We start from the raw sequence: 53,675 nt of genomic DNA, 5'->3' as shown, positions 1-53,675 counted from the left end.
GGCTGGGCACGATGGCGTACCTGGCCCTCGACGACCCCAGCTACATCGACCAGCGATCGATCATCGGCTCAACGGTCGGCTGGGCAGTGGCAACAGCACTGAGCTGGCTGGTCCTGCGCCGCGCAAAAACCCCGAAGCTGTGGGAGATCGCGGTAGTAACAGCACCGGCATCGCTCGTCACGCTGGTCTTCGTCAGCATCGGCGCCGCCTTCGTGGCCCCACCGCCGATCGCCTGACATCGTCAGGCTGAAAAACTGAGCGCATGCATGAGCACCGCCCGATCTGGCACTGCCTGGCGTTCGCGGGCATCTGGTACGCCGCGATCGTCCTGCTCAACCTGGTCACCAACGGCGCCGGCGAGGCACTGCGCACGGCGACACTCGGGGTCGTCCCGTGGCTGGGCGCTTCGGCCGCCCTGATGCGGATCGGGCACGGCGACATGAAGGCCTGGCGCCTGATCCTGCTGGGCCTGCCGATCTTCTACTTCCTGTGGGCGATCACCGTGGTCGTCGCCTATCGGTTCATCGCAGAGCCGGCCACGGGCTGACACGCAAAAGGGACCGGCGACAACGTCACCGGTCCCCTGCAGAAAAAGTCCTCTTACACAGCCATCAGAGCGCTGACCTCGCGGCCCGCGAGCCGGGAACGTCCGCCCAGAGCGGTGATCTCCAGAACCACGGACACGCCGGTCACGATGCCGCCGGCCCGCTCGACCAACGCACACGCGGCCTCAGCGGTCCCACCGGTGGCCAGAACGTCGTCCACCACCACAACACGCTGCCCAGGCAGGATCGCGTCCGCAGGCAGCTCCAGAGACGCCGTGCCGTACTCCAACTCGTACGACTCCGAGTCGGCGACGACCGGGAGCTTGCCCGGCTTGCGCAGCGGCACGACGCCGTAGCGCCAGCCGTAACCCAGAGCAGCACCCAGGAGGAAGCCGCGCGACTCGATGGCGGCGATCACCTGGGTGCTGTCGTCGATCTTGTCCTGGAGGGCGTCGACCACGGCGCGCAGGGCGTCCGGGTCGGTGAGAACCGGCGTGAAGTCCCGGAAGACGACCCCTGGCTTGGGGAAGTCCGGGACTTCACGCATCAGTCCCAGAGCACGATCCAATTTCAACGCTGACGCTTTCCGGTCGGACGGCGGCGGGCGTCGCCTGCCTTGGCGGTGCGGTGAGGCACCGAGGCAGCGGCGGCGTACGCCTCTTCCTTGCGCAGGTCGGCGTTGAGGGCGTCGTCGTCGACCGACTCGATGCCCTCGGCGACCTGCGGGCCCGTGGCCTTGGCGCGGCGGGTGGCCACGCGCTTGGCCTGCGCGATGAACTTCGGGTCGCGCATCTTCAGGTCCACCAGCACCGGGGTGGCGAGGAAGATCGAGGACAGGGCACCGATGAACATGCCGACGAGCTGCACGAGCGCGAGGTCCTGCAGGGTGCCGACGCCCAGGATGCCGACGCCGACGACCAGCAGGCCGATGACCGGGAGCAGCGCGATCAGCGAGGTGTTGATCGAGCGCATCAGGGTCTGGTTCAGCGCCAGGTTCGACGCCTCGGCGTACGTGCGGCGGGTCAGGCCCAGCAGGCCTCGGGTGTTCTCCTTGACCTTGTCGAACACGACGACCGTGTCGTACAGGGAGAAGCCGAGGATGGTGAGCAGACCGATCACCGTCGCCGGCGTCACCTCGAAGCCGATGATCGAGTACACGCCGGCGGTGATGATGACGTCGTGGAACACGGCGACGAGCGCGCCGACGGCCATCTGCCACTCGAAGTAGAACACCAGGAAGACCGTCACGGCGATGAAGAACCAGAACAGGGCCCACAGGGCCTTGCCGCTGATCTCACCGCCCCAGGACGCGGAGACGGCGCTGTCGGAGATCGCCGTCTGGCCGCCCTGCGGGTTGGTGTCCTTCGCGAGAGCCGTCTTGAGGGTCGCGACCTCCGCGATGTTCAGCGCGGGCGACTTGAGCTGGATCGTCGCGCTGGCGCCGGAGCCGACGGCCTGCACGGCGTTCGGCTTCTTGCCGGGCAGGGCCTTCGAGTAGACGTCCTCGACGGTGCCCGTCGTGATGGTCTGGCCGCTGGCCGACACCGACGGCATCGAGATCTTCGTGCCACCCTCGAAGTCGATGCCGAGGTTGAAGCCGTTGAACACCATCGAGCCGATGCAGATCAGCAGGATGATGGCGGAGGTGATGTACCAGCGGACGCGCTTGCCGACGATGTCGAAGGCGCCGTTGCCCACGTAGAGGCGTGAGAACACGCTGCTCATGTCAGGCCTCCTTCACGGCGGTCGTCTTGCCGGTCGAGGTGGCGCGGTGCGAGGCGCCCTCGCGGGCCGCACCTCCCAGGCCCGACAGGCTCGAGTTGGAGAGAAGCTTGGACTTCGACGCGATCGCGACCAGCGGGTGCGTCACGAGGAACACGACCACGAGGTCGAGGACCGTCGACATGCCCAGGGTGAACGCGAAGCCCTTCACCTGGCCGACCGCGATGATGTACAGCACGGCGGCGGCGATGAAGCTGACCGCGTCGGCGGAGAGGATCGTGCGGCGCGAACGGACCCATGCGCGTGGCACGGCCGAACGGAACGTGCGGCCCTCACGCACCTCGTCTTTGAGTCGTTCGAAGAAGACGATGAACGAGTCCGCCGTGATACCGATGGCGACGATGAATCCGGCGATACCGGCCAGGTCGAGCGTGAAGCCGATCAGGCGGCCCAGCAGGACCAGCACCGCGTAGATGACGACCGCGGACAGGACCAGCGACAGGATCGTCAGGATGCCGAGCAGGCGGTAGTAGAACAGGCAGTAGACGAAGACCAGCGCGAGGCCGATGCCGCCGGCGATGAGACCCGCCTTGAGCGACTGCAGGCCGAGCGTCGGGGAGATCGTCTGCGCCTCGGACGAGTCGAAGGACAGCGGCAGCGCGCCGTACTTCAGCGTGTTCGCGAGGTTCTGGGCTTCCTTCAGCGTGAACTTGCCGCTGATCTCGGTCGAGCCGCCCGCGATGGCCGACTGGATGGTCGGCGCGGACATGACCTCGCCGTCGAGCACGACCGCGACGGCCTGCTGGACGTTGGCCGAGGTGAACGCGCCCCACTTGGTGCCGCCCTCGGACTTGAAGTCCAGGTTGACGACGTAGCCGGTGCCGTTCGGGTTGTTGTTCGCCGCGGCGTTGCTGATGTCCTCACCGGTCAGGCGGGAGTAGTTCGTGTAGTCGTCCGCCTTGGTCTCGGTGTCCTCCTTGGGAGGGTTGACCGGGGCCAGCGTGTACTTGAACTCGCCCTTCTCGTCACAGGTGACGAGGGGCTTGTCCAGGTCGTCGTTGCCGCGCAGCGGGTCGGGCTGCGAGCAGTCGAGCATGAGCGCGGCCTGCTGCAGGATCTGCGGGTCGGTCGCCTGGCGGAGGGCCTTCGCGTCCTGGATCTCCTTCGCGACCTTCGGGTCGACGTTGGAGGGAGCGGACGGAGTGCTCGAAGGCGCGCTGCTGGACGGCGCGGTGCTGGACGGCGCGGTGCTGCTCGACGGAGGAGTGCTGGACGGCTGCGCGGCCAGGTTCGGCGCGGGGCGGCCCTGCGGAGCACCGCTCGACGGCGGCGGGCTGCCGGCGCTCTGGCTCGGCGGCGTCGACGGAGGCGTGCTCGCGCTGCCGGACGGCGGCGTGCTCGTCTGGGTCTGCGGCACGGCGCCCGCGGGCACCGGCTGGCCGATGACCTTGCGGAACGCGAGGCGAGCGGTCTGGCCGAGGCCCTTCGCGCCTTCGCTGTCCGCGCCCGGGACCGTGATCACCAGGTTGTTGCCGTCTCGCACGACCTCGGCACCGGAGACGCCGAGACCGTTCACGCGGACCTCGATGAGGTCACGTGCCCGGTTGAGCGCTTCCTCGCTCGGCTGTGCGCCGTCTTCCTGCCGAGCTGTCAGGGTGACGAGGGTGCCGCCCTGGAGGTCGATTCCGAGCTTGGGTTTGGCCGAACCGTTCCCGGTGAGAAACACCAGGGCGTAGAGCGCGACCACGATGAGGACAAAACTCGCCAGATACTTCGCAGGGCGAATTTGCCCGGCCGGAGGTGCCACGATCCGTCCGTCTCCTAGTAGCTATGGTTTCCGAGCGCGCAGCGTAACGCGCGCCGCGTGAGCTGCGCGTCACTACCTGGAGTTGGCGGTGTTCACAGTTGCCAACTCCAGGTGTCACGAGCTTGTTGGTTACTTCTTGGCGCCGTGGTCCAGGGGCTCGGCGACCTGTGCGGTGGTCGCGGGCACCTCTTCCTCGACGTCGTCGGTCTGGTCCTCGGCCACGACCTCGTCGGTCTCGGCGACCTTCTCGCGAATGGCGGCACGCAGCCAGCGCGTGACGACACCCTCGGAGATCTCGATGTCGATGGTGGTGTCGTGGCTCGCGTCGGCAACGGTGCCGTACAGGCCGGACGTCGTCATCACCTTGTCGCCGGGGGCGAGCGAGTCCTGCAGGTTCTTCTGCTCGGCCATCGCCCGCTTCTGCTTGCGCGCGCTGAGGAACAGCGGCACCGCCAGCAGAACCAGAAGCAACGGGAACATCAAAGACGAAAGGTTGCCCATCATTCTCCGATCAGGTGGACATGCCTCGACGCACGTCCGATATGTCCAGGTGCTTTCACCGATTGTGCCAGGTCACCACAGTTGATCACCGGCGGGCGGTTCGAGCCCCAGGTGGTACCACGCGGCGGGCGTCGCCACTCGGCCCCGCGGTGTCCGGGCCAGCATGCCAGCCCGCACCAAATACGGTTCGCACACCTCTTCCACGGTGGTCGGTTCCTCACCGACCGCGACCGCGAGGGTGGCGACGCCGACAGGGCCGCCGTTGAAGCTCTTGACCAGGGCGTTCAGCACCGCGCGGTCGAGCCGGTCGAGGCCCAGTTCGTCGACGTCGTAGACCACCAGGGCCTGCTTGGCGATGTCCTCCGTCACCTTTCCGTCGGCCCTGACCTCCGCGAAGTCGCGCACACGGCGCAGCAGGCGGTTCGCGATGCGGGGGGTGCCGCGGGAGCGACCGGCGATCTCGATGGCGGCGTCCTCGGCGAGGTCGACGCCGAGGATCTTCGCGCTGCGCTTCACGATGAGGTCGAGCTCTTCCGGCGTGTAGAACTCCATGTGCCCGGTGAAGCCGAAGCGGTCGCGCAACGGTCCCGTGAGCGCACCGGACCTGGTGGTGGCTCCCACCAGCGTGAACGGCGCGATGTCGAGCGGGATGCTGGTCGCTCCCGGGCCCTTGCCGACCATCACGTCGACGCGGAAGTCCTCCATCGCGAGGTACAGCATCTCCTCCGCGGGCCTCGCCATGCGGTGGATCTCGTCGATGAAGAGGACGTCGCCCTCGACGAGGTTCGACAGCATCGAGGCCAGGTCGCCGGCGCGTTCCAGGGCGGGGCCGCTGGTGATGCGGATGGCGGCGCCGAGCTCCTTGGCGATGATCATGGCCAGCGAGGTCTTGCCCAGGCCGGGAGGGCCGCTGAGCAGGACGTGGTCCGGGGCCGTGCCCCGTCGCATCGCGCCGTGCAGGACCAGTTCGAGCTGCTCGCGGACGCGCTGCTGGCCGACGAACTCGTGCAGGTCGGCCGGGCGGAGGCTGGTCTCGAGGTCGCGTTCGGCGGGGGCGACGTACGGGCTGAGCTCGTCCTCGGTCACTTGCGCCCCAGGGTCGCGAGCGCACGGCGCAGGACGGCCGACGTGGACTGGTCGGGGTTCGCGGCGAGGACGTTGTCGACCGTGGTTTCGGCCGACTTTGCCGGGAAGCCGAGGCCGAGGAGCGCCTCCACGACGTGGTCGCGCGTCTGGCTGTGCGCGGGCGTCGTGGGTGCGGAGAGCTGGCCGACCTTGTCGCGCAGCTCGATGATGAGGCGTTCCGCGCCCTTCTTGCCGATGCCCGGGACCTGCGTGAGCACGGTGATGTTGCCCTCGGCGAGCGCGTGGCGGAGCTTGTCCGGCTCCAGGACCGCGAGGGTGGCCAGTGCGATCCGCGGGCCGATGCCGCTGACCGTCTGGAGCAGGCTGAACAGCTCGCGGGCCTCGGCGTCGGCGAACCCGAACAGGGTGAGGCTGTCCTCGCGGACGATCAGGGTGGTGGCGAGGCTCGCCTCCTCGCCGCGGCGCAGGGTGGCGAGCGTGGTCGGCGTCATCTGGACGGCGAACCCGACGCCGCCCACCTCGACGACGGCGTGGTCGAGGCCGACGTGCTGCACCTGGCCGCGCAGTGACGAGATCACCTGGTTCCTCCGGACTTCACTTGCTGGACCTTAGTTAGTTCGCTTGGCCGCTTCGGCCAGCTTCGCCCTGTGCACGCGGGCGAGTTCCGCGGCGCGGGCCTGCGCCTCTTCCAGCCTGTTGCGCATCGGCGCGCGCCAGTGGTGGCAGATCGCGAGGGCCAGCGCGTCCGCCGCGTCGGCCGGCTTCGGCGCGACCTTCAGGCCGAGCAGCTTGGTCACCATGGCGGTCACCTGCGCCTTGTCCGCGCGGCCAGAGCCCGTGACGGCGGCCTTCACCTCGGACGGCGTGTGGAACTCGACCGGCAGGTTCCGTTGCGCGGCAGCCAAAGCGACGACGCCCGACGCCTGCGCGACCCCCATCGCGGTGCGGACGTTGTGTTGCGCGAAGACGCGTTCGATGGCGACGACCTGAGGTTCGTAACGGTCCAGCCACACGCAGACGCCGTCGTACAGCTCATGAAGGCGCACGGACAGCGGAGCGTCAACGGGCGTGCGCAGGACATCGACGGCCACGGCGCGCACGACTCGGCCTGGTCCGCCGTCGACGACGCCGAAGCCGCACCTGGTCAGACCGGGGTCGACCCCGAACACCCGCACAACAGCTCCCCGGATCGCTGAACGAACAACAGTTCGAACCATATCCGGTGCACCGATAGGGGACTTGCACCGACACGGGCTGACGCGGTTCGACAAGTCCACACCGCCGTTACTACGGTGGTCGGGTTTCGATCATCGGGAGTCACGGTGAAGAGGTTCTGGATCATCGCGGGGTGCGTCGGCACTTTCATCGCGATCGCCATCCTCACCGCCCTCGCCGCGCCGCGCGATATCGGTATCGCAATCGACAAGCTCGTGCAGCTGGTGTTCGCCATCGCGGCGTTGGTCGTCTACGCGCGAGCACGTGACCGGTGGATGACGGCGGCGATGATCAGCCTCAGCGTCGGGTTGTCCGCGTGGATCTGGGGCCAGCAGATCATGGGCGTGCAGCTGCCGTCGTCGACGATCGCGCCGATCGGGTTCACGATGGTTCCGGTGCTCTGCCTGGCCGCCGTGATCGCGAAGGCGCAGAAACGCCGTTCCGACGACCTGTTGCCGAACTACCGCAGCCGCACGGTCCTGGTGCTCGACGGGCTGATCGTGATCGGGTCGCTGTTCGTGCTGACGTGGGTGTCGGCACTGGAGTCGCTGACCAGGGCGTGGGCGACCGAAGGTCCTGGGTTCGCCACCGTCATCGCGCATCCTGCCGCGTACCTCGTGCTGCTCGTGGCGATCGTGGTGATGTCGTGGACGCATCAGGCCGTGCGTCAGTGGCCGATGCTTTTCGTCGCACTGGCCGGTATCGCGCAGTCGTCGTCGGGCTGGGTGTTCGCTTTCTTCATCGCCAAGGGCAACACGGCGATTCCGGCGGCCGCGGACATCGGTTTCATGCTGTGCCCGGCGTTCTTCCTGCTGAGCGCGCTGGCCCCGGTCCGCAACCTCGACCCCACGCCCGGTCGCATGCGCACGGCCGACCTCCTGCACCTGCTCGTGCCGTACCTGCCGCTCGCGATCACCGGCCTGTTCGTCAGCTGGAACACCGCGACGGGCGGCCGCCTCAACCCGGTCGAGATCTACGTCGGGCTTATGGTCGTGTGTCTCGTGATCGTGCGTCAGCTGCTCACGATGATGGACAACGTACGGCTGATGGACCAGCTCCGCGTCTCTCGCGAGGAGCTACGGCACGAGGCGACGCACGACCCGTTGACCGGCGTCGCGAACCGCTCGCTCTTCCGCGAACGGCTGGAGCGCGCGCTCGCGGTTCGTGACCGCGCGAAGCCGTTGATCCTGCTGTTCATCGACGTGGACGGCTTCAAGGCGGTCAACGACAACAACGGGCACGCCGAGGGCGACATCGTTCTGCGCAATGTCGCCGCACGGCTGGAGAACAACGTCCGGCCCGAGGACACCGTGGCGCGGCTGGGCGGTGACGAGTTCGGCGTGCTGATCGACGGTGGCGACGCGGACGAGATCGGCGCACGGCTGCTGGACGCGCTGGGGCATCCGCACGAGGTGCACGGCCGGGTGCACCGGGTGCACGCCAGCATCGGTGTGGCGCAACGGTTCTCGTACGATCCCAAGATCACCGCCGACGACGTGCTCGGGGCCGCGGACGCCGCGATGTACACGGCGAAGCGGCTCGGCAAGGGCATGGTCGTCGTGCACGGTTCCCCGCTTCCGGAGATGACGTGACCCCAGAGCAGTTGATCGCCTCGCTGGACATGCAGGAACTGCCCGTCGAGGGCGGGTACTTCGCGCAGACGCACCGGTCCGACGAGGTGTCCGCGATCGCGTACCTGTTGCGCAGCCCGGACTTCTCCGGCATGCACGTGCTGAAGCACCTGGAGATCTACCACTTCCACGCCGGGTCGCCGTTGCGGATGCTGCTGCTGCACCCGGACGGCACGGTGACCGAGCCGGTGCTGAGCGCGTCGAACCCGCAGGTCGTGGTGCCCGCGGGCGTGTGGCAGGGCAGCACTCCGGCCGGTGACTGGTCGTTGGTCGGCACGGTCGTGGTGCCGCCGTACACCGATGACATCGTGTCCTTCGGGCACGCGGACGAGCTGTGTGCGCGTTATCCCTCACACGCTGCTGTGATTCGGCCCCTGTGCAGGTTCTAGCTATCTAGGATCTTCGGAATGGCGCTTGTCCCGCTCAACGGCATCGAGCTCAACGTCCAGACCGAGGGTTCCGGTGACCTCGTCGTGCTCGTCATGGGCACCGGCAGTCCCGGCAGGGTCTGGCGCTCCTACCAGGTGCCCGCGCTGGTCAAGGCCGGTTACCGGGTCGCGTACTTCGACAACCGCGGCATCAGGCCGTCGTCGGAGTGCGCCGGGGGTTTCACGCTCGACGACATGGTCGCCGACACCGCCGCGCTGATCGAGCACCTGGGCGGTCCGGCGCACGTGATCGGCACGTCGCTGGGCGGGCGCATCACCCAGGAACTGGCGCTGGCGCATCCGTCACTCGTGCGCAGCGCGGTGATGATGGCGACCGCCGGCCGTCCCGAACCGGTGCAGCAGGCGTGGTCGCAGGCGCTGTGCGACCTGCACGACAAGGGTGTCGAGATCCCGCTGGCGTTCTACTCGGTGGCGTCGGTGGTCCGGAACCTGTCGCAGACGACGCTGGCCGACCCCGTGGTGGCGCGCGACTGGCTGCAGATGTACGAGTTCGCCGGGTCGTCACTCGGTGCGGGCGAACGGATCCAGCTCGGCCTGGCCGAGTACGACACGCGCCTGGAGGCCTACCGCGCGATCGCGGTGCGGTCGCTGGTGATCGGGTTCGCCGACGACGTCGTGCTGCCGCCGCGGCTGTCGCGCGAGGTGGCGGACGCGATTCCCGGCGCCCGGTACGCCGAGGTCGCGGACGCCGGGCACGTCGGGTACCTGGAGCGGCCGGACGAAGTGAACCGGCTGCTGGTCGAGTTCCTCGCCGGCGCGTGACCTCGCCCGAGCCGGCGACGCGGTCGACGTCGTCACCGACATCGACCGCGACGGCGCGTGACCCCGGCTAGCGGTCGAGGCTGAACTCGTCCGTCGTCTCCCCCTTCACGAGCAGGTCGACGCGGCCGCTGAGCACGTAGGTGCCGTGCGGTGTGCGGGCGGCCGTGGTCGGCGCGGTCCTCCAGTCACGCTGGGACTTCACCTGCCACGTGCGGGTGTCGAGGACCGTCACCGCGTTCTTGCCCGGTGCGGCCAGGCTGTTCGTCACGACGACCAGGCCCTGCGGGGTGAGCGTGAGGCCGTCCGCGCCCGGCAGCCTCGGTGCGGGCAGTTCCTCGACGCGGTTCTGCGTGACCTTGAACAACGTGCCGTTCGTGTAGTGGCCGGTGACGAGGAATCCCCTGGGGTCCCAGACGATTCCGTTGTTGCCGAACGACGTACCGCCCAGCCGGGGGTCGCGGGCGAACGGCGTCGCGGTGCCGTCGCGGCCGACCTTCCAGATCGTGTCGCCCATCGTGCCGGTGACGTAGGCGTTGCCGAGTGGGTCGAGCGCGACGTCGTTGGCGCCGCCGGGGACGTCGACGAACTTCAGCGCGCGGCCGGTGCGCAGGTCGAAGATCCCGAGGCCGGACTGGCCCGGCACCGATCGTTCGCCGAGGCCGATGTCGCCGTAGGTGACGAGCAGGCGGCCGCCGTCCACCTGGAGGCCGAACGTGGACACCATGTGGGTTCCGGTGACGAGCGGGCGGACCCGGCCGTTCGTGCCGACGAGCGACACCGTGCCGTGGCGCAGCGAGCTGACGAGGAACTGGCCGCGGCTCGAGTCCCAGGCCACGCCCTCGGGGTGCAGCGACGGTGAGCGGGCCTCGACGTGCCTCGGCGTGGCCTGGGCCGTGCCCGTGAACAGCACCAGCACCGTCAAGACGGTGAGCAGGACGCGCATGACTTCCCTCCAGTACGAGCACTGACGGATATCAGAACTCTGATACCCATCCATACTCTTATCACACTCTTACGATGGAGGGATGCGCAGCGGTGATCGGATCGGCGGAGACATCAAGCGCGCCGAGCAGGACCTGGTGGCCGCGAAGTCGGCGGCGGTGAAGCCCGCGGGGCTGACCGTGCCGCAGTACTCGGCGTTGCTGGCCCTGAGCGAGAACCCCGGCGCGCCCGCGGCGACACTCGCGCGGTTGTGCCTGACGACGCCTCAGACGATGACGACGATCCTGCAGAACCTGGTCGCGCTGGGTCTCGTCGAGCGCACACCGAACCAGTGGCAGAGCAACGTCCTGGAGAACCGGCTGACCGAGACGGGTCAGGCGAGGTTCCGCGAGGCGGACAGGGCCGCGGTGGCGGTGGAGCAGAAGCTGGCGGACGCGTTCAGCACCGAGGAACGCGCGCAGTTGCGCGCGCTCCTGCAGCGATGTTCCGACGTGCTCAGCGGGAGCTGACGAACTCGTAGGTCTCGTCGACCATCCGCGCGAGGAACCGGTCGCGGTCGAACTCCGGGTCCTCGTCCATGCCCGGCGGCGGCACGTGCACGAAGCTGAAGTGGCCCGCCTTCGGCACGACCCGCAGGTCCACCTCGGCCGGCGCGGTCTTCAGGACCTCCACTTCGGAGGCCGGGACGAACGCGTCCAGCTCGCCGACGTAGGCGAGGATCGGCACCTTCACCGCGTCCAGCGCGCCGGGAGCCGCGAACCAGCCGGCGGGCGGGGTGTAGAGCACCAGGCGGCTGACGCGCGAATCCCTTGGCACGTCAAGGGGCTCGCGTTCCTTGCTCCACGGCGTCGCGCCCGCGAGGCACAACCCCGCCCAGGCGCCGATCGAGTGGCCGACCACGACCACCTCGGCGTCCGGGCCGACGTCGCGCAGGGCCTCGACCAGGCCCAACGGCCGCGCCAGGTAGTCGTCCCAGGTCGCCTGCTGCGGATGCAGGCGCGGAAAGGACGGCGCGATGACCTGGTGGCCCTGAGCGGCGAAGTGGTCCAGGAGCGGGCGGTGCCGTTCCGGGTCACCACCGCCTCCGACAGCGAAGAGCACGATCAACGAAGTACCCCCGTCAGCGATGCGCGGCCTGTCCGGTCGGCCGCAGCAGGATCTCGTTCACGTCCACAGTGGACGGTTGGGACACGGCGTAGAGCACCGCCCTGCCAACGTCTTCCGGTGCCAGCTTCGGGTCATCCACACGCGACGCCGGAATGGCGTCGGTGTCGACCAGGCCCGGCTGCACCACCGTCACCCTAACCCCGGTGGCCACCGCTTCGGCGCGGATCGCCTGCGCCAGACCGGTGATCGCCCACTTCGTCGCCGAGTACAGGTTGCCCGGACGCACGCCACGACCGGCGGCGGACCCCGTCATCACGAAGTGGCCGCCGGAGCGGATCAGCGCCGGCATCGCGGCACGGGCGGTGAAGGCGGGTCCGCAGACGTTCGTGACGACCATGCCGGTCCACTCCGACGGCTTCGCGCCGGCGTCGGAGACGAACGACGTGTCGACGGAAACTCCAGCGTTCGCGAATACAACGTCGATCCGGCCCCAGCGGGACTCCACTCGGGACATGAGATCCTGCACGGAATCCCAGGAAGAGACGTCGCATCGGGCGTCCCAGCCGCGATCTCCGACAGATTCTTCGGCGCCGCGCGAGGCCCTGACCACGCGATACCCCGCCTGAGCTGCGAGAACGGCGGTCGCCGCCCCGATTCCGCGGGAAGCGCCGGTCACCACGAAGACGTTTTCCATGATCCGGAACCCTAGTCAGGGAAACGTCAGTGCCGCCTGTTTTGATACCGCTCATGACTTTGAACCGCAGGTCCGTGTTCGGGCTGGGAACCGTCGCGGCCGCGACGGCCGTGCTCGGCTCCAACGGTGCAGCACAAGCCCAGGAAGACGCGGAGGTAGAGATCGAACGCTCCCCGGCGACGGCCGACCGGTCGCGCAAGCGCGTGGCCCAGATCTACAAGCGGCAGGCCCGCAAGGCGAAGGGCAGCTGGTCGTCGCTGATCACGGTCGCCGATCTCGACGGGACGACGAAGCCCGCCGTCGACGAGGACGCCGACAAGGTGGTCGAGGCCTACAGCGTCAACAAGATCGCGGTCGCGGTCGCCGTGCTGGACAAGGTGGACCGCGGGCTGATCAGGCTCGACCAGACGGTCACCGTGTCGGCCGCCATCGTCATCCAGGACACCGACGGCATCTTCGCGCTCGACGGCGCGTACCCGAGCGAGGTCACCGTCGGCCACGCGCTGGCGAACCTGCTGACGGTCTCGGACAACACCGCGGTCCGCCTGTGCGGCCTGGTCGTGCCGGCGTTGGAGCTCAACGAGATCCTGCGGTCCAAGGGCTTCGTGCACACCCAGGTCGTCCCGGTCGCGAACCCGAACCGGTTCTTCCTCGGCACCACGACGGCGCGTGAGACGCACACGTTGCTGCAGAAGCTGGTCGACGGTCAGCTGCTGTCCGCCGAGTCGACCGCCTACCTGCTGAACATCCTGCGCGCCACGGCGAGCTTCACCGACGGCGTGCGGCTCAACCTCACGACGAACGAGCGTCTGCGCGTCGCCACGAAGGCCGGTTGGTTCGAGGACGGCCGCAACGAGGCCGGAATCATGTTCAGCGCGGACAACCGGGCGATCCTGATCTACTCGATGTTCGCGTCGGGCGCCTTCGCCGGCGACAAGGCCGTGAACGACGAGGACTTCAGCACCACGCACCCGGCCGTCGCGGCCCGCGCGGAGCTCGGACGGTCCATGTTCGACGCCGTCATCAAGATCACGACCACGAAGCCGAAACACCGTGCAAAGGTTTACAGGTTCGTCAACGGCGGCTGATTCCTGAGATTTATCTGAAATCTGGACCAAAGAGCACTGATTTTCAGATATATAGATACCAACGCCGGGGTCGGTCGTCGCCGCCGTCGACGACCGGCTTCCCCGCGTTGGTCAGAGCGCCGGTTCCACAATGTCGTGGTACCTGCGCTTCACCTGTTCGATCACCTCGTCGAAGTCCGCCGCCCAGATGGCCGCGTTGAAGATCTCCACTTCGACATCCCCCGAATATCCGGTCGCCGCGACGTGTCGCGTCAGACGGTCCAGGTCGATGTCACCGTCACCGGGATAACCGCGCCCGAGCAACACATCGGCGGGCACGGGCGTGAGCCAGTCGCACACCTGATACGACGCGATGCGCGGTCCCGCGCGCACGATCTGCGCGTCCAGATCGGGGTCCCACCACACGTGCAGCGCGTCCACGACGACGCCGACCGACTCGTGCCGTTCGGCGATGTCCAGCGCCTGCGCCAACGTCGACAGCACGCCGCGATCCGCGCAGAACACCGGATGCATCGGTTCCAGCGCCAGGACCACGCCCGCCTGCGCCGCGTGCACCGACAGTTCCGCGATGGCGTCCGCAACGCGCTGACGTGCGCCGATGAGGTCCTTGTCGGCCTGCACTCCCCCGACGACCATGACCAGCGTGTCGGTGCGCAACGCCGCCGCCTCGTCGATCGCGCGGCGGTTGTCGTCCATCGCGCTTCGGTTGTCCACGGCCGTGAGGAACCCTCCGCGGCACAACGACGACACGCGCAGTCCGGCGTCCGCGACGAGTTTCGCGGTGCGCTCCAGACCGTGGTCGGCGACGGGTTCGCGCCACAGTCCGATCGATTCGATGCCGTGCCGCGCACAGCCTTCGACGGCCTCCGCGACCGTCGCGCGTTTGATCGTGGCCTGGTTCAGCGAGAGGCGAGCCATTGGCGCCACCGCCGTTCCGCGAACTCCGGTTCGATCACGCCGGCGATCTCCGCGAGACGTTTCGCCTCGGCGAGATGCTCAACGGTGCGCGCGGATTCCAGACCACCGAGGAGTTGGAATCGTTCCTGATGTCCGGCCAGCCACGCCAGGAACACGACACCTGTTTTGTAGTAGTAAGTCGGCGCGCTGAACAGATGGCGGGACAACGGAACCGTCGGCGCCATGATCCGGTGGAACTCGTCGGTGTCGCCGTCCGCCAGCTTGGCCAGCGCACGAGCGGCCACCGGGGCGATCGGGTCGAAGATGCCTAGCAGCGCGTGGCTGTGGCCCTGCTCGTCGCCCGCGATCAGGTCCGGGTAGTTGAAGTCGTCGCCGGTGTAGCAGCGGACGCCGTCCGGCAGCGCGCGCCGCAGCCCGATCTCGTGGTCTGCGTCGAGCAGCGAGACCTTCACGCCGTCGATCTTGTCCGGTCGCGAGTGGATGATCTCCAGGAAGTTCCGGGTGGCCTGCGGGATGTCGCCCGCGCCCCAGTACCCCTCCAGCTTCGGGTCGAACGCGGTGCCGAGCCAGTGCAGGATCACCGGTTCGCTGACGCGGTCGAGCAACGTGCCGTAGACCTTCTCGTAGTCCTCGGGACCACGTGCGGCCGCCGCGAGCTGGCGCGAACACATCAGCACGGGCTGTGCGCCGGCCTCCTGGACGACGTCGAGCTGCTCCAGGTAGGCGTTCAGCACGTCGTCGAGGCCGGGCTCACCGGTGAGGTGATCGGTCGCGACGCCCGCGCAGATCCGACCCGACTTCTCGGCGGCGCTGCGGCGGATGAGTTCGGCGGCCGTCGGCCAGTCCAGGCCCATGCCGCGTTGGGCGGTGTCCATGGCTTCCGCGACACCGAAGCCGTGCGACCACAGGTGGTGCCGGAACGCGAGGGTCGCGTCCCAGTCGACGCTGTGTTCGTCCTCGGCCACGACGTGGGCCGCGGCGAACACGACGCGCGTCGAATCGATTCGGCTAGACATCGGCGATCTCCACTCGGCGACCCTCCGAAGAGGACTGCAGACCGGCCGCCGCCAGCGCGACACCCCGTGCCCCGGCGCGGAAGTCGTGCGGGAACGGCGTGCCGTCGTAGACGTGCCGCAGGAACTCCGCCCACTGCACCTTGAAGCCGTTGTCGAACTCCTCGTTGTCCGGCACCTGCTGCCACTGCTCGCGGAACGGGTGCGTGACCGGCAGATCCGGGTTCCAGACGGGCTTCGGCGTGACGGCGCGGGTCTGCACGAAGCACTCGCGCAGACCCGCGACCGCACTCCCCTCGGTGCCGTCCACTTGGAACTCGACGAGCTCGTCGCGGCGCACGCGCACGCACCAGGACGAGTTGATCTGGGCGATGACGCCGTTCGCGATCTCGAAGATCCCGTACGCGGCGTCGTCCGCGGTCGCCTCGTAGGCGTTGTTCTGCTCGTCCCAGCGGGTTGGAATGTGCGTGACGGCCTTCGCCGTGACGGCCTCGACCCGGCCGAACAGGTCGTGCAGCAGATAGCTCCAGTGGCAGAACATGTCCGAGACGATGCCGCCGCCGTCCTGCGCCCGGTAGTTCCAGCTCGGGCGCTGCGCGGGCTGCCAGTCGCCCTCGAAGACCCAGTAGCCGAACTCGCCGCGCACGCTGAGGATCCGGCCGAAGAAGCCGCCGTCGATGAGCCGCTTGAGCTTGCGGATGCCCGGCAGGTACAGCTTGTCCGCCACCACGCCGTGCCGGAGGTTCAGTGAGTCCGCCAGGCGCCCGAGCTCCAGCGCCTGCTCGACGGTGTCGGAGACCGGCTTCTCGGTGTAGACGTGCTTGCCGGCCCGCAGCGCCTTCGTGATCGACTCGACGTGCCTCGACGTGACCTGCGAGTCGAAGTAGATCTCCACGGACGGGTCCGCGAGCGCCGCGTCGAGGTCCGTCGTCCAGTGGGCGAGGTCGTGCCGCTCGGCGATCTCCTTGAGCTTGTCGGCGTTGCGGCCCACGAGCACCGGTTCCACCTTCAGCACGGTCCCGTCCTGCAACCGCACGCCCTCGTCGCGCAACGGCAGCAGTGAACGGACCAGATGCTGGCGGTATCCCATCCGCCCCGTGACGCCGTTGACCGCCACGCCAATGGTCCTGACCGCCATCGCACCTCCCTGGTAGCAGCGCTGGAAAGCGCTTTCCCGCCACGCTAATCGCGGTCCTTCACGGCCGTCAACCTCCTCGCGAGTTAGTCTCAGCGCTCACATGCACGTTGACGGAGGTGGTCGTGTCCGCCCGACAGGTGACGCTCGCCGAGGTGGCGAAGCAGGCGGGTGTGTCGCTGGCGACCGCTTCTCGCGTGCTCAACGGCAGCACGCGGCAGGTGAGCGAGGACCTGAGCGAGCGGGTCCTGCGCACCGCGGAGGAGCTCGGCTACGTGCCGAACGCGTCCGCGCAGGCGCTGGCCCGCAACTCGAGCTCGCTGGTCGGGCTGGTGGTCCACGACATCACCGACCCGTACTTCTCGTGCATCGCGGCGGGGGTGACGAGGGTGGCCGAGGCCGCCGGGCTCTCCGTCGTCCTCGGCACGACCGGGCGCCGTCCCGAACGTGAGGCCGAGCTGCTCTCTACTCTGCGTGCGCATCGGGCCCGTGCGGTGGTGCTCGCCGGTTCCCGCACCACGGACCGTGCGGCGCAGTCGCGGCTCGCGGCCGAGATCGACGCGTTCACCGAGCAGGGTGGGCGTGTCGCGTGCGTGTCGCAGGCGAAGCTCGGCACCGACACGGTCGTTCCCGGGAACCGCGCGGGTGGTCGCGCGCTCGCCCGTGCGCTGGCCGAGCTCGGTCACAAGAAGTTCGCCGTATTGGGTGGACCAACCGAGCTCGTGGTGGCCCGCGACCGGCTCGCCGGGTTCAAGGCGGGACTCGCGGACGCCGGGATCGCGCCGCCGACGGTGATCAACGGAGCCTTCACCCGTGATGGCGGATACGCCGCCGCGATGGAGCTGCTGGGCTCGAAGTCGCGCTCTACCTGCGTGTTCGCCGTGACCGACGTGATGGCGATGGGCGCGATGGCGGCGCTGCGCGAACGGGGTGTGCGCATCCCGGAGGACATCTCGATCGCCGGGTTCGACGACATCCCGACGCTGCGCGACACGGTTCCGGCGCTGTCCACCGTGCGACTGCCGCTGGAGGAGATGGGCGAGATCGCCGCAGGTCTCGTGCTGGACGCCGGGGGTGACGAGGCCCGCACCGTCCGGGTGGCGGGTGAGGTGGTGCTCAGGGCGTCTACTGCCCACAATTAGACTCGTCTGGCTATTCACGTACTTAGTCATGAGGAGTTGAGCCGTCCCCATGGGGTCTGGCCCTGGCTGGCATACCAACCCGGTCATCCGCTCGCTTGGAGCGCGTAGGTGACCGGAATACTTCTGAGCGTGCTCGGTCTGGTCGCCGTCGTGGCGCTGACCGCGGGCACCTTCATCGCGGTGGCGGCGGAGTTCTCGCTGACCGCGCTGGAACGAAGCACCGTCGAACGCCATGTCGCCGAGGTCGGTGACGCGAAGGCGCGAACCATCGACCGTGCGCATCGCACTCTCTCGTTCCAGCTCTCCGGCGCACAGCTCGCCATCACGCTGACCACGCTGATCACCGGTTACATCGCGGAGCCCGCGATCGCGAACCTGATCGAGCCCGGGCTCACCGCGGTGGGCGTGTCCGAACCCGTGGCCGACTGGTTGTCGCTGGCCCTCGCGCTGGCGATCGCCACGGCGTTGTCGATGGTGTTCGGCGAGCTCGTGCCCAAGAACCTGGCGATCGCGAAGCCCCTGGAGACCGCGCGCGGCGTGGTCAGCATCCAGGCGGGGTTCTCCACGGTCTTCCGCTGGTTGATCAACTGGATGAACAACTCGGCGAACTGGCTGGTCCGGCGCCTGGGCGTAGAGCCGGTCGAGGAGCTGGCGTCCGCGCGGTCACCCGAGGAGCTCGGCGCGCTGGTGCGCAGTTCGGCCGAGCACGGCACGCTGGACCAGGGCACCGCGGTGCTGCTGGACCGGTCGCTGCGCTTCGGTGACCGCACGGCCGGCGAGCTGATGACGCCGCGCGTGCGGGTCGAGGCGTTGCGCGCCGACGCGTCGGTCGCGGATCTCGTGCTGAAGGCGCGGGAGACCGGCTTCTCGCGGTTCCCGGTGCACAACGGCTCGCTGGACGAGGTGAGCGGCATCGTGCACGTGAAGCAGGCGTTCGCCGTGCCTTCCGCTTTGCGCGTGTCCACTCCCCTGTCGGCGTTGACCCGGCCCGTGTACTCGGTGCCGGAAACGCTCGAAGGCGACGCGTTGCTGGACCGCCTGCGGGCGTCCGGGCTGCAGACCGCGCTGGTCGTCGACGAGTACGGCGGCACGGCCGGGCTGGTGACGCTGGAGGACGTGGTCGAGGAGATCGTCGGCGACGTGCGCGACGAGCACGACCGCGGCGAGGCGGCGCCGGTGCGCTCGCTGGGCAAGGACAGCTGGATCGTGTCCGGGCTGCTGCGCGACGACGAGGTGGCCGAGGCGACCGGGTTCGCGATGCCCGAGGGCGACTACGAGACGCTGGCCGGCCTCGTGCTGGCGCGGCTCGGGCGGATTCCGGACGTCGGCGACGAGATTCGCGTCGACGGGTGGAGGGTGACCGTCATGAGGATGGACAAGCACCGCGTGGCCGAGCTGCGGGTGGTGTCGTCCTCATGAACTTCCTCGTCATCGCTTTGCTGCTGGCAGGGAACGCCTTCTTCGTCGGTGCCGAGTTCGCGGTGATCACCGCGCGCCGGGACCGGCTGGAAGCGTTGGCGGACAAGGGTTCCTCGCGGGCCCGCACCGCGATCAAGGCGTCGCAGCAGCTGCCGTTGCTGATCGCGGGCGCGCAGCTGGGCATCACGTTGTGCTCGCTGGGGCTGGGTGCGATCGCCGAGCCCGCGCTGGCTTCCGTTCTGGAGGGGCCCCTCGGCGCCGTTGGGTTGCCGTTGGCCGTGGTGCACGGTGTGGCGTTCGCGGTGGCGTTGGTCATCGTCGTCGCGCTGCACACGATCCTCGGCGAGATGGTGCCGAAGAACCTCGCGATCGCCGGTCCCGAACGGGCCGCGGTGTGGCTGGTTCCGGTGCACTACGGGTTCTCGCGGATGATCGCGCCGGTGCTGGCCCTGTTCAACGCCGTGGGCCGGTGGGTGCTGCGCCGCTTCGACGTGGAGCCGGTCGACGAGCTGGAGTCGGCCTACACGCCGGACGAGCTCGCGTTGCTGATCGGCCAGTCCCGGTCCGAAGGGCTGCTGGAGGACTCGGAGCACCGGCGGCTGGCGCAGACGCTGTCGTCCGCCGCGCGCACGGTCGCCGATGTCCTGGTGCCGTTGGAGAAGCTGACGACGGTGTCGGCCACGCCCACCGTGGGCGAGATCGAGAACGTGGTCGCGACGACCGGGTTCTCGCGCTTCCCGGTGCTCGCCGAGGCCGGCCTGATCGGGTACCTGCACGTCAAGGACGTGCTGGACCTGGAGGGCGCGGAGACGTCGGTGCCACGTGACCGAGTGCGCGGGTTGCCGGAGGTGCCCGTCGACGCCCGTCTGGACGAGGCGCTGGCCGCGTTGCGCCGGGCGCAGTCCCACCTCGCGCGCGCGGTGGCCGCTGATGGCACGGTGATCGGTGTCGTGGCGTTGGAGGACCTGGTGGAGGAGTACGTGGGCACCGTGCGCGACGGCACCCACGTGCGCTGGGTCTAGGCGCTGGGGGCTGTGCGGATTTCCAGCATCGTGCAGCCCTCGTCCGTCCGATAGGGACCGTGGGGCATTCCGGGGCGGCGGCTCGCGAAGTCGCCAGCCCGGAACGTTCTGCCCAGCGTGAGGTCGGTGAGGTCGCCTTCCAGCAGGTAGACCTCTTCGTGGTAGTCGTGGCGGATCACGTCTTGGGTCTCCAGTCCCGGTTCCCAGCGCGCGATCCTCGTGAGGGTCGAGGTGTCCGGGTCGCGGCTCAGCACGCGTTCGGCGATGCCTTCGTCGGCCGGGCGCCAGTCGATCGCCTCGACCGGGAAGAACTCGTGTTCCTCGCGCATCACAGCCTCCGGTTCGCCAGCACGGGCAGCTTCGCGCGGACCTCGCCGACCAGCTGAACGTCCACATCGGACAGAATCGTGCCGGGGGTTCCGTCCAGTCGCTCGCGCACGGAGCCGAGCGGGTCGATCGCGGCGCTGCGGCCGATTCCCGTGGGGGCGGAACCGTAGTCGGCGTCGGGGTCTGCCTGACCACACGCGAGGACCCAGGACGTCGCGTCCAGGGCACGGGCTTGGACCAGCAGGTCCCACTGGTCGGCCTTGCCGGGGCCCGCTCCCCAGGAGGCGCCGAGCAGGATGACGGGCGCGGTGGCGGCGAGGGCGCGGAAGAGTTCGGGGAACCTGACGTCGTAGCAGGTGGCGAGGCCGATCGTGGTGCCGTCGACCTCGAACGTCACCGGCTTCTCGCCCGGGGTGACGGTGTCGGACTCGCGGAAGCCGAACGCGTCGAACAGGTGGATCTTGTCGTAGCCCAGGTGCAGGCCCGCGCCGGTGACGAGGGTGGTGTTGGCGACCCGGTCTCCCTCGCCGGGCGTGAACATCCCGGCGATCACGACGACGTTGTGCTCGTCGGCGATGCCGCGGACCGCCGTCGCCCACGGGCCGTCGAGGGGTTCGGCGATCGGCGTCAGTGGCACGCCGAAACGGCACTGAGTGGCTTCCGGGAACTGCACGACGCGTGCGCCGTTCGCAGCAGCAGCGGCTACCTCGGCGCGGACGGTGGCAAGGTTTTCCTGCGGATCAGCGGTGGAGCTGATCTGGCAGAGCGCGAAGCGCATGATCCTCCTCTGGTATACATGTTGTATGCAGGGTGCGGCCAAAGAGAGCGACAGCTTGTCTGGCAGAGAAAAGGCCTACGAGTTCCTCAAGGACACGATCCTCGCGGACCCTGAGATGCAGGGGCGGTTCATCAGCGAGCAGGACGTCGCCAACCAGATCGGCGTCTCCCGCACGCCGATCCGCGAGGCCCTGCTGCTGCTCGCCGCCGAAGACCTCGTCCAGCTCGTGCCGAAGAAGGGTGCGTACGTCGCGCCGTTGTCCTCGCGGCAGATCAGCGAGTTGATGGAACTGCGCGGCATCGTCGAGCGGTACGCCGCCGAGCGCACGATCTCCGAGGGCACCGTCCCGTTGCGGCAGATGCAGGAGCTCATCGAGCAGCAGCGGTTCCTGGTCGAGGACGCGCGGCAGTTCATCGACGTCGACAGGCAGTTCCACGCGCTGCTGGTGGCGGCGACGGGCAACGAGCTGCTGACGAAGACCTACGAGGGGTTGCGCGCACGGCAGGTGCGCGCGGGTGTGGTCGCGTTGTACCGGGCGCACGGCAGGCAGCAGGCCGTGATCGACGAGCACGACGAGATCGTGGCCGCGCTCGAGTCCGGGGACGTCGGCGCGGCCACCGCGGCGATCACCGCTCACTTGGACACCACGTTGAAGGTGCTGCTCAACGGCTGATCTTGGGGCTGATCCTCGGCGTCGTCCTGGGGATTGCGGCCCAGCTTGAGGCCGACCAGCGTGACCACGCACGCCACCGTGACGTAGAGGCCGACGACCACCCACGTGCCGAACCCGGCCAGCAGCGCGGTGAACAGCAACGGGGCGATGGCGCCGCCGATCACGCCGGCCAGCGTGTAGGCGAGCGAGCTTCCGGTGTAGCGCAGGCGTTCGGTGAACTGCTCGGAGATGAACGCGGCCTGCGGCCCGTACATGAACGCGTGGAAGCCCAGCCCCACCACGACGCCGAGCACGATCAGCGGCCACGACTTCGTGTCGATCAGCGGGAACAGCACGAACGGCCAGATCGCGCCGCACACCGCGGCCGCCGCGTAGAGGCCGCGCCGGTTGACCCGGTCGGACAGCCAGCCGGCGAACGGCATCAGGAACAGCTGGAAGCCCGAGGCGATCAGCACGGCGACCAGGCCGACGTTGCGCGGCAGCTTCAGCTGGGTCGTGAGGTAGGTCAGCACGAACACGGTGTGCAGCGCGTACAGCACGTCCGGGCCGACACGGCACAGCACGGCGGCGATCAGCGGCCGGGTCTGCGTGCGGAACACCTCGCTGATCGGCGCGGTCGGACGGTCGCCGCGGGCCTCGATCGCCTTGAAGACCGGGGTCTCCTCCAGCTTCACCCGGATCCACAGGCCGAAGATCACGAGCACCGCGGACAGCAGGAACGCCACCCGCCAGCCCCACGACATGAAGGCCTCGTCCGACAGCGCGACGCCGAGGAGCGCGAGCACGCCGTTCGCCATCAGGTTGCCGGCGGGCGGGCCGATCTGGGCGGCCGACGCCCAGAAGCCGCGTTGCTCCGGATTGCCGTACTCGCTGGACAGCAGCACCGCGCCGCCCCACTCGCCGCCGAGGCCGACGCCCTGCGCGAACCGCAGCAGCACGAGCAGCACACCGGCCGCGGGACCGATCGCGGCGTGCGTCGGCAGCAGACCGATGAGCAGCGTCGCGATACCGGTGATCAGCAACGTCGTGACGAGCACGCGTTTGCGGCCGATCTTGTCGCCGAGGCGGCCGAACAGGAACCCGCCCAGCGGCCGGGACAGGTAGCCGACGGCGTACGTCGAGAACGCGAGCAGCGTCGCGGTCAGCGGTTCGGAGCTCGGGAAGAACAACGGGCCGAGCACAACGGCCGCGGCGACGTTGTAGATCGCGAAGTCGTACCACTCCAGGGCGGTACCGGAGAGCGAGGCCACGAACGCCCGCACCAAGGCGGAACGAGGTACGTCCTGTGGCGTCGGTGTCGTTGCTGTGTGGGGCGGCATGCGGTAATACTGCCTGTATACAACTCGTATGCGCAAGGAGTACCGCATGTCTACTGCTCGTACACAGCTCGCCACGCTGGTCTTCGACCTTCCCGGCGGCGAGGTCGCCGAGGTCGCCGTGACGACCTTGCTGAACGGCGGATACGCAGGTCGCAGCCAGGACGACGTGGCCGCTCACGTGCGCGAACTCGCCGAGCTGGGCGTGCCGGCGCCGTCCGTGACGCCGAGCCTCTACCCCGTGTCGCCGTACCTCGCGCAGCAGACCTCGACGGTTCCCGCGCAGCACGGCAAGACGTCCGGCGAGGCCGAATGGGCGTTGATCGTCACTGATTCAGATGTGCTTCTGACGGTCGCATGCGACCACACGGACCGCGCGCTGGAAGTGCACGGCGTCGCGTGGAGCAAGAACGCCGGCCCGGACGTGCTGGGCCGCAAGGCGTGGCGGTTGTCCGAGGTGGCGGACCGGATCGACGCGATCGAGCTCACCGCGTGGGCGGACGGCGTGGAGATCCAGCGCGGCACGCTCGCCGAACTGCTGACCCCGCAGTACTGGGTGGAGCGGTTGCGCGAACTGGGCCTGCTCAAGCCCGGCACCGTGCTGCTGTCAGGCACGATCCCGATGCATCACGGCGTGGACCAGTTCGCGTCGAAGTGGCGCGTCGAGCTGCGTGATCCGGCGACCGATGACGTCCTCGACTGCGACTACGAGGTGACGAGGCTGCCCGACCCCATCGGCTGAGCCCGGTATGCGCCCGCGGACGCGTGTCGATTCCGGCGGGACCGCGTTCGACGCCCCCGTGAAGGAACCACGACAGGGAGGCACGGTCATGGGCAAGGTCTACACGGGAGCCAGCACCTCGATCGACGGTTACGTCTCGGGTCCGGACTTCTCCGGCTTCGACAAGCTGTTCGCCTGGTACGAGGCGGGCGACGTGGCGTTCACCGTCCCGACCGGCGCCATGACGGTCAACCTCACGCCGGCCAGCGCCGCGTACTTCGGCGGGCTGATCCAGGAGACCGGCGCGTTGGTCGTGGGGCGCAAGCTTTACGACTTCACCAACGGCTGGGGCGGTCAGCACCCGATGGGCGTGCACACCGTCGTGCTCACCCATCGGCCGTTGGAGGACAACGAGCACTTCACGTTCGTCACCAGCGGCATCGAGGAAGCCGTTGCGGTGGCACAGAAGCACGCGGGCGGGAAAGTCGTCGGCCTGAACTCCGGCGAGATCGCACGGCAGGGGATCGACGCGGGCCTGGTGGACGAGATCTTCCTGGACCTGGTGCCGGTGATCCTCGGCGGAGGCACGCCGTTCTTCGCGCCCGGCAAGGGTTATGAGCTGGAGGGCCCGGTCTCGGTAATTGAGAGCGCCTCCGTCACGCACCTGCGCTACAAAGTGAAGTATGAAGCTCCGGAGACTGAGTGACGCCGACGCGACGGAGCTGTTCCAGGCCATCACGGAGTCGCTCCCGCATCTGAGGCTGTGGATGCCCTGGGCGGCCAACGGCTACGACGCCGCGATGCTGACGGAATTCCTCGCCGGAGCCGCGGCGGGCTGGGACAGCGGCACGGTGTTCCCCCACGCCATCACCGTCGACGACGCGATCGTCGGTCTGGTGACCGCGAACCGGAACCGCGGGGACGATCTCGTGGAGATCGGCTACTGGCTTCATCCCGCGCACACCGGGCAGGGCCACGCCACGGCGGCGACCGCGGAGCTGGTCGAGTTCGCGTTCGCGCTGGACGGCGTGCGCAGGATCCAGATCTGGCACGACGAGGCCAACGTCGCGAGCAGCGGTGTGCCGCGGCGGCTCGGGTTCACCGAGATCGACCGCCGCACACCGCCGCGCGAACCCGCGATCGGCAACCGGGTCGGGGTGGACGTGGTGTGGGAGCTGCGCCGGTGAGGAACGCGGCTAGGGCACGATTTCGAGCTGCGCCATCATGCCGATCCACGAGTGTTCGAGGAAGTGGCAGTGGTAGACGTAGCGGCCGGTGTAGCCGGTGAACGTCGCCTGCACCTTCACGGTCTCGCCCGCCGTGATCGGGATGGTGTCCTTGAGGCCCGCGTCGCTCGGGTGGGGCGGGCCGCCGCCGCGTTCCAGCACGCGGAACTGGACCAGGTGCAGGTGGAAGTTGTGCTTGACGCCGGTCGGGTCGGAGCTCTTGATGAGCCAGGTCTCGGTGGTGCCGCGTTTGACGGTGAAGTCGACGCGGTCCATGTCGAAGATCTTGCCGTTGATCACGCCGTCGGGGCGGTCGTTGGGCTTGAAGACGTAGAACAGGTCGACCTCGCGGTCCACTGTGGACAGCGGCAGCGCGGGCAGCGGGCGCAGGACGGCGGGGACGCGGCTCGAGTCCGAGGCGCGGCGGACGACGTCGAAGCGGAGGATCTCGCCGCCCACGGAGTCGGTCAGCGTCACCTTCGAGCCCACCGGGTACTTCGAGAAGTCGATGACGACGTCGGCGCGTTCTGCTGAGGAGAGCAGGATCTCCTCGGTCTCGACGGAACTGGCGTAGAGGCCGCCGTCGGATCCGATGCGGGTGAACCTGTCGCCGGTCAGTCTGAGGTGGAAGACGCGCTGGTTCGCGGTGTTGATCAGGCGGAAGCGGTACTTGCGGGCGGCGACCTCGAAGTAGGGCTGGGGCACGCCGTTGGCGAGGACCGTGGTGCGCTTGCTCGGGTCGTCGAAGACCACGATGTTGCCGCTGTCGTCGAACTGGATGTCGCGCAGCATGATCGGGACGTCGTAGGCGCCGGACGGGAGGTTCAGGCCCTTTTCGGAGTCGTCCTCGATCACGTAGGCGCCGTGCAGTCCCAAGTAGACGTGCGCGGCTTCGGTGCCGTGGCTGTGGTCGTGGTACCAGAGGGTCGTGCCCTGCTGGGTGTTCGGGTAGAGGTAGAGGCGGCTGCGGCCGGGCTCGATGAGGTCCCTCGGGTGGCCGTCGTGCTCGGCCGGCACGTGGCCGCCGTGCAGGTGGACGTTCGCGGCCTCGTCCATCTTGTTCTGGAACAGGATCAGGGTCTTGCGGCCCGTCCTGGCCTTGATCGTCGGGCCGACGAACTGACCGCCGAAGCCCATGACCGGCGACTGCAGGCCGGGCAGGATCTCGGCGGTCGTGCGTTCGATCGAGAGCTGGTAGACCTCCTGCTTCGAGGTGGACACCAGCGGTTTGAGCACGGGTGGCACGGGCATCGGGCGTGTCCACGGAACTATTTCCGGTCTGGTGCCCGAAAACGTCTTCGACTCGTGGAACGCCACCGGCTCGTGCGCGGCGTGCGTCGTGTCCTCGTGCCCCTCGGCCGGCGCGAGCAGCTTCGGCACCCCGAACACACCCGCCGCGATTCCGCCCGCGGCGAGCACACCTCGTCTGTTGAGCATCACTGTTCCCCTAAGCGCCCCAGGCGGATGCGATCAGGAGAACGCTCCCGCAGCGGTTGGATGCGGCGGAAACCTACGCCGGGCGCTCAGGGGTAACACCTAGTTCCGAGACGGGCTCACGTGTGCAGGCCGACCGTCTCAAGAGGCCAGTGAGGCCTTCACCGCACGGGTGCCCTCGTCCGCGAGCACCTCGTCATCACCGTTCTGAATCGCTTGCAGCACTTGCGAAACGACATCCTCCGGCGCGACCTTGGGCGCCTCGATGTGCGCCGCCATGTCGGTGTCGATGTAGCCGACGTGCACGCCGACCACCTTGGTTCCCTGCTCCCGCAACACATCCCGCGTGGACTTCGTGAACGACCACGCCGCCGCCTTGGACGCCGCGTAACCACGGGCCGCCGGGTAGCCGACCCACGACAGGATGCTCAGCACGTTGACGAGAGTGCCGCCGCCATTGGCTTTCAGAATGGGCGCGAACGCGTCCGTCGTGCGGACGAGTCCGTAGAAGTTGACCTCGAATTCTGCCTTGATGCTGTCAACCGCCTCGCCGGAACCGGTGACCCCGGCGTTGTTGATGACGATCGTGACGTCCCCGAGCTCCTTCGCCGCAGCCTCCACGGAAGCGTCGTCGGTCACGTCCAGCCGGATCCCGGTCACACCTTCGTCCACAACGGACGCCGGGTTGCGCGCGCCGCCGTAGACCTTCGCGCCGCGCTTCACGAACTCCTGCGCGAACGCCCTGCCGAGCCCGCGGTTGGCGCCGGTCACCAGCACCACTGCACCGTCGAAGTCCATCACTACCTCCTGAGTTGGATTTCCAAACTCACGTTAGCCGGGTAAGTTGGATTTGCCAACTCACTGCTAGGATGGTCACATGTCCCCTCGAAGCTGTTCCATCGCGAACGCACTGGAGGTAGTAGGTGAGCGCTGGTCACTGCTGGCGTTGCGCGAGGTCTTCCTCGGCAGCACCCGCTTCGACCAGATCGCCGCGAACACCGGCGCCTCCCGCGACGTGCTGACCGTGCGGCTGAAGAAGCTGGTAGCGGCCGGCGTGCTGGAGAAGCACCAGTACTCCGAGCACCCGCCACGGCACGAATACCTGCTCACGGACACGGGCCGCGCACTGCACAACGTGATGCTCGTGCTCAAGGAGTGGGGCGACACCTACGTGACGGAGGGCCCTCTCCCCCTCGTGTGGGAGCACTCGTGCGGCGCGGTGCTGGAGCCACGCGTCGTCTGCGCGGCGTGCGGCGAGGAGGCGACGGTGGAGTCGCTCACCCGTGCACCGGAGTCGGCGGCGTGACCGACCTCGCGGCGCGACTGGAAGCACTGAGGGTGCAGGTCGGCGCCACCTGGATGATCGGGTTCGAGAACTTCGACGGCGGTCACCCGTTCATCGAGGTGTCCGAGGGGCCGGTGTACCGGCTCTTGGCCTACGAGCGCGGGCAGCGGCTGTACGCGAGAGAGACCCGCAAGCTCGACGAGATCCTCTACTGGGCCCTGTTCGAGGTCACTCGAAGCATGGCGTACGCGTGGGCGGTGCAGAATCCGGTGGAGGGTGAGGAGCAGCGGTTCACCGCGTTCCGGCGTCAGGACGAACTGCTCGAAACGCTGGACCCGCGATGGGTGGAGCGCGCGCGGGCGTCGAGGCCGACCCACTAAGTTGGGCGGTATGAGTGAGGACGACGAGGACGAGTTCGCCGAGGACGACGACTTCGAGGACGAGGAAGACCCGGACGACCTCTTCGCCGTCACGCCTGAGCCGCGCACGGTCTGCCACCTGTGCGGGGGTGCGAGTTACATCGCGGCGCCGACGCTCGCGATCATCGGTGGCGCGCCGCGGACCGTGGACAACGGGCGGGAGTGCCCGCACTGCGCCGGCGCGCGGACGTTCACCGGGCTCGTGCCGCCGCTTTAGCCCTGTTCTCGGCGTGCCAGTCGAGGAACTCCTGGACCGAGAGGCGGGCCACCTCGTCGCCGACGACGTCGAGGGCCAGGTCTGACGCTCGCTTGTAGCGGACGCAGGCCTTGCCCATGTCGAGCTTCTTGCCGGTCTCCGCCCACCTGGCGCGGAACGACTCCTCGAACTCCTCCATCACCGTGGTGAGGTAGACGGAGTGGTAGCGCTTCTGGGCGCCCAGGGCGACGTAGAGGAGCGGCTTCTTGTTGTAGGTCGGGCCGCTCACCTCCAGCGGCACGCCGTAGGTGATCAGTCCCCAGTCCATGGCCTCGACGTAGCCGTCGGGGAGGTTGGCGAGGATGACGTCGCGCACGGCCTCGATCTCGGCACGCTGCTCATCAGGCAGTTCGGCGAGGTACTGGGCGACCGTGGAGGCCTGGCTCTTCACCATGCGCGTACGGTAATCGCTCGTGGAGGTCCTGTCCCGAGCCCAATGGCACGAACTGCGCGATTCGCACATCGCACGCATACGCCGGTTCACGGGGCCGCATCAGGAGCGGAAGCTTCGCAAAGAGAAGCACCCGGTGATGGACTTCCTCTTCACCTACTACAGCCATCGGCCCGTGCGGCTCGAACGGTGGCATCCGGGGCCTGGGGTCGTCCTGGAGGACGCCGCGGAGTATCTGGAGTTTCCGCACTACAAGGCCACCGAAGACGGCGTCGCGCTCGACGTCGGGAGCTTTGTCGGGCAGCGGGCCAAGACGCTGGAGTTCGTCCAGGCACTGCTCACGGCGACGCTCTCGAGGCCTGCGCGGCTGGGCTGCTTCGGGCTGCACGAGTGGGCGATGGTCTACCGGCAGCAGCCCGAGGAGGTCCGACACAACGCGTGGCCGTTGCGCCTGGGCAGTGACGGCACGGACCAGGTGGTCGAGACGAGCCGGATCCAGTGCGGGCACTTCGACGCGTTCCGCTTCTTCACGCCACCCGCTCGGCCGCGTAACGCTCTGCAGCCCACTCGCGACGATCAGTTGCTGAACGAACAACCAGGGTGCCTGCACGCGACCATGGACCTGTTCAAGTGGGCCTACAAACTGGAGCCCGCGACACCGTCGGAGCTGGTCGCCGACTGCTTCGAACTGGCCGCTGACGTGCGCGAACTGGACATGCAAGCTTCACCTTACGATCTGGCGGGACTCGGGTACGGGCCGGTGCGGATCGAGACGCCGGAGGGGCGTGCGGAGTACGCGCGCAGGCAGGCGGAGTTCGCTGAGCAGGCACGACCGTTGCGAGAACGGCTCATCTTCGTTTGCCAGTCGATACATGGAGTGACTTCACTTCGCTGACGAAGTTCACCTGTTAGCGTGATTGGCGGTCGTCGGGGGCCGCTGAGTAGTTGTGAGGGATCGATGTCTCGACACCGCACTCTGCGGGCGAAGGTGAAGCGCGGAATCGCCAAGTGGCCCGTGCTCATCGTCGTGCTCGTGGTGTTGCTTGGCCTCAGCTGGCTCGCACTGTCGTGGGCCGGTGACGTGCTCGACAAGCGCTCGCAGGCCATTGCCCAGAACTGCAGCGAGGGCGACTCGGTGCTGCGCGTCGCCGTGACGCCGAGCATCGCGGAGGCCGTGCGGGACGTTGCGCGCGCGTACAGCGCGACACGGCCCGTTGTGTACGACCACTGCATCGCTATCGAAGTGACTTCCGCGGACTCCTCCGCGGTGCTGGAAGGCCTGACGACGACCTGGGACGAGTCGAAGCTCGGCAAGCGGCCCCACGCGTGGCTGCCCGACTCGACGCTCTGGGCGAACCGGCTGTCCGCGCTGAACGCGAAGCTGGTCGGCGCGGCGCCGAAGTCCGTCGGCACGTCACCGGTGCTGCTCGCGGCTCCCGAGGCCGCCGCACCGGTGTTGAAGGACTTCCGCTGGTCGGACATGCCTCAGGTGACGGACTGGAGCAAGTACGGCCAGTCCTGGGGCCGGTTCAGCGTCGCGATGCCCGATCCGGCCGCGAACACGGCGTCCGCGCTCGCGATCCAGTCGGCACTGGCCGGTGGCGTGGGTCCCGTCACGCCGGAGTCGCTCGGGTCGGACGCCTCGAAGTCCGCGCTGACGAAGCTCGCGGCCACGGTGCCGCCGGAGGTGCCGCCGACGACGCGCGACGCGTTGCGGCGGCTGGGCGACAGCGCGACGGTCAACGCGGCGGGCTTCTCGGCCACGCCGGTGTCCGAAGTGGACCTGTTCAAGCACAACACGGGCAAGGAGGCCCCGTCGAAGCCTCTGGTCGGCGTGCTGCCGGCCGGACCGGCACCGGTGGCGGACTTCCCGTACGTGGCGCTGGGCGGAACCGAGGTCGGTGAGGCGGAAGTGCGTGCGGCGCAGGCGTTCCGCGACTTCATGACCGAACCGAAGCAGCAGGCCATCCTGGCCGCCGGTGGCTTGCGGGTCGAGTCCACTCAGGACCGCCCGTCGCCCTCGCCGGGCGTGTCCTGGTCCCCTGTCACGGAGAACCTCGTCGCCGCCGACGCGACGACCACCCAGCAGATCTCCTCGGCCTGGGCGTCGGCGGACCGCGGAGGACAGGTCGTCACGGTGCTGACGGACGTGTCCACGTCGATGAAACCCCGGCTGGACAAGGTGAAGGCGGCCCTGCGCGGCCAGGTCGACCGATCGGTGTCGGGCTCGTTCGGGCTGTGGGAGTTCGCCCGCGACCTCGACGGGTCGAAGCCGCACAAGCAACTGGTCGCGACCGGGCCCGTGGCGGACAAGCGCGACGCGTTGCGCAGGTCGATCGACGCGCTCAAGACCGCAGAGGGTTCGCAGCTCTACAGCGCGCTCGCGGCCTGCTACGAGACCGCGCACGACGGGTTCGTGGCCGGGCGGGTCAACCGGGTCGTGGTGATCACCGACGGCACCTCGGACGGCGGGATCGACCTGGCGGCGCTGAAGTCGCAGCTGCACGGGACGGACCTGCCGGTCAGCTTCATCGCGATCGGCGGCGACGTCGACAAGGCGGCGCTGACGGACATCGCGCAGACGACCGGCGGGTCGGTGTCGGTGGTGGAGAACGTGGACGGCGTGGAGGCGGCGCTCGGTCAGGTGCTGTCGACGAAGGCCTGACCGAGGCGCGCGGCTCCAGGGCCTGTATCGAAAGTCTGGTTCGATGAGAGCTGCGCTTGAGGTGGTTCCTGGTGGTGCGGCCGGATGGCCCGCGTACCGGTGTTGTACGTGGATCGTCCGGCCGTGCCGCCAGGGGCCCCTCGGGCCCGGCTGTCGCGGATCAGACTTCGATACAGGCCCTAGGCGGCGTTGAAGCGGTCGGGGTCCGGGCCGGTGCGGGTGCCGTTGTCGAGCTCGGTGATCACGAGCATGTCGTCCTGGGCCAGCTCGAAGTCGAAGATGTCGATGTTCTCCTTGATCCGGTACGGCGTGACGGACTTCGGGATCACGACGATGCCGAGCTGGACGTGCCAGCGCAGCACGATCTGGGCCGGCGTCTTGCCGTACTTCTCGGCCAGGCCGACGATGTCGGGCTCGCGCAGCAACGCGCCCTGCCCGAGCGGCGACCACGCCTCGGTGACGATGCGGTGCGTCACGTGCACCTTGCGCATCTCTTCCTGTTGCAGCAACGGATGCAGCTCGATCTGGTTCACCGCCGGGGTGGTCGGGAACTCGTCGAACAACCGCTGCAGGTGTGCGGTGTGGAAGTTCGACACGCCGATCGCGCGCACGCGGCCGTCGGCGTAGAGCCGTTCCAACGCACGCCACGTGTCGGCGTACAGGTCGCGCTTGGGCGTCGGCCAGTGGATCAGGTAGAGGTCGAGCACGTCGCGGCGCAGGCGGCGCATGCTCTCGTCGAAGGCGCGCAGCGTGGAATCGTGGCCCTGGTCGGCGTTCCACAGCTTGGTCGTGATGAACAGGTCGGGGACGCCGGCGATGGCGTCGCCGACACCGGACTCGTTTCCGTAGGCGGCAGCGGTGTCGATGCTGCGGTAGCCGGCCTCGATGGCGGTCGTGACCGCGCCGGCCACCTGCTGCTCCGGCACCTGGTAGACGCCGAAGCCGAGTTGAGGGATCCGTACTCCGTTGTTCAACGAGATCAGCGGAACCATGCGGGTAGCTTCGCATCGTTGTAGACGTCGTGCATCGCCTTGATTGCGGCCACCAGTTCGCGTCTTACTTCGTTTGGTGCCAAGACTTCCACGTCCGCACCGAATTTGAGCAGGTCAGCGACGACGTGCCGGTGCGACTCCGTGGGGAAGCCGAACTCCTCCCCCGGTCGCGGTGCCGCGTCTCGAATGACGCGGGCCTGGTAGCCGCTGAGCAGGTACTGGGACTTGTCGAGGCCGGACCGCGTCATGCGGACCGTGACGCGCTCGCCGTACATGCGTGCCTCGAACTCCAGCGACCACTCCGCCCAGTACCGCGCGAGGTCGAAGTCCTTGGGACGTTCGAACTCCTCGGGTGTGGCCTGAAGGGACAGCACGCGCGAGACGCGGTAGGTGCGGCCGCTGCCGACGAAGTACCAGGTGCCCGCCTTCAGCACGAGCCCGTACGGGTCGACCTCGCGTTCGACGGTCTGGTTGCCCCAACGCAGGTAGGTCATCCGCACGCGGCGTTGCTCCCACACGGCGTCGGCGATCGTGGCGAGGTGCTCGGTGGGTTCGTCGCCGCGGAACCACGTCGGGGTGTCGAGGTGGAACCGCTGACGGATCTGGTCCGCCTTGTCGCGCAGCTCGGTCGGCAGCGCGGCGAGGAGCTTGAGCTGGGCGGCGGCCGCGAACTCCTTCAGCCCCAGCGCTTCGGCGGGTCCGGGGAGCCCGGCGAGGAACAGCGACTGCGCCTCGTCGGTGGTCAGGCCGGTCAGCCGGGTGCGGTAGCCGTCGACCAGCTGGTAGCCGCCGGCCGGGCCGCGGTCGGCGTAGACCGGGATGCCGGCGGCCGACAGCGCCTCGACGTCGCGGTAGATCGTGCGCGGCGAGACCTCCAGTTCGGACGCCAGCTCGTCGGCCGTCATCCGGCCCCTGGACTGCAGGAGCAGGAGGACCTGGAGGAGCCTGCCGGATTTCATTCCTCAAACCTGACACGATCTGTCAGGAATAGCCAGCAGAGTGGTCCCCATGAAGGCAACCGGAACCATCGAAGTGAAGAGCTGGGACGAGAAGACCTGGGACGGCCGGTCCTACAAGGAGGTCGAGGGACGCAAGCTGACCGAGGCGCACGTCCAGTTCGGCTACGCGGGCGACGTCAGCGGCGTCGGCAGCTGCCGGTACCTCATGTACTACGGCGACGACGTGGCGTGGACGACCGCGCTGGAGGAGATCGTGGCGGACGAGGGGACGCTCGTGCTGCGACACGTCGGCGCGTACCGGTCCTCTGTGGAGGCCGTCATCGAGATCGTCGACGGCACCGGGAAGTACCTGAACGCGCGAGGTGCGGTGACGGTGGACTGGGCGGAGGATGGCAGCGGCACCTACACCCTGGAGTACGAGGTCTGAGCATGACCAACGCCCCCATCTACGACGCGGCCAAGGCCCGGATCACCTCACTGGTCGAGGGACGTGATCCGCAGACGCCCGTGGCGGCGACGCCCGGCTGGTCGGTCAAGGACGTGGTGGCGCACCTCGCCGGCGGTCTGCGCGACTTCGTGGACCGCCGGTTCGACGGTGTCGAGTCGGGCGAGTGGGGTGAACGGCAGGTCCGCGACCGCCAGGACAACTCGCTGGAGGACGCCTTCGCCGAGTGGGACGCGAACCTCGCGCTGGCGCAGCCGTTGTTCGACACGCCGATGGGGCCGATCCTCGTGTCCGAGGTGATCGCGCACGAGCACGATCTCCGTGCGGCGCTGGGGGTTCCGGGCGATCGGGACGGCGTGGAGGTGCGGTCGGCGCTGGTGCGGCCGTTGCAGCAGCTCGACCAGCGGATGCGGGAGAACGACGTGCCGGCGTTGCGGATCACGCTGGAGCACGGGGACCGCGTGCTCGGGCACGGCGAGCCGGCCGGGACGTTGCGGACCACGTCGTTCGAGCTGATGCGGGCCATCGGCGGGCGGCGGTCGGCCGACCAGATCAAAGCTCTGGACTGGGACGGCGATCCGGACGTGTGGATCGCCGCGCTGGCGTTGTTCGGACGGCACCGGCCGGAGCCGTTCGAGGAGTAACTTCCCCCGGCGTGAGCGACTGGCTGGCGGACACCCGCGACTCCTACGACACGGTCTCGGTCAGCTATGCCGAGCAGACGCGCGATCTCCTGGACGGCCTCCCGCACCTGCGGGCGGCGCTGCGGTTGTTCGCGGAGGAGGTGCGCGGACCGGTCGCGGACGTCGGCTGCGGGCCCGGCATCATCACGGCGCTCCTGCACGGCCTCGGCGTGGAGGCGTTCGGGATCGACCTCTCCCCCGAGATGATCTCGCTGGCCCGGCGCAACCACCCCGGGCTGCGGTTCGAGGTGGGGTCGATGACCGAGCCGCTCGGCGAGCCGGTCGGCGGGATCATCGCCTGGTGGTCGCTGATCCACGTGCCGGACGAGCTCGTCCCCGTCGTCCTCGGGCACTTCCACCAAGCGTTGCGGCCGGACGGGTTGCTGCAGCTGGGTTTCCACGTCGGCGACGAGACGCGGCTCAAGACGCAGGGCTACGGCGGGCATCCGATGCGCGTGCACGTTCATCTGCGCAGGCCCGAGCGGGTGGCGGAATGGCTGCGGGAAGCCGGGTTCACCGTGGAGGCGCAGTGGTTGCTCGGCGACGACGGCGCGGTCCTGTTCGCACGGCGTGGGTGAGACCATTTGCGCGTGTCAGAAGAACAGACGTGTCAGCGGTGTGGTGAGACGGTCGAGCTGGAACGGGAAGACTTCGAGCTGTTCGAGCGGATGCATCCCGACTGCTTCCACTTCGCGTTCGAGCACGACGTGAACAAGCCCGGCATCAGCGCCGACGAGAACTGCGGCGACGAGGCCTGCCCGGTCGGAGCGTAGAAAAACGGGCGCACCCCCGAGTGCGCCCGTTTCACCAGCCCCAGATCAGCTGCTGTAAGCCTCGAGCGGCGGGCAGGAGCAGACCAGGTTGCGGTCGCCCTTCGCGCCGTCGATGCGGCGGACGGGCGGCCAGATCTTCGGAGCACCGGTACCGGCCGGGTACACGGCCTCCTCGCGGGTGTACGGGTGGTTCCACTCGCCGACGGTCACGCAGGCCGCGGTGTGCGGGGCGTTGCGCAGCGGGTTGTCCTCGACGGGCCAGTCGCCGGCGCCGACGCGGTCGATCTCGTGCTTGATGGCGATCATGGCGTCGATGAACCTGTCGATCTCGGCCAGGTCCTCGGACTCGGTCGGCTCGACCATCAGGGTGCCGGCGACCGGGAACGACATGGTCGGGGCGTGCAGGCCGTAGTCGGCGAGACGCTTGGCCACGTCGTCCACCGTCACGCCGGTGGCCTTGGTGATCGGGCGCAGGTCGAGGATGCACTCGTGGGCCACGAAGCCGCCCTCGCCGGTGTAGAGGACCGGGTAGTGCTCGTCCAGGCGCCGTGCGACGTAGTTGGCGGCCGCCACGGCGGTCAGGGTGGCGCGGCGCAGGCCGTCGCCGCCCATCATGCGCACGTACGCCCACGAGATCGGCAGGATCGACGCGGAACCCCACGGGGCGCCGGAGATCGGGCCGACACCGGTGGCCGGTCCCGCGGTCGGCTGCAGCGGGTGGTTCGGCAGGAACGGGGCGAGGTGGGACTTCACGCCGATCGGGCCGACGCCGGGGCCACCGCCGCCGTGCGGGATGCAGAACGTCTTGTGCAGGTTCAGGTGCGAGACGTCCGAACCGAACTTGCCGTAGCGGGCCAGGCCGATCAACGCGTTGAGGTTCGCGCCGTCGACGTACACCTGGCCGCCCGCGTCGTGGACCAGGCCGCAGACCTCGCGAACGGTGTCCTCGTACACGCCGTGCGTCGACGGGTAGGTGATCATGATCGCGGCGAGGTCGCCGGCGTGCTCGGCGACCGTCTGACGCAGGTGGCCCATGTCGATGTTGCCCTTGTCGTCGCACTTCACGACGACGACGCGCATGCCGGCCATGACGGCGGACGCGGCGTTGGTGCCGTGCGCGGACGACGGGATCAGGCAGACGTCGCGGTCGGCGTTGCCGTTGGCGCGGTGGTAGGCGCGGATCGCCAGCAGACCGGCGAACTCACCCTGCGAACCGGCGTTGGGCTGCAACGACACCGCGTCGTAGCCGGTGACCTCGGCGAGCCACTCCTCCAGGTCGGACACGATCTTCAGCAGACCGGCGGCGTCCTCGGCGGGCGCGAACGGGTGCAGCGTCGAGAACTCCGGCCACGTGATGGACTCCATCTCCGCGGTGGCGTTCAGCTTCATCGTGCACGAGCCCAGCGGGATCATGCTGCGGTCCAGCGCGACGTCCTTGTCGGACAGCGCGCGCAGGTAGCGCAGCAGCGCGGTCTCGGAGCGGTGCGCGTGGAAGACCGGGTGCGTCAGGTAGTCCGAGGTGCGGCGCAGGTCGCCCGGGATGCCGTCGGCGGTGTCGGCGTCGATCGCGTCCACATCGGACCCGGTGACACCGAAGGCGTTCCACACGGCGACGATGTGCGCACGCGTGGTCTTCTCGTCGCAAGCGATTGCCACGACGTCGTCGTCGACCTCGCGGAGGTTGATGCCGGCCTCACGCGCCTTCTCGACGACAGCGGCGGCCTGGCCCTCGACGCGGACCTGGACGGTGTCGAAGAACTCGCCGTGCACGACGTCGAGCCCGGCCTCGCACAGGCCCGTGGCGAGCACGGTGGCCAGGCGGTGCACGCGGGTCGCGATCGACCGCAGGCCCTCGGGACCGTGGTAGACGGCGTACATGGACGCGATCACGGCCAGAAGAACCTGCGCGGTGCAGATGTTCGACGTGGCCTTCTCACGGCGGATGTGCTGCTCACGCGTCTGCAGCGCGAGGCGGTAGGCCAGCGAGCCGTCGGAGTCGACGGAGACACCGACCAGGCGGCCGGGCAGCTGACGCTCCAGGCCGGACCGGACGGCCATGTAGCCGGCGTGCGGGCCACCGAAGCCGATCGGCACGCCGAAGCGCTGCGTGGTGCCGACGACGACGTCCGCGCCGATCTCGCCCGGCGCGCGCAGCAGCGTCAGCGCCAGCAGGTCGGCGACGACGACGGCCTGCGCACCGGCGGCGTGGATCTCCTCGATCAACGCGGCCTGGTCGCGCACGACACCTGAGGCGCCGGGGTAGGACAGCAGCACGCCGTAGAAGTCGCCGCCCAGGCCCAGGCCCTCGATGCCCTGCGACAGGTCGGCGACGACGATCTCGATGCCCAGCGGCTCGGCGCGCGTCTCGATGACGGCCAGCGTCTGCGGCAGCGTGTCGGCGTCGATGACGAACTTGTTCGACTTGGACTTGCCCGCGCGGCGCACCAGCGTCATCGCCTCGGCGGCGGCGGTCGACTCGTCCAGCATGGACGCGTTCGCGGTCGGCAGGCCGGTCAGGTCGCCGACCATGGTCTGGAAGTTCAGCAGCGCCTCGAGACGGCCCTGCGAGATCTCCGGCTGGTACGGCGTGTACGCGGTGTACCAGGCGGGCGACTCGAGCACGTTGCGCAGGATCACGCCCGGCGTCACGGTGTCGTAGTAGCCGAGGCCGATCATCTGCGTCATCGGGCGGTTCTGCGAGGCGAGCTCACGCAGTTCGGCCAGCGCCTCGGTCTCGGTGGCCGGGGCGGGCAGGTCCAGCACGAGATCGCGCTCGTGGATCGACGAAGGCACCGCGTGCTGCGCCAGCTCCTCGAGCGACCCGACGCCGATGACGTCGAGGATGCGCGCGAGTTCGGCGGGGCGCGGACCGACGTGGCGGTCGGCGAACGGGGTGCCGTGCTCGAGAGCTGCGAGCGGAATGCGGTCCTGCGTCATCAAACGCCTCCGGGGGGCTGCGGGCACACGTGTCCTGGTGCCCTCCCCGCTCTGTCCGTACCCCGAAGGGCGCCTGAGAGGTTCACCCACCGGTAAGGATGGGCTTTCACCGTCGGCGGGATCCCTAGAGATCCACTTTCCAGAGGCGTCTCACTCGGCGGTCCTGGATGCCTGAGAGGTTCCCGGGGAGGGACTTGCTCCTTCGGCGCCGGGCTCTTCGATCCCGGTCTCTCCCGCCTGAGTTCAGCGACTACCCGAGAAGAATACCCGCAGGCAGTCCACCTAGTCGCTAGGGACGCGACCTACATCTCAGTGCCAAGACCGGCGAGCGCTCCCGCGACGGGGTCCGCCGGGTCGTCGCGCACCGCCACGAGGAGGTGCCGGGTGCCCACGACCGCGTCTCCGCGCCGGGCCGCGACGAGCTTCGCCCGTTCCATCGCACGCACGACCGGACCGCCGCCGGGCAACGCGGCCGGATCCACTCCTGCCTCGCGCAACGCCGCCGCCCCGCCCGACTCGAACTCCGGCTTCAGCTTCCTGCCCGCCACCGTCAACTGGCGGTCGACCGTCAGCACCGCCTCCACCAGGTCTCGAGACGACACTTCACGCCTCGCGGCCACGGCCAGCCGTCCGGCCTCGTTGCGCACGACGGTCAGCACCGGCCCTCCCAGCCCCTGGCCGCGCGCGACCCAGCGCACCAGCCAGCGCACGTACCCGCCGCCGGACTCCCCTTCCAACGCTCCCGCCTTGCGCAGCAACCGCACGGCGGGCGCTTCCTCGACCTCCGCGTGGGTCCGCGCGGCATCCGCTCGCACAGCGGCGGCCATCGCGTCGACGTCCGCTCCGCGCAGCACGAACAGGTCGGCGGCACGTCCGGAACCCTGCTCCAGCAACGCGAGGGAGAGGTGGGTCGTGGTCAGCACGCCGTCGCCGGCCTGGGCGGCCGCCGCGAGCAGACACTCCTCCAGCGCACGGCTGACGGGCGGCACGGTCTCGATGACCAGGCGGTCGCAGGCGACGTTCAGCAACGCCGTGACGTCCGGATGAGCCTCGGGAACGACGCCACCGTCGTCGTCGGCCCAGTGCTCTGCCCCTCGCGCCATCGCCTGGGCGCGCAGCGACTTCACGCCGAGCTTGCGGCCGGGTCCGATGGTGTCGATCAGCGAGATCAGCAGGTTCTCGGTGCCGAGGAAGCCGAACTCCAGCCGAAGCGCGCGCTGCGCCGCCGCTTCCAGCACCTTCACGACCTGGTAGGAGGGGGTGATCGTCATGCGGGGAACGCTAGGGACCGATGGGGTCTGGTCGCTGCCGCCGACCGGCCATCCCACGGCGCCAGTCGGCCACGTTTCCGAAACCGGTCAGCCGGTGGCGCGCTCGCGACGCCGGCGGGTCAGCTCGTCCTCGGTCATCGGGGCGATCTCGACGCCGTCCGCACGTTCGGCCGGGAACTCGTGGATCGTGCCGGAGATCTCGCGCATCGCACCGCTGACCGCGATGCCGAACACGCCCTGACCGCCCTGCAGCAGATCGACGACCTCTTCCGGCGAGGTGCACTCGTAGACGGTGGTGCCGTCGGAGAACAGCGTGATGCGCGCCAGGTCCTGCACGCCGCGGCGGCGCAGGTGGTCGACCGCGACCCTGATGTTCTGCAAGGAGACACCGGTGTCCAGCAGCCGCTTCACGACCTTGAGCACCAGGATGTCCTTGAAGGAGTACAGCCTCTGGCTCCCGGAGCCGTGCGCCATCCTTATCGTCGGCGCGACCAGCCCGGTCCTTGCCCAGTAGTCGAGCTGCCGGTACGTGATCCCCGCGATCTGACACGCCGCGGGTCCTCGGTAACCGACGAGCTCGTCCGGCAGCGAGGAGTCCGGGAACAGTTCACCCTGCAGCCCGGATTCGGCCCTCAAGGGCGCTTCCTCGACCACGCCTGCCTCCCCTCGGAACGGCCACGAAACTCATGACCGTCAAGCCGCTACGTCAGCTCGCGCGAACCAGCGACGTCCACTCGAGTTCGACGGTAGGACCGGTCCGAGGGCAGGTCAACGCGACGCGCGGGGAGAGGCGACCCTCAACCTCAAGTGGAGAGTCATGCCGTCACCCGAAACGGGACGTTCAGGTGACGTTTAGTGATCGTTTAGCGATTAAAACGACCGTAAGTAGTCCGATCGAGGGACATCCAAACGAACTGACTCACGGTCCATACAAGACGGAGTGCGACACCCGGAAAACTCAGGTGTCCGCGCCCCTGAAGTCCTCCGGGGAGACGGAGTCGAGGAACTCGCGGAACTTCTCCACCTCGTCCTCCTGCTCGTCCGGGATGATGAGGCCCGCCTCGGCCAGGACGGACTCCTCGGCGTGGATGGGCACGCCGACGCGCAACGCCAGCGCCACCGAGTCGGACGGCCGCGCGGACACCCGCACGTCGCCGTCGAACACGAGCTCGGCGAAGAAGGTGCCCTCCTGCAGGTCGGTGATCCGCACCTGTTCGAGGTTGCGTCCCAGTGCCCCGATGACGTCCTTGAGGAGGTCGTGCGTGAGCGGACGGGCAGGACGGACACCCTGTTGTTCGAGTGCGATCGCCGTGGCCTCCACAGAGCCGATCCAGATCGGCAGGTACCGCTCACCCTCGGTTTCACGGAGCAGGAGGATCGGCTGGTTCTGGGGCAGCTCCACCCGGACGCCCACGACGCGCATCTCACTCATCGGGTCTCGCCTCCCTCTGACTCGTTGGGGAGTACCCGGTTCGCTCCGAGCATCCCCCGGCGTATGCGTTCGACGCTACCCGCCAAGCGGGCCGTGTGCTCAATTGTTGCGGGCAGAAAGTGATCAAGATGATTGCCGCAAGCCCGCTCTCACCAACAACGTGTGCAACGAGGTGAACAGGTCAGCCAATTCCCGAACCGTCTCGGGATCTGAGAAAGACTTCAGCACGACCACCTCGTGGTCCGCTGCCGCGCGAACCGCGCGCAGGTGTTCGCGCTCGACGCCGAGCCCGGTCATCGTCCGGATCGTGCGGAGCGCGGTGATGTCCTCGGTGGTGAACCGGCCGCCGGGGCCGGGGCGCAGCAGACCGTCGCGTTCCAGCTGGGACAGTTGCTCGGCGGTGAAACCGGTCTGGGACAGCAGATCGATCCGCGACAGCGACGTGGCGTCCTCGGGGACGGAGTCGAGCTGCTCGCGGATCACTTTGAGCGGCAGGTACCTGTCCCGTTGTGCGGACAGCACGAACCGCAACCTCTCGACGTCCGCCACGGCGAACTGGCGGTAGCCGGAGGCGGTGCGTGCCGGGCGGACCAGCCCCTCCGCTTCCAGGAAGCGGATCTTGGAGATGGTGACGTCGGGGAACTCGGGTCGAAGCTGTGCGAGCACAGCTCCGATGCTCAAGACCCCGCGTTGTGGCCGCCCGGCCGTCACGCGTCAGGCTCCCGCGGAGCCAGGACCCGTCAGGAAGACGAGACGGAACTTGCCGATCTGAACCTCGTCGCCGTTCGCGAGGACGGCCTGGTCGACCGGCTCACGGTTGACGTAGGTGCCGTTGAGGCTGCCCACGTCGATGACGACGAACTCACCGCTTTCCCGGCGGAACTCGGCGTGCCGGCGCGAGACCGTCACGTCGTCCAGGAAGATGTCGCTGTCGGGGTGGCGCCCCGCACTCGTCGTGTCACGGTCCAGCAAGAACCGGGAACCGGCGTTCGGGCCGCGCTTCACCACGAGCAGCGCGGAACCGGCGGGAAGGGCGTCAACACCGGCAACAGCCGGCTCCGGGGCGGGGGTGCCTTCCATCTCCTGGAGGAAGTCCGCCCGGAAGACGGAGGTCCGCTCCGGGGACTGCTCCGGCGGAACGCCTGGGCCGTCGTTCGTGCTCACCTGAGCTCTCCTCCTGCTGCTGGATCCGTCACTTCCGGTAAAACCTATCGCGTTGGGGTCACCGCCTTCAGCGCGGCTCCCCTTCCGGCCGAAGATCCGGCGAAAGATCGACGTCACTCCTTCTCCACCAAGGCCTTGTACGCCTCCGCGTCCAGCAGGCCTTCCAGCGCCTCGGGGTCGTTCAGCCTGATCTCGACCATCCAGCCCTCGCCGTACGGATCGGTGTTGACGGAGTCCGGCGTCTGGACCAACGCGTCGTTGATGGCGACGACCTCGCCGTCGAGCGGCGAGTAGAGGTCGGACACGCTCTTGGTGGACTCGACCTCGCCGAACGTGTCGCCGGCCGCCACGGTGTGGCCGACCTCGGGCAGCTGGACGAAGACGACGTCACCGAGCTGTTCCTGGGCGTAGTCGGTGATGCCGACGCGCACTGTGTTCTCGCCGCTGGCGGCGATCCACTCGTGCTCCTCGGTGTAACGAAGCTCCTCGGGAATCAACTGACTGCGCTCCTCGTGCTGAACCTGTATGGGGTGATCTTTTCACGCGACCGTGCGAGGTGTGCCCCGCAGGGCCAGGAAGAACTGGTAGACGTACAGCAGCGCCGACCACAGGTAGAGCGCCCCGCCCCACACCGTGAACGCGTAGGCGACCGGCTGGGCGGCCTGCGCCCACGCCGAGTCGCCCTGCGCGAGCAGCAGCAGGGGGAAGGCGTACAGCAGGTTGAAGGTCGCGGCCTTGCCCAGGTAAGTCACCTCGAACGGGCCCCAGCCCCGTTGCCGCAGGATCAGCAGGCAGATGCCGACGACGATCTCTCGCCCCACGAGCACGAGGGCGACCCAGAGCGGAACGATGTCCCTGATGACGAACGCCAGCAGCGTGCAGAACACGTAGAGGCGGTCGGCGGCGGGATCGAGCAGCGCGCCGAGGTTGCTCATCTGGTTGAGCCAGCGCGCGAGCTTGCCGTCCAGCCAGTCGGAGAAGCCCGCGAAGACGAGGACGAGGATCGCCCAGCCGTCTTCGCGGGGTCCCAGCAACAGGTAGAGGAAGAGCGGAACACCGGCCAGCCGCAACACGCTGAGCAGGTTCGGAATCGTCAGCAGGCGATCAGCCGGATCACGCACACCCGCACTCTAAACGAGTGACTGCGCAAGGGCTGCCGGATGGCGTCACGGCACGCGGTGCGACTGGTTGCGGGTGGTGCCCGATGTTCGATCTCACTGTGTTCGTTTCGTGCGGGTAAATCTCAGGCTGTCCGGGTGAACGTCCATCCTCGGCGCTGCATCTCGGCCCCGGTGATGGCGTGCGGGCGGCCCCGGTCGTCGCGGCCCACCCAGCGAGCGCGGAAACCCTCGAGCACGTAGGCGTGACCCCGGCTCCACACCACGCTGCAAGGCGTGGTCGGCAGCGCGGAATCGCAGTCTGCGTCCTGCATCGGCTGGGTTTCCATGGCGGTTCTCATTTCAGTCCCTCCGTGACATCAGGGATGTCGCGCACCGGGGCTCCGGCGTTATCCCTGGAAACGAATTCTGTCGGACTGTGGTTCAGAACACGTGTCCTGTTTGGGTCCTAAGCGTTAACTGGATCGAACCGCGCGCCGAGCTGTTCGGGCCCGAAGCGCAGCGGAAGAGCGGGTCCTTGCCTGCGCAACCGTTCGTCGTACGACGATGACCGCACGGCTCGTCCAGTTCATCGGCCGGGCCTAATCTCAGCGCGTGAACCAGGTGAAATTCGGTGCGGAACTCATTTCGCGGGTGATGGACCACCTGTGCTCGCAGCTCGACGGCTGCGAAGGCGTGGGCCTGAGCGTGTGGCCGGACGGCAAACTGCTGAGGGCGCTCGGGGTGGCCGTCGAGCTCGACGCCGAGCAGCTGACCAGCGGCGCGGGACCGCTCGTCGAGGCCTCGCGCGACGAGCGGCAGGTGTCCGGGAAGGTCGGCGGCGTGGACGTGGTCGCGGTGCCGGGCAGCTGGGGGGACAGCGGGCCGGTGGTGCTCACCGTGTACCTCTCGCACGCGCCCCAGGTCGCGGATCTGAAGGCCATCGAGGAGATCGAACCGCTCATCGCGACCGCGGCGGCGGTGGTGGAGTTCTGCGCGGGCGAGGTGATGCGCGCCGACCAGATGGTCCGGATGGTCCAGCACCGCCGCTACATCGAGCAGGCGAAGGGCCTGGTGATGGGAGCGCGGCCGAGCCCGCCCGGTGAGGCGTTCGAACTGCTGGTGCGGGCGAGCCAGCACGCCAACGTGAAGCTGCGGGACGTGGCCACCGCGTTGGTGCTGGTCGTGGGCGGGACGCTGGAGGACAGCGCGGAGGAGGTCGTCGAGCCGCCGGCCGCCGCGCTCGAGGTGGCGCGAAGACTCTGGGAGGCGCTGCGTGTTTGAACCGACCATTGTCTGGGTATGGACATCTCGATCTGTCCTGTCGAGCGGTCACTCCCGTACGGTGGTGCCCGCAGCGGTTGAGCCAGCAGCCGCACAGGAGCCGCTGCAATGGCGGCTCCCTTGTATCTGTGTATCGCGAGAGGGAGTACATCGGTGACTGTGCAGGACCCGCGTGCGGAGCAGACCATCGCGCTGTCGGTGAGGCAGCCGGCGCCCGGTGCCACGGTCCTCGCCGTGTCCGGCGAGGTCGACATGGTGTCCGCGCCCACGCTGCGCGACGCCCTGGTCAACGGCATCGCCGACGGCGGCACCTTCGTGGTGGACATGACGGGCGTGACGTTCCTCGGCTCCGCCGGTCTGGCGGTGCTCGTGGAGGCCGCCCGGCTGGCCCAGCGGGAGAACGCCGCTCTCAAGGTGGTGGCGACCGCACGGGCGGTGACGCGCCCGTTGGAGGCGACCGGGCTGGGCGAGGTCTTCAGCCTGCACGACTCCGTCGACTCCGCCCTCGGCTAACGCATCTTCACGGTGAGACGGTTGCCCGCGGCCGTGAGTGCCTCGGCGACGTCGCGGAGAGCCTGTTCCACTCCGCTCTTCTCGACGCCGAGCCCGCTGAGGTCGACGGTCAGCGGCACGGTTCCACCTCGTGCCGCCGTGGTCAGCGTGCGGCGCAACGACGGGCCTGCCTCGGCCGGCACGTTTCCGCGCACCACCGCTACTACGCCGGAGGAGGTCTCGTGGACCTGGACGTCGCATTCAGGCGCGGCCCGGGCCACGGGCAGTGCGGGCGAACGGGCTCGACGCAGGCGCACGGTCGTGCCGCTCGCTCTGCGGTCGATCTCGACCTCGTCCACGCTCTCCCGCATGAGCAGAAGTCCCCGGCCCCGCGTGGTCAGCGCGGGAGGCGGTACGCGCCACTGGCCGTGGTCGGCGATGTCGACGCGCGCCGAGCCGTCCGCGTCGACGCGGGCACGCACCTCGATGGTGCCGCCCGCCAGGCCGGGGTAGGCGTGTTCCACGGAGTTGTTGACCGCTTCACTGACCGCGAGAACGAGGTCGCCTGCCTCGTCCTCGCCGAAGCCGCTGCCCTGCAGCCATTGGCGAAGCTGGTGCCGCACAGGCGCCACCTCGTGCGGGTCTGCCGGGAATCTGAGGGCAAGGAAGTCCTCGTGCACAAGCACAGCGCTCCCTCGTGTTGGTTGCTTCTGCCAGGTGATTTCCCAGGCCACGGCACTACTACACGTGTGAAATGAGATCGATTCGGGTACGGCGTTGACGTGCCCGCCTTCAGCAGAACGGACTACGAGGTGGCTGTGACTCAATTGTCAGGCGTCGAGCTTCGGATGGCCGCGGATCCCACGCAGCTGTCCATCGTGCGTGCGGTCGCGGCGGACATCGCGATGCGCCAGGACTTCGACCTCGACTCGATCGAGGACCTGAAGCTCGCCGTGGACGAGACGTGCTCGACGCTGATCACCCTGGCGGCCCAGGACGCGGTGCTCAGCTGCCACTTCGCGGTGGACGACAAGGGTGCCGTGCACGTCTCCGCGAAGGTGTCCGCGAAGTCCGCGGCCGGCCCGGACGAGGCCAGCTTCGGCTGGCGGGTGCTCACCGCGCTCGTCGACTCGGTGCAGACCGCGGTCGAGGAGACCGAAGGGTTCGTGGTTCACATCGACCTCGTGAAGTCCACGGCAGGGGCGGTGGATGCGTGACCGGGGCGGAAGAGGCCACCAAGACGGCGGAGACCGCGCCGGAGGAGACCAAGCCTGAGGAGACCAAGCCGGAGGGCAAGTCCTCCCGCTCCGGTGACTACGACCACCTGGCCCCGTTGTTCGCCGAGCTCGCGGTCACCCCCGCCGGGCCGAAGCGCGAGACGTTGCGGGACAGGCTCGTCACCGAACACCTCCCGGTGGCCCAGCACATCGCACGCAGATTCGGTCACCGCGGCGAGCCGCACGAGGACCTGGTGCAGGTCGCGACGGTGGGCCTGATCAACGCGGTCGACCGGTTCGATCCCGACCGCGGCAGCGACTTCCTGTCGTTCGCGGTGCCGACGATCATGGGTGAGGTCCGGAAGTACTTCCGCGACTCCAGCTGGTCGGTGCGGATGCCGAGGCGGCTCAAGGAGCTGCACCTGGCGATCAACGCGGGCACGTCGAGACTGGCGCAGTCGCTGGGCCGCGCGCCCACGCCGTCGGAGCTCGCCGAGCACCTGGGACTGTCGCGCGAGGAGATCCACGAAGGACTCGCGGCCGGGAACGCTTACCAGAGCGCGTCCTTGGACGACATGCTGATGTCGGAGGACTCGTCGATCTCGCTGGGCAGCACGATCGGCGAGGAAGATCCCGAGATCGCGATGATCGAACAACGCGAGGCGCTGCACCCGTTGCTGGAGAAGCTGCCCGAGCGCGAACGCAAGATCGTGGTCATGCGCTTCTTCGGCAACATGACCCAGACCCAGATCGCGCAGAAGGTCGGCATCTCCCAGATGCACGTCTCGCGTCTGCTCGCGAAGACGTTGCGTCAGCTCAGGGACGTGCTGGAGGAGTAGGCACGGACACGGCGCCGGGCCGCGACGACGATCTGGCGCCGTTCGTCCTCTCCCATGCCGCCCCACACGCCGTACGGCTCTTGAGCCTCCAGCGCGTGGGAGCGGCATTGTGCCAGCACGGGGCAGGTCTCGCAGATCGCCTTGGCCTTCTCCTCCCGAGCCGCCCGCGCGTAGCCGCGTTCGTTGTCGGGGTGGAAGAAGACGGCGCTGTTCTGCCCGCGGCACAGACCGTCCATCTGCCAGTCCCACACCTCGGTGACCGGCTTGGGCAAACGGGTGGTGCAGGTCATCGCGAACTCCCGGTGGGCTGGGGAATGAGTTGCGATCACTGCGTACCCGTGGTCTGACCAGGGATAAACCTGCTACAGCCGTTCGGGTGCCCCGATACCGAGAAGTGACAGTCCGAGCGTGAGCACCCGCGACGTCAGCGCGAGCAGTTGCAGCCGCGAGTCCTGCAACTCCTGCGTCTCCGCCGTGGCGACGGGGCAGTCGTTGTAGAAGGCGGAGAACGCCGTCGCCGTCTCGAACAGGTAGTTCGTCAGCTTGTGCGGCGCCAGTTCGTCGATGGACGCCTGGATCGCCGTGGGCAGCTGGAGCAGCTTCAACGCCAGATCCCGCTCAGCCTGCTCCTGCAACACCAGCGGCGCGTTCGCGGCGGGCACGCGCCCGACCTTGCGTCCGATCGACAGGATCCTGGCGTTCGCGTACTGGATGTACACCGAGGTGTCGCCGGTGGTGGCGAGCATCTTCTCCCAGGTGAAGACGTAGTCCTTCTCCCGGTCGTTGGAGAGGTCCGCGTACTTGACCGCACCCAGCCCGATCGTGCGGGCGAGCGCGTCCTTCTCCTCACCCTCCACTTCGGACGTCGGGGGCATCACCTTGTACGAGTTCTCCACGGCCTCGGTGAGCAGGTCGATCAGCTTGATCGTGCCGCCGGCCCGCGTCCGGATCGTCTTGCCGTCCGAGCCGAGGATCGTGCCGAACCCGGTGTGCACGGCGGTGTGCGCGTCGTCGAGCCACCCGGCCTGCTTCGACGTCGCGAAGATCATCTGGAAGTGCTGCGACTGCGGTGTGCCGACGACGTAGATGAGCTCGTCGACCTTCCGGTCCCGCACCCAGTACCGCACCGTCGCGAAGTCGGTGGTGGCGTAGCCGTAGCCGCCGTCGCTCTTGCGCACGATGAGCGGCAGCCGGGCGCCCTCGCGGTTGCTGAAGCCGGGCGGGAACACGCAGAGCGCGCCGTCGCTGGTCTCGATGAGACCCTTCTGCTGCAGCTCGGTGATCGTGTCCGCGAGGTACGGGTTGTAGAAGCTCTCGCCGTAGTTGTCCCCGGCCGACAGCCCGATGCCGAGCAGTTCGTAGATCTGGTTGAAGTGCCGCTGCGACTCCCCGACCAGCTCGTGCCACAGCTTGAGCGTCGCCTCGTCGCCGCCCTGCAGCAGCACCACCCGGCGCCGGGCCCGGTCCGCGAAGCCGGGATCGCTGTCGAACTTCTGCCGGGCCTGCTGGTAGAACGCGTTGAGGTCGCTGATCTCGTGCTCGGCGCCCTGGCCCTCGTCCGTCAGGTGCTCGATGAGCATGCCGAACGGGGTGCCCCAGTCACCGAGGTGGTTGTGCGGGATGACCTCGTGCCCGGCGAACGTCAGCAGCCGGCAGAACGCGTCCCCGATGATCGTCGACCGCAGGTGCCCGACGTGCATCTCCTTGGCCACGTTGGGACTGCTGTAGTCGATGGCGATCCGCCGGGGCTCGTCGGTCTTCGGCACGCCGAGCCGCTCGTCGGCCACCAGGTTCGCGGCCTGCGCCTCGAGCCACTCCCGCCGCAGCTTCAGGTTGATGAAGCCAGGCCCGGCGATCTCGGGCGTCTCGATCGCGTCCTGCGCGTCCAGGTGCTCGACGATCAGCGCGGCGACCTCGCGCGGGTTCTTGCCGATCTTCTTGGCCAGGCTCATCGCGACGTTGCACTGGTAGTCGGCACCGTCCCGGTTGGACGGTCGGATCAGCGCTTCCCCGGCGGTGATGTCCACGTCCAGGGCGACGCGCAACGCCCGCGCGACCCGCTGGCCCAGTTCGAGCCCGACATCCCCACGCAGCACTGAGCCCACCTCTCCACCACCGGCTTGTTCGCACAAGTATTTCACCCGCGCCAAACCAGTTGTGACAGCGCCCGCCGAAGGCCGCGTCACCACCGCCCGAGCAACAACGCCCCGCCACCCACGAGGGCGGCCGCGCTGACCACCCCGAACACCGTCACCCATCCCAGCGCGGGCACCCCGGTCAGCCAGGCCAGCTGGTCGGCGTCCGAGCGGGGGGCCTGCCGCCGCCACCGCTTGACCTGCAGCTCCCACACCGGCCGGACCCCGCCCAGCAACAGGAACCAGGCGAACACGTACGCGGCCGCGTCCCGCACCTCAGCCGAGGCGTAGAAGGACACGAAGAAGAACACCCCGCCGGTGACGATGATCGACAGCACGCCGAACACGTTGCGGATCATGATCAGCATGGCGGCCAGGAACCCGATGCTGATCCACAGCATCAGCTGGATCTGCTCGTTGGTGATCAGCACTGCCGCGCCGAAGCCGAGCAACGAAGGCGCGATGTACCCGGCCAGCGCCGTGAGCACCATCCCGAGCCCACGGGGTTTGCCGCGCGACACGGTGAGCCCGGACGTGTCGGAGTGCAGCTTGATCCCGCTCAGCCGCCGCCCGGTCAGCACGGCCAGCAACGCGTGCCCGCCCTCGTGCGCGATGGTGATGACGTTGCGGGTCAGCCGCCAGAGCCCGTGCACGGCGACGGCCAGGAACGCGGCCAGCGCGGTCCCCCACGTGATCAGCACTTCGTCGGTCAGCAACTCGGAAGGCATCGCGACATCGAAACAGACGCGCCGTGTGAGCCGTATGTGGGCTCGCACGACGCGTCTGTGCCGGACAGGTGGTTCGTCCGGATGTCAGTGCTCGATGAACTAGTGCTTGATCTTGTCCTTGCTCACCCGCTCGGTCTTCGGGTCGACCACCGCCTGCTCCTGGGTGATCGGTTCCCTGCGAGCCGAGCCGGTCGGGAGCGGCTCGGTGATCGGTGCGGTCGGTCCGGTGCTCACATGGGGGTCCGTCTGCTCGATGCGCGGCGAGTCGTCCCGTTCGTCGCGGAACGCCTCCGAACGCGGCTCCGGCACGACCGGTTCCTCGTCCTCGACCAGCTTGCGGCGCGCGGGCATCACCGCGAGCAGCAGGCCGAACACGGCGAGGCCGAGGTGCAGCCAGTTGTCGTTCGCGTTGACCGCCAACGGGTTGCCGTACTGCTCGGCCGGGTTCTGGGCGAGGATCCCGGTGATCATCAGGTCCCACACGAAGAGCGCGGCGAAGCCGGCGAACAGCAGCCAGCCGTAGAGCCGCGAGAGGCCCGAACCGAGAGCCATCAGCAGGCCCAGTACACCGACGGCCACGAACACCGTGTTGTGCAACGGGTTCACCGAGAACCCGAGCACGAACGAGCTGGCGGCCCAGTCACCGACCCCGGTACGGGTGAAGCCCACGATGCCGAACACGATGAACGCGATGCCGGCCAGTCCGGCCAGCAGCTGCACCGGCTGCAGACCGGCGACCTTGATGCGGTGGGTCATTTCGCCCTCCAGGCTCCGTGTCTTGTCGACCGGCGGACTACCCCACCTTCACAGAGACCAAACGCCGGGCGTCAGTGGTGGCCCTTGCGCCCGATCCCCGCGTACGCGCCCGGCACCACGGCCGGCGCCTCGATCGCCAGCCCTTCCATGAGCTGCTCGACCGGCGTCGGATGCGAGACGACGAGGAACCCGCCGGCCGGGAGCGCGTGCCGATAGCGGCGCACGACGCGGCCGGGGCCGGTGACGTCGTCGACGTACCGCAGGACGTCGACCATCAGCACCGCGTACGGCTCGCGCAGGTCGAGATGGGACAGCACGCCCGGATGCCGGAGCACCTGATCGGGACGGCGCAGGTCCGCTTCCACAGCGCACGCCCGCGGTTCGCCGCGCAACAGTCCACGTGAGAACGCGACCGTGACCGGATCGGAGTCCACGTAGACGACACGTGCGTCGGGCAGCGTCTGGTGCGTGGCACCGCACGTCGGTATGCCCGAGCCGAGGTCGAGGAACTGGCGCACGCCCGCCGCCCAGCAGTGGCGGACGGCATGGCGCAGGAACGACCGCTGCGCTCGGGTCACGAGCGGCAACTCCGGGTCGATCCGGACTGCCTGCTTGGCGAACGCACGGTCGGCGGCGTAGTTGTGCGCGCCACCGAGATAGAAGTCATGGATCCGTGCGGCGTTCGGCCGACGTACGTCGACCTCGTAGCGTGCGAAGGCGGGGACCGCAGCCATTCGCAGAGCGTAACTGGCGCCTAGACCATTCGGGCGAAGTTTTCGAAGATTCTTTGGGTCCGTCTGACATGGACACCTCTGCGGGAGGGCCCGGTCCACCCCACTGAGACCGGGCCACGTAGCGCGTACGGGGATCGAACCCGTGTTTCCGGATTGAGAATCCGACGTCCTGACCACTAGACGAACACGCCAGGAACGAGCATTGACACAAAAATGCTCGCAGAATTAGAAGAAAGTGAACTAGCAGGTCACAGCTTGGAGGGCGCTCCGGCCCATTCATCTGCTCGGATCATGGAACAATGATGACCGAGAACGCGCACCCACCGCAAAGCAATTAATCGAGCCACGTCAGGGCGAGCCACAGCGAAGACCGCGCGTCGGCCGTTCCAAGATCACGACCGAGCAGCCGTTCGACGTGTGAGATTCGGTGCCGAACGCTGTTGCGGTGCACGCCGAGCACCCCCGCGGCGCGGTCCCAGCTGCCGTGCTGACCGAGCCAGACCCTCAGCGTGTCGATCAGTTCTGGACGGCCGAGCAGTCCCGCGAGCTCGCGGCGGGCGTACTCCCGCGCCGCCACCGGGTCCACCAGAGAGGACAGATCGGACGCCGGGAAAGCGGGCTCGCCGGTGGCTTTGGCGCGCGCCAGCAACGACGAGGCCTCGGCCGCCGCGGCGTCGATTCCGGACCCGTCCACCGGGGACGACACCCCGACCGGCCCGGACGCCTCGAAGCCGGCGGGCACCAGGGCCAGGAACCCGCCGCCCTCCTTGGACACCAGCGGCCCGTACCGCTGCGCCAGCACGTCGTAGTCCGCCTTCGACTCCCCCGCCACCACCCGGTGAGGGCCGGGTCCGAGCACCTGCTCCACACCGGACACCTCCGGCCGCAGCAACGCGGAGGCGGCGAGCCGCGCGATCTGGCCGCGTTCGCTCTCCAGGTCGCGGCGCAGCAGTCCGAGCAACGCCAGCGCGACCGCGACGACGGCCCGTTCGGCGGGCGACAGCGGGGCCGATCGGCGCACCACGAGCACGGCGGACTCGACGGGATCGAGCGTGACGTGGTCTTCACCCACCTGGGTCGAGGCCGAACGGGGTCCCCGTCCCGACGCGACCCGCACGGCGAGCGAGGCGACGTCCTGCGGCGCGGCCCTGGGATCCACGAGATCGGCCCGGCAGTGCAGCACCACGGCCAGTGTGGTCAGCACCGACTCGACCGGACGGACGCGGGTCGCGGCACGGGTCAGGGCGCGCTGGCTGTCCGCGAGCATCCGCTGTTCCCGCACGGCGATCTCCGCGAGCAACGCGCCGAGTGCCTGCGAGACCGCCAGGAACGGCGTCGACGGCGGCACCTCCAGCAGCGGCATCCCCTGCGCCGCACAGGCTTCCACCAGCGACGACGGCACGGTCGGGAACTCCGGCTCTACGCCGAACCCGATCGCCGAGACGCCTTGGGACAGGAGCCCGGCGACGTACGCGGGGACGTCGGACGGGAACCGCACGCCGGCCGTGAGCAGCAGCTCCTCGCCGACCAGGTAGGGCGTCGGGTCCTCGAGTTCGGACACGTGCGCCCAGCGGATCGGCCGGTCCAGCGCGTCGGCTCCACACAGGACGGTCAGCCCGAGATCGACTCGCGCGACGAGATCCTTCAGTGGGACGGTTTGCACAACCATGGTCCGCCGATTGTGCACAACGACCACTTACCAGCGCCAGTGCGCGTTCCTACTGTGACCTGCAACCCAAGGAGGTCCGACAGTGGCTCTCGACTACGCGGTGATCGCCGCCTACGTGCTCGGCATGATCGGCATGGGCTGGTGGGGCATGCGCCGTGCCACCAGCAAGAGCGAGTACCTGGTCGCCGGACGCAGGCTCGGCTTCACGATGTACTCCGGCACCATGTCGGCCGTCGTGCTCGGCGGCGCGTCGACCATCGGCGGTGTCGGGCTCGGCTACAAGTTCGGCGTCTCCGGCGCCTGGATGGTGTTCGCGATCGGGCTCGGCATCCTGCTGCTCAGCGCGCTTTTCGCGCGCAGGATCGTCAGGTTGAAGGTC

At 68.7% G+C, this 53,675-nt stretch carries 65 protein-coding genes, 1 tRNA gene and 2 riboswitches (2 of these 68 only partly in view); of the genes, 28 read left to right on the top strand and 38 right to left on the bottom strand.

The features are described from left to right. Both ACIQF0_RS25360 and ACIQF0_RS25355 read left to right on the top strand, forming a co-directional pair. Positions 1–236 carry the 3' portion of a hypothetical protein gene (locus tag ACIQF0_RS25360; RefSeq protein ID WP_401033080.1) on the top strand. 40 nt of this gene lie to the left of the window's left edge, so only the last 236 of its 276 coding nucleotides appear in the window; its start codon lies off the left edge, out of view; it ends in the stop codon at positions 234–236. A 26-nt stretch (positions 237–262) separates the two neighbouring features. Continuing rightward, positions 263–547, top strand: coding sequence for a hypothetical protein (locus ACIQF0_RS25355; RefSeq protein WP_401033078.1), 285 nt, complete (start codon positions 263–265; stop codon positions 545–547). A 53-nt stretch (positions 548–600) separates the two neighbouring features. Here ACIQF0_RS25355 and ACIQF0_RS25350 read toward each other — a convergent pair whose 3' ends face one another. From ACIQF0_RS25350 to ruvC, 7 genes are all read right to left on the bottom strand, one after another. Further along, entirely contained in the window at positions 601–1,092 is a 492-nt protein-coding gene (locus ACIQF0_RS25350; RefSeq protein WP_401033076.1) for an adenine phosphoribosyltransferase, read from the bottom strand. A 23-nt stretch (positions 1,093–1,115) separates the two neighbouring features. Continuing rightward, positions 1,116–2,270 (bottom strand): protein translocase subunit SecF, encoded by a 1,155-nt coding sequence (gene secF, locus ACIQF0_RS25345; RefSeq protein ID WP_360032061.1) that lies wholly within the window; start codon positions 2,268–2,270, stop codon positions 1,116–1,118. 1 nt (position 2,271) lies between these two features. Beyond that, on the bottom strand, positions 2,272–4,074 hold the full coding sequence (secD, locus tag ACIQF0_RS25340; protein WP_401033074.1) for a protein translocase subunit SecD: 1,803 nt from the start codon (positions 4,072–4,074) through the stop codon (positions 2,272–2,274). Between the two features lie 129 nt (positions 4,075–4,203). Then, a complete protein-coding gene (gene yajC, locus ACIQF0_RS25335; RefSeq protein WP_401033072.1) occupies positions 4,204–4,554 on the bottom strand; it encodes a preprotein translocase subunit YajC in 351 nt (116 codons plus the stop codon). Positions 4,555–4,647: 93 nt separating this feature from the next. Next, on the bottom strand, positions 4,648–5,661 hold the full coding sequence (ruvB, locus tag ACIQF0_RS25330) for a Holliday junction branch migration DNA helicase RuvB (RefSeq protein WP_360032070.1): 1,014 nt from the start codon (positions 5,659–5,661) through the stop codon (positions 4,648–4,650). Beyond that, the gene (gene ruvA, locus ACIQF0_RS25325; protein ID WP_360032073.1) at positions 5,658–6,239 is read right to left on the bottom strand and encodes a Holliday junction branch migration protein RuvA; all 582 of its coding nucleotides are present in this window, start codon (positions 6,237–6,239) and stop codon (positions 5,658–5,660) included. Before ruvA ends, ruvB begins: the two co-directional genes overlap by 4 nt. A gap of 30 nt (positions 6,240–6,269) precedes the next feature. Beyond that, positions 6,270–6,836, bottom strand: coding sequence for a crossover junction endodeoxyribonuclease RuvC (ruvC, locus tag ACIQF0_RS25320; protein ID WP_401033069.1), 567 nt, complete (start codon positions 6,834–6,836; stop codon positions 6,270–6,272). 147 nt (positions 6,837–6,983) lie between these two features. Between ruvC and ACIQF0_RS25315 the strand changes: the two genes are divergently transcribed. Genes ACIQF0_RS25315 through ACIQF0_RS25305 form a run of 3 tightly spaced genes read left to right on the top strand, consistent with a single transcriptional unit; the run spans position 6,984 to position 9,718 of the window. Then, complete coding sequence (locus ACIQF0_RS25315) at positions 6,984–8,468, top strand: diguanylate cyclase domain-containing protein (RefSeq protein ID WP_401033067.1); 1,485 nt, start codon at positions 6,984–6,986, stop codon at positions 8,466–8,468. Continuing rightward, a complete protein-coding gene (locus ACIQF0_RS25310; protein WP_401033065.1) occupies positions 8,465–8,896 on the top strand; it encodes a cupin domain-containing protein in 432 nt (143 codons plus the stop codon). The genes ACIQF0_RS25315 and ACIQF0_RS25310 overlap by 4 nt, the downstream gene beginning before the upstream one ends. A gap of 18 nt (positions 8,897–8,914) precedes the next feature. Continuing rightward, positions 8,915–9,718: an alpha/beta fold hydrolase gene (locus ACIQF0_RS25305; RefSeq protein ID WP_360032085.1), complete on the top strand. Its 804-nt coding sequence runs from the start codon at positions 8,915–8,917 to the stop codon at positions 9,716–9,718. A 67-nt stretch (positions 9,719–9,785) separates the two neighbouring features. Here ACIQF0_RS25305 and ACIQF0_RS25300 read toward each other — a convergent pair whose 3' ends face one another. Continuing rightward, positions 9,786–10,661, bottom strand: coding sequence for a hypothetical protein (locus tag ACIQF0_RS25300; protein WP_401033062.1), 876 nt, complete (start codon positions 10,659–10,661; stop codon positions 9,786–9,788). 82 nt (positions 10,662–10,743) lie between these two features. Between ACIQF0_RS25300 and ACIQF0_RS25295 the strand changes: the two genes are divergently transcribed. Further along, complete coding sequence (locus tag ACIQF0_RS25295; RefSeq protein ID WP_401033060.1) at positions 10,744–11,169, top strand: MarR family winged helix-turn-helix transcriptional regulator; 426 nt, start codon at positions 10,744–10,746, stop codon at positions 11,167–11,169. Here ACIQF0_RS25295 and ACIQF0_RS25290 read toward each other — a convergent pair. Both ACIQF0_RS25290 and ACIQF0_RS25285 read right to left on the bottom strand, forming a co-directional pair. Next, positions 11,156–11,761, bottom strand: a complete 606-nt coding sequence (locus ACIQF0_RS25290) for an alpha/beta hydrolase family protein (RefSeq protein ID WP_401033058.1) — start codon at positions 11,759–11,761, stop codon at positions 11,156–11,158. The genes ACIQF0_RS25295 and ACIQF0_RS25290 overlap by 14 nt on opposite strands. 19 nt (positions 11,762–11,780) lie before the next feature. Next, the gene (locus tag ACIQF0_RS25285; protein WP_401033890.1) at positions 11,781–12,464 is read right to left on the bottom strand and encodes an SDR family oxidoreductase; all 684 of its coding nucleotides are present in this window, start codon (positions 12,462–12,464) and stop codon (positions 11,781–11,783) included. A gap of 50 nt (positions 12,465–12,514) precedes the next feature. Between ACIQF0_RS25285 and ACIQF0_RS25280 the strand changes: the two genes are divergently transcribed. Further along, positions 12,515–13,549 carry a serine hydrolase gene (locus tag ACIQF0_RS25280; protein WP_401033056.1) on the top strand — a complete coding sequence of 345 codons (1,035 nt, stop codon included), beginning with the start codon at positions 12,515–12,517 and terminating at the stop codon, positions 13,547–13,549. 111 nt (positions 13,550–13,660) lie between these two features. Here the strand turns inward: ACIQF0_RS25280 and ACIQF0_RS25275 are convergent, their stop codons facing one another. Genes ACIQF0_RS25275 through ACIQF0_RS25265 form a run of 3 tightly spaced genes read right to left on the bottom strand, consistent with a single transcriptional unit; the run spans position 13,661 to position 16,618 of the window. Then, the gene (locus ACIQF0_RS25275) at positions 13,661–14,467 is read right to left on the bottom strand and encodes a sugar phosphate isomerase/epimerase family protein (protein ID WP_401033055.1); all 807 of its coding nucleotides are present in this window, start codon (positions 14,465–14,467) and stop codon (positions 13,661–13,663) included. Next, positions 14,449–15,483: a dihydrodipicolinate synthase family protein gene (locus ACIQF0_RS25270; RefSeq protein ID WP_401033053.1), complete on the bottom strand. Its 1,035-nt coding sequence runs from the start codon at positions 15,481–15,483 to the stop codon at positions 14,449–14,451. Before ACIQF0_RS25270 ends, ACIQF0_RS25275 begins: the two co-directional genes overlap by 19 nt. Then, complete coding sequence (locus ACIQF0_RS25265) at positions 15,476–16,618, bottom strand: Gfo/Idh/MocA family oxidoreductase (RefSeq protein WP_360032104.1); 1,143 nt, start codon at positions 16,616–16,618, stop codon at positions 15,476–15,478. The genes ACIQF0_RS25270 and ACIQF0_RS25265 overlap by 8 nt, the downstream gene beginning before the upstream one ends. A 122-nt stretch (positions 16,619–16,740) precedes the next feature. Between ACIQF0_RS25265 and ACIQF0_RS25260 the strand changes: the two genes are divergently transcribed. The 3 genes from ACIQF0_RS25260 (at position 16,741) to ACIQF0_RS25250 (ending at position 20,198) form a co-directional block, all read left to right on the top strand. Continuing rightward, on the top strand, positions 16,741–17,757 hold the full coding sequence (locus ACIQF0_RS25260; RefSeq protein ID WP_360032107.1) for a LacI family DNA-binding transcriptional regulator: 1,017 nt from the start codon (positions 16,741–16,743) through the stop codon (positions 17,755–17,757). A 108-nt stretch (positions 17,758–17,865) separates the two neighbouring features. Then, positions 17,866–19,176: a hemolysin family protein gene (locus ACIQF0_RS25255; RefSeq protein WP_401033050.1), complete on the top strand. Its 1,311-nt coding sequence runs from the start codon at positions 17,866–17,868 to the stop codon at positions 19,174–19,176. After that, positions 19,173–20,198 (top strand): hemolysin family protein, encoded by a 1,026-nt coding sequence (locus ACIQF0_RS25250; RefSeq protein ID WP_401033048.1) that lies wholly within the window; start codon positions 19,173–19,175, stop codon positions 20,196–20,198. The genes ACIQF0_RS25255 and ACIQF0_RS25250 overlap by 4 nt, the downstream gene beginning before the upstream one ends. Here ACIQF0_RS25250 and ACIQF0_RS25245 read toward each other — a convergent pair. Beyond that, entirely contained in the window at positions 20,195–20,527 is a 333-nt protein-coding gene (locus ACIQF0_RS25245; protein ID WP_401033046.1) for a cupin domain-containing protein, read from the bottom strand. The genes ACIQF0_RS25250 and ACIQF0_RS25245 overlap by 4 nt on opposite strands. Continuing rightward, a complete protein-coding gene (locus ACIQF0_RS25240) occupies positions 20,527–21,303 on the bottom strand; it encodes a carbon-nitrogen hydrolase family protein (protein ID WP_401033044.1) in 777 nt (258 codons plus the stop codon). The genes ACIQF0_RS25245 and ACIQF0_RS25240 overlap by 1 nt, the downstream gene beginning before the upstream one ends. A gap of 55 nt (positions 21,304–21,358) precedes the next feature. Here ACIQF0_RS25240 and ACIQF0_RS25235 point away from each other — a divergent pair, with 55 nt between their 5' ends. Further along, complete coding sequence (locus ACIQF0_RS25235; protein WP_360032122.1) at positions 21,359–21,976, top strand: GntR family transcriptional regulator; 618 nt, start codon at positions 21,359–21,361, stop codon at positions 21,974–21,976. On the opposite strand, the gene ACIQF0_RS25230 is transcribed toward ACIQF0_RS25235, so the two are convergent. Beyond that, complete coding sequence (locus ACIQF0_RS25230) at positions 21,937–23,295, bottom strand: MFS transporter (protein ID WP_401033042.1); 1,359 nt, start codon at positions 23,293–23,295, stop codon at positions 21,937–21,939. The two genes, ACIQF0_RS25235 and ACIQF0_RS25230, sit on opposite strands and share 40 nt — an antisense overlap. A 46-nt stretch (positions 23,296–23,341) precedes the next feature. On the opposite strand from ACIQF0_RS25230, the gene ACIQF0_RS25225 reads away from it, so the two are divergent. The 3 genes from ACIQF0_RS25225 (at position 23,342) to ACIQF0_RS25215 (ending at position 25,200) form a co-directional block, all read left to right on the top strand. After that, positions 23,342–24,034, top strand: a complete 693-nt coding sequence (locus ACIQF0_RS25225) for a DUF2848 domain-containing protein (protein ID WP_401033040.1) — start codon at positions 23,342–23,344, stop codon at positions 24,032–24,034. Between the two features lie 88 nt (positions 24,035–24,122). Then, positions 24,123–24,719 (top strand): dihydrofolate reductase family protein, encoded by a 597-nt coding sequence (locus ACIQF0_RS25220; protein ID WP_401033038.1) that lies wholly within the window; start codon positions 24,123–24,125, stop codon positions 24,717–24,719. Further along, the gene (locus tag ACIQF0_RS25215) at positions 24,697–25,200 is read left to right on the top strand and encodes a GNAT family N-acetyltransferase (RefSeq protein WP_401033036.1); all 504 of its coding nucleotides are present in this window, start codon (positions 24,697–24,699) and stop codon (positions 25,198–25,200) included. The genes ACIQF0_RS25220 and ACIQF0_RS25215 overlap by 23 nt, the downstream gene beginning before the upstream one ends. A 9-nt stretch (positions 25,201–25,209) precedes the next feature. Here the strand turns inward: ACIQF0_RS25215 and ACIQF0_RS25210 are convergent, their stop codons facing one another. Continuing rightward, positions 25,210–26,676, bottom strand: a complete 1,467-nt coding sequence (locus tag ACIQF0_RS25210) for a multicopper oxidase family protein (protein ID WP_401033034.1) — start codon at positions 26,674–26,676, stop codon at positions 25,210–25,212. Positions 26,677–26,814: 138 nt separating this feature from the next. Beyond that, positions 26,815–27,471: an SDR family oxidoreductase gene (locus tag ACIQF0_RS25205; protein WP_401033032.1), complete on the bottom strand. Its 657-nt coding sequence runs from the start codon at positions 27,469–27,471 to the stop codon at positions 26,815–26,817. Positions 27,472–27,550: 79 nt separating this feature from the next. On the opposite strand from ACIQF0_RS25205, the gene ACIQF0_RS25200 reads away from it, so the two are divergent. The 3 genes from ACIQF0_RS25200 to ACIQF0_RS25190 are packed head-to-tail and all read left to right on the top strand — an operon-like array spanning position 27,551 to position 28,594. Further along, complete coding sequence (locus ACIQF0_RS25200; protein WP_401033030.1) at positions 27,551–27,979, top strand: winged helix-turn-helix transcriptional regulator; 429 nt, start codon at positions 27,551–27,553, stop codon at positions 27,977–27,979. Continuing rightward, a complete protein-coding gene (locus ACIQF0_RS25195) occupies positions 27,976–28,338 on the top strand; it encodes an Imm63 family immunity protein (protein WP_401033028.1) in 363 nt (120 codons plus the stop codon). Before ACIQF0_RS25200 ends, ACIQF0_RS25195 begins: the two co-directional genes overlap by 4 nt. A 10-nt stretch (positions 28,339–28,348) precedes the next feature. After that, the gene (locus ACIQF0_RS25190; protein WP_093604692.1) at positions 28,349–28,594 is read left to right on the top strand and encodes a hypothetical protein; all 246 of its coding nucleotides are present in this window, start codon (positions 28,349–28,351) and stop codon (positions 28,592–28,594) included. On the opposite strand, the gene ACIQF0_RS25185 is transcribed toward ACIQF0_RS25190, so the two are convergent. Further along, entirely contained in the window at positions 28,569–29,027 is a 459-nt protein-coding gene (locus ACIQF0_RS25185) for a DUF1801 domain-containing protein (protein ID WP_401033026.1), read from the bottom strand. The genes ACIQF0_RS25190 and ACIQF0_RS25185 overlap by 26 nt on opposite strands. 133 nt (positions 29,028–29,160) lie before the next feature. Here ACIQF0_RS25185 and ACIQF0_RS25180 point away from each other — a divergent pair, with 133 nt between their 5' ends. Together ACIQF0_RS25180 and ACIQF0_RS25175 are read left to right on the top strand one after the other, a co-directional pair. Next, the gene (locus ACIQF0_RS25180; RefSeq protein WP_401033024.1) at positions 29,161–29,919 is read left to right on the top strand and encodes a 3-methyladenine DNA glycosylase; all 759 of its coding nucleotides are present in this window, start codon (positions 29,161–29,163) and stop codon (positions 29,917–29,919) included. 63 nt (positions 29,920–29,982) lie between these two features. Then, positions 29,983–31,689: a substrate-binding domain-containing protein gene (locus ACIQF0_RS25175; RefSeq protein WP_401033022.1), complete on the top strand. Its 1,707-nt coding sequence runs from the start codon at positions 29,983–29,985 to the stop codon at positions 31,687–31,689. Positions 31,690–31,868: 179 nt separating this feature from the next. Here the strand turns inward: ACIQF0_RS25175 and ACIQF0_RS25170 are convergent, their stop codons facing one another. After that, positions 31,869–32,681, bottom strand: coding sequence for an aldo/keto reductase (locus tag ACIQF0_RS25170; protein ID WP_360032154.1), 813 nt, complete (start codon positions 32,679–32,681; stop codon positions 31,869–31,871). Further along, positions 32,669–33,640 (bottom strand): helix-turn-helix transcriptional regulator, encoded by a 972-nt coding sequence (locus ACIQF0_RS25165; protein WP_401033020.1) that lies wholly within the window; start codon positions 33,638–33,640, stop codon positions 32,669–32,671. The genes ACIQF0_RS25170 and ACIQF0_RS25165 overlap by 13 nt, the downstream gene beginning before the upstream one ends. 49 nt (positions 33,641–33,689) lie before the next feature. Between ACIQF0_RS25165 and ACIQF0_RS25160 the strand changes: the two genes are divergently transcribed. Genes ACIQF0_RS25160 through ACIQF0_RS25145 form a run of 4 tightly spaced genes read left to right on the top strand, consistent with a single transcriptional unit; the run spans position 33,690 to position 35,541 of the window. Next, a complete protein-coding gene (locus tag ACIQF0_RS25160) occupies positions 33,690–34,067 on the top strand; it encodes a DUF3224 domain-containing protein (protein WP_093604704.1) in 378 nt (125 codons plus the stop codon). A gap of 2 nt (positions 34,068–34,069) precedes the next feature. Next, complete coding sequence (locus tag ACIQF0_RS25155) at positions 34,070–34,729, top strand: maleylpyruvate isomerase family mycothiol-dependent enzyme (RefSeq protein ID WP_401033017.1); 660 nt, start codon at positions 34,070–34,072, stop codon at positions 34,727–34,729. A gap of 11 nt (positions 34,730–34,740) precedes the next feature. Continuing rightward, a complete protein-coding gene (locus ACIQF0_RS25150; protein WP_401033015.1) occupies positions 34,741–35,346 on the top strand; it encodes a class I SAM-dependent methyltransferase in 606 nt (201 codons plus the stop codon). Positions 35,347–35,358: 12 nt separating this feature from the next. Further along, entirely contained in the window at positions 35,359–35,541 is a 183-nt protein-coding gene (locus ACIQF0_RS25145) for a hypothetical protein (RefSeq protein WP_360032169.1), read from the top strand. Positions 35,542–35,586: 45 nt separating this feature from the next. Here the strand turns inward: ACIQF0_RS25145 and gcvP are convergent, their stop codons facing one another. From gcvP to ACIQF0_RS25100, 9 genes are all read right to left on the bottom strand, one after another. Further along, positions 35,587–38,478, bottom strand: a complete 2,892-nt coding sequence (gene gcvP / locus ACIQF0_RS25140) for an aminomethyl-transferring glycine dehydrogenase (RefSeq protein ID WP_401033013.1) — start codon at positions 38,476–38,478, stop codon at positions 35,587–35,589. A 49-nt stretch (positions 38,479–38,527) separates the two neighbouring features. Beyond that, a riboswitch (glycine riboswitch) is annotated at positions 38,528–38,623 on the bottom strand. 3 nt (positions 38,624–38,626) lie between these two features. Then, a riboswitch (glycine riboswitch) is annotated at positions 38,627–38,724 on the bottom strand. 56 nt (positions 38,725–38,780) lie between these two features. Beyond that, entirely contained in the window at positions 38,781–39,749 is a 969-nt protein-coding gene (locus ACIQF0_RS25135) for a Clp protease N-terminal domain-containing protein (RefSeq protein ID WP_401033011.1), read from the bottom strand. A gap of 87 nt (positions 39,750–39,836) precedes the next feature. Continuing rightward, positions 39,837–40,403 (bottom strand): MerR family transcriptional regulator, encoded by a 567-nt coding sequence (locus tag ACIQF0_RS25130; protein WP_030476305.1) that lies wholly within the window; start codon positions 40,401–40,403, stop codon positions 39,837–39,839. Between the two features lie 304 nt (positions 40,404–40,707). Further along, positions 40,708–41,181: a bifunctional nuclease family protein gene (locus ACIQF0_RS25125; protein WP_030468959.1), complete on the bottom strand. Its 474-nt coding sequence runs from the start codon at positions 41,179–41,181 to the stop codon at positions 40,708–40,710. A 123-nt stretch (positions 41,182–41,304) separates the two neighbouring features. Further along, a complete protein-coding gene (locus tag ACIQF0_RS25120) occupies positions 41,305–41,862 on the bottom strand; it encodes a MerR family transcriptional regulator (RefSeq protein WP_360032178.1) in 558 nt (185 codons plus the stop codon). A 33-nt stretch (positions 41,863–41,895) separates the two neighbouring features. Beyond that, the gene (gene garA, locus ACIQF0_RS25115) at positions 41,896–42,345 is read right to left on the bottom strand and encodes a glycogen accumulation regulator GarA (protein WP_093604716.1); all 450 of its coding nucleotides are present in this window, start codon (positions 42,343–42,345) and stop codon (positions 41,896–41,898) included. 113 nt (positions 42,346–42,458) lie between these two features. Further along, the gene (gene gcvH / locus ACIQF0_RS25110) at positions 42,459–42,842 is read right to left on the bottom strand and encodes a glycine cleavage system protein GcvH (protein WP_360032181.1); all 384 of its coding nucleotides are present in this window, start codon (positions 42,840–42,842) and stop codon (positions 42,459–42,461) included. Positions 42,843–42,884: 42 nt separating this feature from the next. After that, positions 42,885–43,466 (bottom strand): CDP-alcohol phosphatidyltransferase family protein, encoded by a 582-nt coding sequence (locus ACIQF0_RS25105; protein ID WP_360032184.1) that lies wholly within the window; start codon positions 43,464–43,466, stop codon positions 42,885–42,887. A gap of 122 nt (positions 43,467–43,588) precedes the next feature. Then, the gene (locus ACIQF0_RS25100) at positions 43,589–43,804 is read right to left on the bottom strand and encodes a hypothetical protein (protein WP_245822549.1); all 216 of its coding nucleotides are present in this window, start codon (positions 43,802–43,804) and stop codon (positions 43,589–43,591) included. A gap of 253 nt (positions 43,805–44,057) precedes the next feature. Here ACIQF0_RS25100 and ACIQF0_RS25095 point away from each other — a divergent pair, with 253 nt between their 5' ends. Together ACIQF0_RS25095 and ACIQF0_RS25090 are read left to right on the top strand one after the other, a co-directional pair. Then, positions 44,058–44,726 carry an ANTAR domain-containing protein gene (locus tag ACIQF0_RS25095; RefSeq protein ID WP_401033006.1) on the top strand — a complete coding sequence of 223 codons (669 nt, stop codon included), beginning with the start codon at positions 44,058–44,060 and terminating at the stop codon, positions 44,724–44,726. A 153-nt stretch (positions 44,727–44,879) separates the two neighbouring features. Next, positions 44,880–45,239, top strand: a complete 360-nt coding sequence (locus ACIQF0_RS25090) for an STAS domain-containing protein (RefSeq protein ID WP_360032190.1) — start codon at positions 44,880–44,882, stop codon at positions 45,237–45,239. Here the strand turns inward: ACIQF0_RS25090 and ACIQF0_RS25085 are convergent. After that, positions 45,236–45,898, bottom strand: a complete 663-nt coding sequence (locus ACIQF0_RS25085) for an ATP-binding protein (RefSeq protein WP_401033887.1) — start codon at positions 45,896–45,898, stop codon at positions 45,236–45,238. The genes ACIQF0_RS25090 and ACIQF0_RS25085 overlap by 4 nt on opposite strands. Before the next feature lie 138 nt (positions 45,899–46,036). On the opposite strand from ACIQF0_RS25085, the gene ACIQF0_RS25080 reads away from it, so the two are divergent. Together ACIQF0_RS25080 and ACIQF0_RS25075 are read left to right on the top strand one after the other, a co-directional pair. Next, a complete protein-coding gene (locus ACIQF0_RS25080) occupies positions 46,037–46,435 on the top strand; it encodes an ATP-binding protein (protein WP_360032196.1) in 399 nt (132 codons plus the stop codon). Between the two features lie 107 nt (positions 46,436–46,542). Beyond that, positions 46,543–47,274 (top strand): SigB/SigF/SigG family RNA polymerase sigma factor, encoded by a 732-nt coding sequence (locus ACIQF0_RS25075; protein ID WP_360032529.1) that lies wholly within the window; start codon positions 46,543–46,545, stop codon positions 47,272–47,274. Here ACIQF0_RS25075 and ACIQF0_RS25070 read toward each other — a convergent pair. The 7 genes from ACIQF0_RS25070 to ACIQF0_RS25040 all read right to left on the bottom strand — a co-directional run bounded on the left by ACIQF0_RS25070 (position 47,247) and on the right by ACIQF0_RS25040 (position 53,290). Beyond that, on the bottom strand, positions 47,247–47,564 hold the full coding sequence (locus tag ACIQF0_RS25070; protein WP_360032199.1) for a WhiB family transcriptional regulator: 318 nt from the start codon (positions 47,562–47,564) through the stop codon (positions 47,247–47,249). The two genes, ACIQF0_RS25075 and ACIQF0_RS25070, sit on opposite strands and share 28 nt — an antisense overlap. Positions 47,565–47,636: 72 nt before the next feature. After that, the gene (gene argS, locus ACIQF0_RS25065) at positions 47,637–49,370 is read right to left on the bottom strand and encodes an arginine--tRNA ligase (protein WP_401033004.1); all 1,734 of its coding nucleotides are present in this window, start codon (positions 49,368–49,370) and stop codon (positions 47,637–47,639) included. 86 nt (positions 49,371–49,456) lie between these two features. After that, positions 49,457–50,137, bottom strand: coding sequence for a M50 family metallopeptidase (locus ACIQF0_RS25060; RefSeq protein ID WP_401033003.1), 681 nt, complete (start codon positions 50,135–50,137; stop codon positions 49,457–49,459). A gap of 99 nt (positions 50,138–50,236) precedes the next feature. Then, entirely contained in the window at positions 50,237–50,893 is a 657-nt protein-coding gene (locus ACIQF0_RS25055) for a DUF4383 domain-containing protein (RefSeq protein WP_401033001.1), read from the bottom strand. Positions 50,894–50,964: 71 nt separating this feature from the next. Beyond that, on the bottom strand, positions 50,965–51,627 hold the full coding sequence (locus tag ACIQF0_RS25050) for an SAM-dependent methyltransferase (RefSeq protein WP_401032999.1): 663 nt from the start codon (positions 51,625–51,627) through the stop codon (positions 50,965–50,967). Positions 51,628–51,746: 119 nt separating this feature from the next. Continuing rightward, positions 51,747–51,818 (bottom strand) — tRNA-Glu (locus tag ACIQF0_RS25045). A 143-nt stretch (positions 51,819–51,961) separates the two neighbouring features. Continuing rightward, complete coding sequence (locus tag ACIQF0_RS25040) at positions 51,962–53,290, bottom strand: PucR family transcriptional regulator (protein ID WP_401032997.1); 1,329 nt, start codon at positions 53,288–53,290, stop codon at positions 51,962–51,964. Between the two features lie 88 nt (positions 53,291–53,378). Between ACIQF0_RS25040 and ACIQF0_RS25035 the strand changes: the two genes are divergently transcribed. Further along, positions 53,379–53,675, top strand: the 5' portion of a protein-coding gene (locus ACIQF0_RS25035; protein WP_401032996.1) for a sodium:solute symporter. It continues 1,128 nt past the right edge of the window; the window shows 297 of its 1,425 coding nt (coding positions 1–297); its start codon is at positions 53,379–53,381; its stop codon lies off the right edge, out of view.

The sequence above is a fragment of the Lentzea sp. NPDC092896 genome, from assembly GCF_044754905.1.
Taxonomy (GTDB): domain Bacteria; phylum Actinomycetota; class Actinomycetes; order Mycobacteriales; family Pseudonocardiaceae; genus Lentzea.
Note: the sequence above shows the minus strand (reverse complement) of the source record. Positions and strands in the feature narration are given on the sequence as shown.

Coding starts and splice junctions, on each gene's coding strand:
- ACIQF0_RS25070 (WP_360032199.1), bottom strand. CDS start 47,564: ATGACCTGCACCACCCGTTTGCCCAAGCCGGTCACCGAGGTGTGGGAC.
- ACIQF0_RS25055 (WP_401033001.1), bottom strand. CDS start 50,893: ATGACCCACCGCATCAAGGTCGCCGGTCTGCAGCCGGTGCAGCTGCTG.
- ACIQF0_RS25280 (WP_401033056.1), top strand. CDS start 12,515: ATGACTTTGAACCGCAGGTCCGTGTTCGGGCTGGGAACCGTCGCGGCC.
- ACIQF0_RS25295 (WP_401033060.1), top strand. CDS start 10,744: ATGCGCAGCGGTGATCGGATCGGCGGAGACATCAAGCGCGCCGAGCAG.
- ACIQF0_RS25190 (WP_093604692.1), top strand. CDS start 28,349: ATGAGTGAGGACGACGAGGACGAGTTCGCCGAGGACGACGACTTCGAG.
- ACIQF0_RS25125 (WP_030468959.1), bottom strand. CDS start 41,181: ATGAGTGAGATGCGCGTCGTGGGCGTCCGGGTGGAGCTGCCCCAGAAC.
- ACIQF0_RS25100 (WP_245822549.1), bottom strand. CDS start 43,804: ATGAGAACCGCCATGGAAACCCAGCCGATGCAGGACGCAGACTGCGAT.
- gcvP (WP_401033013.1), bottom strand. CDS start 38,478: ATGACGCAGGACCGCATTCCGCTCGCAGCTCTCGAGCACGGCACCCCG.
- ACIQF0_RS25220 (WP_401033038.1), top strand. CDS start 24,123: ATGGGCAAGGTCTACACGGGAGCCAGCACCTCGATCGACGGTTACGTC.
- ACIQF0_RS25270 (WP_401033053.1), bottom strand. CDS start 15,483: ATGTCTAGCCGAATCGATTCGACGCGCGTCGTGTTCGCCGCGGCCCAC.
- ACIQF0_RS25210 (WP_401033034.1), bottom strand. CDS start 26,676: ATGCTCAACAGACGAGGTGTGCTCGCCGCGGGCGGAATCGCGGCGGGT.
- ACIQF0_RS25215 (WP_401033036.1), top strand. CDS start 24,697: ATGAAGCTCCGGAGACTGAGTGACGCCGACGCGACGGAGCTGTTCCAG.
- ACIQF0_RS25200 (WP_401033030.1), top strand. CDS start 27,551: ATGTCCCCTCGAAGCTGTTCCATCGCGAACGCACTGGAGGTAGTAGGT.
- ACIQF0_RS25135 (WP_401033011.1), bottom strand. CDS start 39,749: ATGACGATCACCCCCTCCTACCAGGTCGTGAAGGTGCTGGAAGCGGCG.
- ACIQF0_RS25275 (WP_401033055.1), bottom strand. CDS start 14,467: ATGGCTCGCCTCTCGCTGAACCAGGCCACGATCAAACGCGCGACGGTC.
- ACIQF0_RS25250 (WP_401033048.1), top strand. CDS start 19,173: ATGAACTTCCTCGTCATCGCTTTGCTGCTGGCAGGGAACGCCTTCTTC.
- ACIQF0_RS25240 (WP_401033044.1), bottom strand. CDS start 21,303: ATGCGCTTCGCGCTCTGCCAGATCAGCTCCACCGCTGATCCGCAGGAA.
- yajC (WP_401033072.1), bottom strand. CDS start 4,554: ATGTTCCCGTTGCTTCTGGTTCTGCTGGCGGTGCCGCTGTTCCTCAGC.
- ACIQF0_RS25205 (WP_401033032.1), bottom strand. CDS start 27,471: ATGGACTTCGACGGTGCAGTGGTGCTGGTGACCGGCGCCAACCGCGGG.
- ACIQF0_RS25230 (WP_401033042.1), bottom strand. CDS start 23,295: ATGCCGCCCCACACAGCAACGACACCGACGCCACAGGACGTACCTCGT.
- ACIQF0_RS25350 (WP_401033076.1), bottom strand. CDS start 1,092: ATGCGTGAAGTCCCGGACTTCCCCAAGCCAGGGGTCGTCTTCCGGGAC.
- ACIQF0_RS25355 (WP_401033078.1), top strand. CDS start 263: ATGCATGAGCACCGCCCGATCTGGCACTGCCTGGCGTTCGCGGGCATC.
- ACIQF0_RS25245 (WP_401033046.1), bottom strand. CDS start 20,527: ATGCGCGAGGAACACGAGTTCTTCCCGGTCGAGGCGATCGACTGGCGC.
- ACIQF0_RS25185 (WP_401033026.1), bottom strand. CDS start 29,027: ATGGTGAAGAGCCAGGCCTCCACGGTCGCCCAGTACCTCGCCGAACTG.
- ACIQF0_RS25225 (WP_401033040.1), top strand. CDS start 23,342: ATGTCTACTGCTCGTACACAGCTCGCCACGCTGGTCTTCGACCTTCCC.
- ACIQF0_RS25050 (WP_401032999.1), bottom strand. CDS start 51,627: ATGGCTGCGGTCCCCGCCTTCGCACGCTACGAGGTCGACGTACGTCGG.
- ACIQF0_RS25175 (WP_401033022.1), top strand. CDS start 29,983: ATGTCTCGACACCGCACTCTGCGGGCGAAGGTGAAGCGCGGAATCGCC.
- ACIQF0_RS25170 (WP_360032154.1), bottom strand. CDS start 32,681: ATGGTTCCGCTGATCTCGTTGAACAACGGAGTACGGATCCCTCAACTC.
- ACIQF0_RS25305 (WP_360032085.1), top strand. CDS start 8,915: ATGGCGCTTGTCCCGCTCAACGGCATCGAGCTCAACGTCCAGACCGAG.
- ACIQF0_RS25155 (WP_401033017.1), top strand. CDS start 34,070: ATGACCAACGCCCCCATCTACGACGCGGCCAAGGCCCGGATCACCTCA.
- secF (WP_360032061.1), bottom strand. CDS start 2,270: ATGAGCAGCGTGTTCTCACGCCTCTACGTGGGCAACGGCGCCTTCGAC.
- ACIQF0_RS25060 (WP_401033003.1), bottom strand. CDS start 50,137: ATGCCTTCCGAGTTGCTGACCGACGAAGTGCTGATCACGTGGGGGACC.
- ACIQF0_RS25160 (WP_093604704.1), top strand. CDS start 33,690: ATGAAGGCAACCGGAACCATCGAAGTGAAGAGCTGGGACGAGAAGACC.
- ACIQF0_RS25165 (WP_401033020.1), bottom strand. CDS start 33,640: ATGAAATCCGGCAGGCTCCTCCAGGTCCTCCTGCTCCTGCAGTCCAGG.
- ACIQF0_RS25265 (WP_360032104.1), bottom strand. CDS start 16,618: ATGGCGGTCAGGACCATTGGCGTGGCGGTCAACGGCGTCACGGGGCGG.
- ACIQF0_RS25300 (WP_401033062.1), bottom strand. CDS start 10,661: ATGCGCGTCCTGCTCACCGTCTTGACGGTGCTGGTGCTGTTCACGGGC.